We start from the raw sequence: 57,671 nt of genomic DNA, 5'->3' as shown, positions 1-57,671 counted from the left end.
GAGGAGCCGGGCGGCGTCCTCGATGGCCACCGCGCCTGAGGCGTGGGCGGCGGCGATCTCGCCGACGGAGTGTCCCACGACCGCCGTCTCCTGGAGTCCGTGGGCGCGCCAGGTGTCCGCGAGGGCGGAGGACAGGGCGAACTGGACGGGCTGGACGGTGCCGAGCCGGGTGAACTCCGCCTCCTCGGCGAGCGCGTCGGCCGGGTCCCAGCCGTCCAGGTGGGCGCTCAGTGTCCGGCCGTAGAACTCGATCCGTTCCTGGAATCCGGGCGAGGACGCGCGCAGTTCCGCCGCCATGCCCGGCCAGCTGGCGCCCTGGCCGGGGAAGACCAGGACGGGTTCGCGGGCCACGTCGGCGGTGCCGGTGAGGATGTCGCGCCCGGTCCGGCCCTGGGCCAGGGCGGTGAGGCCGCGCAGCAGTCCGTCCCGGTCCGTGGCGAGTACCGCGCCGCGTCGGTGGGCGTGGACCGAGGTCAGGCCGCGGTGACGGAGGTCCCGCAGCGCCTCCTCCGAGGCCGACGCGACCTCCTCACGCAGCCGGTCGGCCGCCGCCGCGAGCGCGTCCGGGGAGTCGCCCGAGACCAGCAGGGGTGGGGTGAGATGTTCCATGGTCGACCTCCGCTACTTTCCGGCGGACTTGCGCCAGCCCAGGTCCGTTGCCGGGTGGATCAACAGGCGGGCCGGCTGCTCGCTGCGCAGCAGGACCGTCGCCAGCCGTCGTCGGATTTCCTGTTCGTCGATCGAGGGGTCCGCGCAGTAGACGTCGAGGGTGAACACGACGTCGCCGGCGGTGTTCTCATGGGTCCAGGCCTCCGCGCCCTGGACGCCGGGGATCGTCTCCGCGAGTGCGCAGACGGATTTCAGGGAGACCTTCTCGCCGCGGCTGATCACATAGCTGGGGCGGCGGCCGCGGAAGTAGAGATAGCCGTCGTCGTCCCTCTCGAAGAGGTCCCCCGTGCTGATCGAGGTCGTGGCGCCGCTGGCGGGGGGCTCGGGCTCGTCGCGGCGGCCGACCCTGCGGAGCATGCCCGTGTCCGTCTCGACGATCAGCTCGCTGGCCCTGTCATCGGCGTCGGCCGCGCGCAGCCGGACCTGGACCCCGGGGAGCGGGAGTCCCACCGAGCCATGGCGGCAGGGCGGTTCCAGGTGGGCGGCGAGGGTGGAGACGCGGGGACCGGCTTCGGTGAGCCCGTAGGTGAGGTACAGCTCCAGGCCCGCGTTGTGCTTCAGGACGTCCGCCACGGAAGAGGCGGCGAACGCGTCGCCCCCTACCGTCAAACGGCGCAGTGGTGCCGGGAGTCGCTCTCCCGCGCCGAGCCATGACTCGACCATCGTGGGTGTCAGGGAGGACACGGTGACCCCATGTTCCTGAATGGTCCGGTGGTAGTGGGCGGGCGTGAACGGCGGTCCCGCGATGACCGCTCTGCCCCCGGTCGCGAAAGTGGCGAGCAACTGGGCGACGAAGGCGTAGGAGTAGTGCATGGGCAGGCTGATCAGGACACTGTCGGCAGCGCTCTGGCCGATCGCCCGGGCGTGGCGGCCGGCGTTGCGCAGGAGCGAGTCGACGCGGTGCAGACAGCCGCTGAACACACCGGAGGTGCCCGAGGTGAGGAGGATGATCTCCCCGGGCCGGTACCGGAGGGTGTCCACGTCGCTCAGGCGGGCGAACCGGGCGAACCCGCCGAGAGTGCGCGGTGGTACGCCGGCGTGCGCTCCGGGCGGGACCCTCGGAGCGATCAGGGCGTCCGCGCCGAGGGCCCGCGCCATCCGCTCGATACGGGACGGCGGCGCCGACGGCGGCAGGAGCACCGGGACCGCGCCCTGGACCAGCAGCGCGCACACCACGGTGACGAACGGAGCCCCGTTCGGCATCGCCACCATGACGGGCGTTCCGGGTTCGACACCGAGTTGGTGGATCTCCTCCAGCACGGTGTCGAACGGCGGGGGCCGGGTTCCCGGGCGGTCCACCTGGACGAGATCACGGAGAAAGTCCCGCACGACGCCGGACTCAAGGGTGCGGGCAGTGTCCACTTCAGCCTTTCTGTGTCCCCGTCAGCAGCGTGCTGGTGACGCGATGGCCCGAGGGGCCGGCGCGGTGGGAGGTGACGAGCACATGGGTCGCCGAGCCCTGGCGCAGCCATGCGCGGGCGATGGCGGCCGCCGGGGGCAGGCCTTTGTCCGGCGGCATCGACAGGGTCATGCTGGGCCCGCTGAAGCCCAGGAGCTGTGAGGGGAGGCTGCACACCGAACCCGGGTTCGCCCCGGAGAACCGCAGCGGCGAGATGCGTCCCGCCGCGATCGTCGCGGCGATCGCGCGCATGGTGTACGTGGTGCAGTCGTCGCTGACGACGATGTGCCCCACGCCCTCCCGCGCCGAGTCGATGTCCTCCCGGTGTGCGTCGATCGCGTGTTGCACGGCCTCGAACACGAGCCAGGAGAGCGGGTCCGCGTAAAGGGAGGCTCTCTGTCTCGGCCGTACGCCGGACAGGTCGGTCACCTCGGCGACACCTTCGCCGAGCACAGTCATGCCGTACGTGGTCAAGGGGGCCGCGTCAGTCATGTCGCCGCGCTTTCGGGTCCCTGGAGGACGAGGCAGGTGTTGAAGCCGCCGAATCCGAGCGTCACGCTGATGCCCCAGCCCGGTTCGGCCTCCATGGGTCGCTCCATCGGGATCGGCAGGCCGAGCCTTGGCAGCGGGTTCCGTAGGAAGGGGACGGGGGGCACCGTCCCCGTCGCGAGGGCCTGGAGCAGGGCCACCGCCTCGATGGCGCCGGTCGCGCCGAGCGTGTGTCCGAACGCCCCCTTCGTCGCGAACGCGACCGGCGGGCGGGGTACGCCGGCGAAGAGCCGCGCGTAGGCCCGGGCCTCCACGTCGTCGTTCACCGGTGTCCCGGAGCCGTGCGCGTTGACGACGGTGACGTCCTGAGGCGTGATGTCCGCGTCGCGCAGCGCGCGTTCGACGGCCAGGACGACGTTCGCGCCGGACGGATCGGGGGCCACGGCATTGGCGGCGTCGTTCGACGATCCGGCGCCGGCGACGACGCCGTACGGACGGGCGCCACGGGCGCGGGCGCGTTCGGCCCGCTCCAGCACGAGGAACGCCGCTCCCTCGCCCAGGACGGTGCCGTTGCGGACGGTGTCGAAGGCACGGAGGCCGTCGGGGGACATCGTGCCGAGGTGTGAGTGGCCGAGGCGTTTGCCCAGGGTGAGCACGTCCGCCCCGCCGCACACGCAGACGTCCGCGACGCCTTCCTCAAGGAGAGCGAGTCCGGCCAGGACGGCGTCGGAACCCGCGGAGCAGGCGGTGGTGACGGTGACCGGTTCCACCCCGCATCCGGCACCCCGTGCCGCCGTGGTGGACCAGTGGGAAAGGGAGCGGGTGTCCGGCATCTCCAGGTGCGGGCCGTAGCTGGTGCCGAGGACGGGCAGGACACGCGGGTCGCCGGGATCGATCCCCGCGTCCCGCAGGGCCGTTGACAGTGTGGCGCGGGTGATCCGCTGCTGGCGGTCCCACGCGGGCAGGTCCCTGTCGAGGTCGGGCACGGTCGCGGCGAGCATGCCGCGCAGCGGCAACGGGGACGGTACTTCGGTGATGCCGGAGGCGCCGGCCAGCAGCGACTCCCACACGGTGTCCACGTCGGAGCCCAGAGCGGTCGACCACGCCCTTCCCGTCACCCACACCTGGGACCCCGCGCTCACCACAACTGCTCGCCCAGATCCGCCACCTTGGTGCGGACCAGCGTGCCCCTGGTCATGGCGACGGGCTTGCCGGAGACCTCCGCCCGGCACGTGAACGTCATGACGTCGCCACGAAGCTTGTCGCAGGTGGTGTGGAAGACGATCTGGTCGCCGGGGACGACGACTCGGGTGAACCTGGCTTTGACCGATCCGATCAGGGTGATCTCCTCGTCGGTGAGCGGCGAGGTCGACACCTGGACGAGGATGATCGCCGACTGGGCGATCGCCTGCATCATGTGGCTGGCGGGAAAGATGGCACGCTCGGGAAAGTGGCCGGCGATCGCGTCGATCTGCCCGGAAACAGCCATGAGGCTCTTTACGTATTTCTCGGGCTCATAGTCCAGAATTCGGTCGAGATAAATCATCGGATGGCGATGGCGCAACCAGCTCTTGAGTTCCGTGAACCCCATGGTCCGCGGTTCACGCGCGACCTCGGTGTTCGTTGTCCCGGTCACTGGACACTTGCCTCGTCCGGAAGGGCCGCTTGTCTGCGCGACACCAACTGGGTCAGAGTCCGGACCGAGGAGAAGTGGTCCGGGACGAAGTCCTCGTCCGAGATGGTGATATCGAAGGCGTATTCACACTGGGTGCGGAGTTCGGTGAATCCGAGCGAGTCGAGTCCGAGGACATCTCGGAAATTATCGTCCAGACCGATCTCGGACGGCGGAACAGTGATGAAGAGATCGTCGACCAGGATGCGCTTGATGGTCGATTCGATGTTCGTCATTGGGAAGTCTCCTGTAGTGCCGAATGGGGCCGACCTGCGGAGGCAGTGCGACCATACAAGGGCCACAGAACGACGGTCGACTAGAAGAACCCTTAGTCTTCGCGCTTGGGTTGGCGTCGGACACGGCAGCCGCAGCCCTGGTCATGGCTGGCCCTGAAGGGTGTGTCGGCGCTGGTGGCAGGCTCGTGCGGCGGCTCGGTGGCGGCCGCGGCCGAGGGCGACCGGGCATCGAGCCAGGGCCACTTGTACTCGCGGGTGTCCTTCGTTCGGCGTCCGGTCCGCATGCTCATCCACTGGTGCGGCAGCTGTGTTGATCACCTGGCGGGCCTTCCAGTTGCGGCCCGCTCCGCGGCGTTCCTCGTCCGCGGCGCGGCCCTTCGGGAGGAGGTGACCATCTCCGCCGCCGTGGTACGGGTCTCACGCCGGGCGCAGCAGCTGGTTTTTGATACGTCGTCACAAACGTTCGTGATCACGGTGGGCCGTACCTACACCCAGAGGAGTTGCGCCGACCGCGTCAGTGACGGCGCCGGGCGGGCGGGCATGGCGGGCACCGGTTCACCCCTCGCGGAGAAGGCCGTCCTCGAAGGCTGCCCACGGCGTCCCGCGCGTGCGCCGACCTGCCTGTCGCACCTGGCTTTGGCACAGCACAGCCGGACCGGATCCCGCCGCGAGAGCACCTCGGCGGTGCACACAATTAGCGATTTTACTCTGGAGTCGCGATCGACAGCGGTGTAATAATCGGCCACCGGAACCAAGCGTTCACTCCCGGCGCCGACTCGAACATCCGTCGTTCGGTACCGAGGCGCCAAGCGGGCGAAGGAGGCCAGGATTTCACCCCCTAGCATCTCATTATCCGGTTTCTGTTCGCTTTATGACCTTCAGTTCATCGGGCAGGGTATGAACCTCTCTTCGGGACAGCTGGCAGAGTTACGCGTGTTGGCGGCGGACTGGCACGTGACGGTAGATATGGCATTAAGGGACCCCATCGTGTTATGGGCCGGCGAGGGGTGCCGCCGTAAAGACATCGCCGAATCGGCGGGGGTGTCTGCGCGAGCAGTGGACCGCACCAGGATCCGCTATGCGGAACTCGCTCCGGCGGGCCTGGTGGAAAAGAAGCGTGGTGGTGGGAAAGACCAGGTGCCACCGCAGACCCGCCCCACCAGGAGACCTCGTACGACCACGCCCCGCGGCGGTCGGACGGCTCTCCCCCACCCCCGTCCGATGGAGAACCGGGTCCCCCACACGGCCTTCTCAGTCCAACCTGACGAAAGAGACAAGGGCGCCCGACACAGGACACTCCACCGGCGCCGGCCGAGCGCTGCACACCCGGGTCCCTTCCGGCCCCGCCCGAAAGAGGTACTGCCTTGTCCATCCTGCCCAAGGCCACGATTCTGGAGCCACACCCAGAGCCCGTCGGGGCGAAGTCCGGGGACCCGTCGACACCAGCGCCCCCGCCGGCGGTCACCGCGGCACTCGGCATCGTCCATCTCGACACCGGCCTCCGGGTCGTGGAGGCGAACGACGCGCTCTGCGAGCAGTTCGGGATCGTTCTCGAGGAGATGACGGGGGAACCCCTGTCACGGCTCTTCCACCCGACGGCCGCGGCGAGCCTGGAGGAACACTTCTCCCAGCTCGTCGACGGGCGGTGCGGTAACTTCAGCATCCGCCTGATGCTCGTGGACGGGAACCTCACGGACAGGGACTGTCTGGTCACGGGCATCGCGCTCGACACCGTCCTGCACGTCTGCCGCACCGACTGCGCCGCGATCGCGATCATCGTCCCGGACGCCGTCCACAGCCCCCCACTCCCACTGGCCGCGGCGCTCGCCGAGGTGCCCGCCCGCATCCTGGAAGGCGTGGCCGCCGGGCTGTCCACCCAGCAGTTGGCCTCCCGGCTCGGCCTCAGCAGCCACGGCGTCGAGTATCACATCAGCGCGATGCTGAGGAAGCTGAAGGCCCCCACCCGGTCCGCGCTGGTCGCCCGCGCCTACGCTCTCGACATCCTCGTCCCGCACTGCTGGCCGCCCCGGATCAGGCCCCAGCAGACGACGCGGTTCCCGGTCGGCGGGTCCGCCTGCCCCACCTCGGCCCCCGCGCCCGCGGACCTCGCCCGTGGACCGGCTCCCCGCCCGTCCGACAACGTCGTCGACGCACGACGGCCCGCACCGGTGCTCGCCGCAGGCGGCCACCACCCGGAACTGGAACGCGCATGAGCCGAACACACCCCCGGCCCCCCTCCCACCAGCGCCGTACGGCACTTCGCTCCACCGCTGCCGGAGCGCGGACCCCACACGAGCGCCGAGCGAACGGAACCAGCCATGGCCACTGACACCCACCGGGCGGACATCGACGTGGTGGCCGCCGGGGCCGAGGCGGTGAGCCGCAACGCCGGCATCCTCAGCGAACGGGAACAGGCGGCCGTACGCGCCGCGACCGTGCTCGTGGCGGGATGCGGAGGCGGCGGCGGGGTCGTCGAACCACTGGCCCGGCTCGGTGTGCTGCGCTTCCGGCTTGCCGACCCCGACACCTTCGACGTCTCGAACCTGAACCGGCAGGCCTGCGTACAGGCCGACCTGGGCCGTTCGAAGCCCGAGGCGATCGCCGACCGGATTCGCGCGCTCAACCCGTCGGCCGAAGTGACCGCCTATCCGCAGGGGTTGACCCTGGAGAACCTCGACGAGGCACTCGACGGCGCTCACATCGTCTTCGACGGCATCGACCCGACGATGTCGTCCTGGGTCAAGTACCAACTGCACGAGCGGGCGGCCCGGCTCGGCATCCCCGTCCTGGCGGGTATGGACTTCGGCGGGAAACCGACCTTGTACGTCTTCGACTACCGGCGCAACCCGGTGCCGTTCTACGGCAGGGCGAGCGCCGAGGCGCACCGCGAGAACCGCGTGTGGGAATCGTTGCGGTGGATCGGCAAAACCCAGGTCCCCAGCGACTTCCTGGCCGTACAGACGGACCGGATCGTCAACGGGGGCGCCTGGCCGCAGATCGGCTACTGCGTCCTCGGCCTGGCCACACTGACCGCCAGAGCGGTCGTGGACCTGCTCATGAACCGCAGGACACGGGACATCATCACCCTGGACGTGCACGCCGCGGTCATGACCCGCCCGGCCGCCCTGCTGCACCGGGCGAGGCTGCCGGTGGAGATCGCACGGTCCCGTCTGGCGCTGCGCGCCGCCGCCCGGCGCGGTCCCCTCCGGCCCTCGGCCCCGCCACAGCCCCCGCGCCCGCTGCCCGAGCGGCTCGCCACCGTGCTGGACGGCGCCCGGCTCGCTCCTTCCGCCTTCAACGCCCAGCCGTGGGCGTTCGAACTCCTCGACGACCGCACGGTGCGGCTGGCGCACGACCCGCAGCGCTGGCCCGCCGCTGTCCGGGATCCGCTGGGCTGGGCGGAGAGCCTCGGCTGCGCTCTGGGATCCATGGCCTACCTGGCGCACGGCAAGTGGGAGGCCTCGACCGCGTCGGATCAGCCGGCCGACGAGGACGGGACGTCCGCGTTCGTCGGCCGGTTCCACTGCGACCGCCTCCGCGACGACGTCCTCGTCCGGCAGGGCGCGCTCGGCCTGCGCTCCACCCACCGGGAGGGCCTGCTGCGCACCCCTCTCGACACGGCGACGGCGAAGCGGATCGAGCTGCTGTGCGCCGAGCGGGACCTCGTCCTGGAGACGGTGACCGGCCCCACCGCCCTGGCCCGGCTCGCCCGGACCGAGCTCGACTCGGCCATGGCCGCCGATCCGGCGTCGGACGCCCCACTCCGGGCCTGGCTGCGGGAACGCGCACGGAACGACAGCGGCCACCGTTCCTTCGGGGACCCCCGCGACCTCCTCGACCTCTCGGGGGCGACCGGCGTGCTCGCCCGCGCCGTCGACCGCGAGGCGGTACCGCGGGCGCTGGTCCGCCAACTGGCCTCGGCGGCGGCCGGCGTCCGGGCACGGAGGCTGCGCGACTGCGGGGCCGTGCTCGTCCTGCGCGGCCCGCGCCGAACCGTCGCCGACCGCCTCGAAGCGGGAGCCACACTGATGCACATCTGGCTCGCACTGACCGAGGCCGGATACGCCGTCCAGCCGCTGGGCGCCGAGTTCGGTAGCCCGGCGGCCGGACTCGGCCCCGACGGGGACAACGAGGTCCTGGCGGTCCTGCGCACCGGACGGGCCACGACCACACCGCTCCACCGGAGCGCGCGCTGCCCGCTCGAGGACTCCGTCCGGTGGGCCGAATAGCCCTCAGCCCCGGTCAGTCACCGGAGCGGGACCTCACCGCCAACGGCCTTCGCCGCGATGGGCTGCGACGGCCGCGATGACCTGGCTCAGGGACCGTCCGCCGAGCAGTCATCTACCCGCTGGGGTCTGTCAAACGAACGACTCTGCCCCGTAATCGGTGGCACCGAAGGGTGACAACCGTCGTTGGCATGGCGTGCGAGATGTCAACGAGCTCGTGGGTGGGGTGTTTTCGGGAGTGTCGGCCCTCATCGTCGAGGGGTCTCCAAGAACAGCCGAGGGCCGGTTTCGGATATCTCCGAAACCGGCCCTCACCTGCGACTGTCTCCAGTCGGGACGACCAGTCGGGACGACAGGATTTGAACCTGCGACCCCTTGACCCCCAGTCAAGTGCGCTACCAAGCTGCGCCACGTCCCGGTGCGTCGACCCGCGGTTGCCCGGCGTGATCGCACAGACAAACCCTACCGCACACCCGCCCGTGCCTCCGAGCGGTCACGGAACGGTCACCGGGACACCAAGGGACCCTTATCGCCCCAACCGACGCTCTAACGTCGTCCCACCCGAAACACAACAGGGGGGACGAGCATGAGCAACCCGTACAACACTCCCGGCAACCCGCCCCAGACTCCGCCACCGAGCCCGGCACCGGACCGGCGGGGCCCGAGATGGGCGCGTAAGAGATTCGTGCTGCCCGCCATCGGGCTCGCGTTCGTCATCGGCCTCGCCATGAGTGGGGGCGGCCAGGAGGACGGGAAAGACCCGGTGTCCGCCGACCCACGGCCGACCGCGACCGTCACCGCCACGGCGACCGCCACAGTTACGGCCACGGCTACGGCCACCGAGACCGCCACGCCCGAACCCGCCGCCACGGTCACCGTGCGGGCGACGAGGACGGTGACGGCCGAACCGGCAGTGGACGCCGACACCGGATCCGACGGCGGATCAGACGGGGGCTCCGGAAGCGACGGGGGCTCCGGTGGCGGCGACGTGTACTACCAGAACTGCGCGGCGGCCCGCGCCGCCGGAGCCGCCCCGGTGCATGTCGGTGATCCCGGCTACGCACCGCATCTCGACCGGGACGGCGACGGCGTCGGCTGCGAGTGACCGGAGCGGTGTCAGGCGCTCGGGTCGAATGCGATGCCCGCCGGCATGGCCTTCGCCAGGTGGGAGTTGAAGTTGCCGTCCTTGAGGCCGAAGTTGGCGCTGCCCCAGTCGGCGGAGGTCAACTTGTCGCGGACGCCTGACGGGTAGCCGTTCCAGCCGACGAGCGCCGGGAACTGCCAGGTCCCCTTGTGGTTCTCCGGCGGCTCGTCGTTGCTGCCCGCGAGGCGGAAGCAGTGCGTCCTGATGCCGTCCTTGTGATAGACGATCTTGGGGTGCGTGCCGTCCCAGCGGACCTCGTCCCGGTTGTGGACGGTGAAGCCGCCGTGGTTGGACGTCGAGACGTACTGCGCCACGCCGTCCCGCACCCACACCACCACGTGCTCCCAGTCGTGCCGGTGCCCGCCGATGCCGCTGCCCGCGACGGCCTGGTCCTTCTCGAAGTAGAGGCCGTAGATGATCGCGCACCAGCCGTTGTTGCACTTGTAGCGGGCGTAGCCGTTGGTGTTGTCGAGGTGGGCGGCGGTCCTGCACTGCCCGTTGAGGGCGCCGGACGGTTTGAGGCCACCGTTGAGGATGCCCGTGGGACCGATGGCGGCGCTGGAGTAGCAGCCGTCCGTGTCGTAGTCGTAGGCCGGCTGGTACGTCTGCTCGGTGCTGTCCGCGTTGGCGGGCAGGGCGCCGGGCGGGTCGGCGAGGGCGGTACCGGGGAGGGCGACGACCAGCGCGACCGCGCTGCCGAGGACGAGCGAGGCTCTGCGGGTGCGGACATGTCTGGTCACGGGGGCCTCCTGATCGAATGACGCCCCGGGGAAAGGCGCTCGGTCAGATTGGCATGCCCACACCACGAACGGGTCACTCGGAAGGAAATGTTCAGGGACTCCCGGCAGACTTCTTGGCTATTCCGGCGGCGTCGGCGTGCCGTGCGTCCTGTACATCGCCTGTATGTCCAGCTCCAGTTGGACCGTCGGGCCGACCACGGCGATGCCCCGGGCCAGCATGGAACGCCAGTTGAGGGTGTAGTCCTCGCGATGCAGTTCCGCCCGGGCCAGGGCCGCGCAGCGCAACTCCTCGCCGTAGCCGCCGTTGACCGACCCCAGGTAGGTCGTGTCCAGCGACATGGAGCGGCTCACCCCGTGCATCGTGAGCGACCCCTGCACCACCCATTTCGCACCGGCCCGGTAGGAGAAACGCGAGCTCACGAAGTCGATGTGCGGATAGCGCTCGACGTCCAGGAAGTCCGCCGACCGCAGATGGTTGTCCCTGGTCCGGTTCCCGGTCGTGATGCTCGACGCGTCGATACGGACCTGGACCCGGGAGTCGGTCATCGTCCGCGCCACCTGGATACCGCCCTCGAACCGCTCGAAGCGGCCGTGCACATGGCCCATGCCGACATGCTTGGCGATGAACCGGATCGCGGTGTGCGGCGGGTCGAACAGCCAGCTGCCGGGCACCGGCAGATCCAGCGGCCGGGCCGGCTCCAGCCGCACACGTTGCGCCGGGAGCATCACGCCGTCGAGGAGATCTACCCTCTCGCGGTACGGCGTCAGCCCCTCGGCGCTGACCATGAGGCTGTAGCTGCCCGCCGGCAGCACGGCGAGGAAGTAGCCGTACGGGTCCGTCGTACCGCGTGCCACCACCTGGTGGACGCCGGTCGCGCTCACCGTCACCTCTGCGCCGCCCATGGGCTGGCCCAGCGGGTCGAGGACCTCGCAGCCGAGGGCGCCGGCTCCGGGCGGCAGGGCGAGTGAGAGGCCCTCGCGATCGGTGACGCCTTTGGAACGCAGGCGCCTGAGCAGTGCGAGGGCCATGAGGATTACCTTTCTGCCGTACTTACTTGCCGTACTTACTTGCCGTACTTCTGTGCCGTACCTGTGCGTCGTACTTCTCTGCCGTACTTCTGTGTCGTTCTGCTCTCGTTGTTCTCAGGCCGTCGTTCCGGGCGCCGCACCCCGGTATGCCGCGCGCAGCAGGCCGAGTACGCCCTCCGGTGTGACCTCGCGCGGGTTGGCGTACGGCTGTTGACCGGTGACCTGGGTGGCCGCGACCGCCATGTCGGCCTCGGTGAGGCCCAGTTCGGCGAGGGAACGCGGGGCGCCGAGGCGTCCGGCCAGCTCCCACAGGGCGGTTGGGGCATCGGGTGCGCCGCCCAGCGCTCGGGCGACGGCGTCGGCCGCGTCCGGTGCGGCGGGCGCGTTGTAGGCCAGGGCGTGCGGCAGGACCACCGTGTGGGTCTCGGCGTGCGGCAGGCCGAAGGCGCCGCCGAGGACATGGCACAGCTTGTGGTGCAGGCCCATCGTGGTGGCGCCGAGGCAGGAGCCGCACAGCCACGCCCCGTACAGGGCCCGGCCGCGCGCGTCGAGGGACGCGGGGTCGGCGGCCACGTCCGGGAGCGCCTCGGCCATCGCCCGTACGCCCTCCCTCGCCATCAGGGAGACGAGCGGCGAGGCGTCGGGGGCGTAGAGGGCCTCCACCGCGTGCGCGATCGCGTTGATGCCGCTGGTGACCGAGAGCGGGACCGGCAGGGAGAGGGTCAGTTCGGGGTCGTACACGACACTGCGCGGGAGGACGGACCGGTCGCGGCCGGTGCGTTTCACGCCCTGCTCGGTCAGGCCCCAGACGGGGGTCATCTCCGAGCCGGAGTAGGTGGAGGGCACGGCGATCAGCGGCAGCCCGGTGCGCAGCGCGATCGCCTTGCCGAGGCCGATCGCGCTGCCGCCGCCGACCGCCACACACCCGTCGGCGCCCACCGCGAGCGCCACCTCGACCGCCCGGTCGGCGACTTCGACGGGGACGTGCATCCTCGCCTCGTCGTGCAGACCCGCCAGGGCCGGTCCGAGCGAGTCGCCGACCGCCTGAGCGGTGTCCTTCCCGCGTGTCCCGCACACCACCAGCAGGCGTCGCAGGCCCAGCCGTTCGGCTTCCCCGGCCGTCGCGGTCACGGCGGCCCCGGCCCGCAGCACGACCCGCATCGGCTGGGCCTCGTACACGAAGTCCGTTGCGCCGCTCACGGCTTCCTCTCCGACTTCTCCGCCTTTTCCGACTTCTCCAGTACGAGGTCGAAGCGCGCGTGCCGGAAGGGGTTCGGGACGCCGAACTCGGCTGCCAGGGACGGGTCGTCGGTCTCGGTGAAGTCCTGGACCAGGCTCTCCTTCACCGCGAACACGGCGTCCGAGTCGAGGTAGTCGCTGCCCGCGACGAAGATGTGGGTGGTGACGGGCTCGTGGCCCCCGGCGGTGGCGATGAAGTGGATGTGGGCGGGACGGTAGGGGTGCCGGCCGGTGGCGTGGAGCAGGTCGCCGACCGGGCCGTCCGTAGGGATCGGGTACGGGCTCGGCACACAGGTGCGGAACCAGAAGCGGCCCTCCGCGTCGGCGGTGAAGAGCCCGCGACCGTTGCCCGGTGGCTGGACGTCCGGCTGCTGGACGTCGTAGTAACCCTCGGCGTCGGCCTGCCAGACGTCAAGTACCGCTCCGAGCAACGGAGTTCCGTCCCGGTCGAGCACCCGTCCGCTGACCACGCAGGGTTCGCCCGCGCCCACCAGGTCGATGTCGGCGCCGAGTTCCCGTACCGGCGACTCGGTCATGTGGAAGGGACCGAGCACGGTCGACTCCGTGGCACCCGGGTCCCGGTGGCCGTTGAGGGTCTCCACGAGCATCGACACGCCGAGGACGTCCGACAGGAGGATGAACTCCTGCCGGGTGTCGGTGCAGGTCTGCCCGGTCGCCGTCAGGAAGCCGATGGCCCGCTCCCACTCCTCCATCGTCGGCTCGGTCTCCCGTACGAAGGCGTGGAGGTGCCGGGTGAGGGCGGTGAGCAGCTCGCGCAGGCGCGGGTCGGCGGTCCCGCTCATGCTGTCGACGACGGCCTCGGTGACGGCGGTCGTGAATCCGGCGCCCTCACCGTCGTCATGTGGTGTGGGTTCAGTGGTCATGCCGCGCTCCTCGTCCCGTCCGTCCTGTGCTGTCCCGTCAGGCATGTCCGAGGATCTGCCGCAGCGCGTCCGTCAGCAACTGTTCGGCGTCCTCGGCCGCTTCGGCGTGTCGGAAGGCGACGAACCCGTCCGGGCGTACGAGGAGTACGCCAGCGTCGGAGATCTCACTGAGGCCGGCCCAGTCGCCGTACGGGTCCTCGTACTCCTGGCCGGGGCCGACGACGACCGTGGCGATGTCGAGGGGCTGGGCCTTCGCCGCGCGTACCCAGGCGTCGCCGCCGATGCCGGTGAGGAGGGTGAAGCGGCCCCGGCCCACGGTGTCGAGGGTGGACAGGGTGCGGGTTCCCGAGGTGAGCCAGGCGTGCGGGACGCGGGCGCCGGGGCGGGTGGAGGGCTGGTGGTGCAGTTCGGGGTCTCGGGCGAAGCCGGGGTCGGGGGTGCCGTCCGGGACGATCGCGCCGGACTCGTAGCGCTGGTTGAGGTCGACTCCGTGGGCGTTGAACTCGTACACCTTGGCGGCGATCGCCTCGCGCAGCCGGGCGCGCTGTGCGGCGGCGGCCTCGGTGGCGTCCTTGCGGGCGGCGATGTTGGCCCACAGTTCCTCGGGGGTCTGCGGGGAGAGTCCGTCGAGGGCCTCGAAGATGGGGGCGGTCTCGGCGATGGACTTGTTGGCGCGGGTGACGATCTGCTTGCCGACGGGGGCACGTTCCGCGGTGTAGCTGTCGAGCAGCGTGGGGGCGGCGGCGCCGTCGAGGACCAGTTTCAGCTTCCAGGCCAGGTTGTAGGCGTCCTGGATGGAGGTGTTCGAGCCGAGCCCGTTGGACGGCGGGTGCCGGTGGACGGCGTCACCGGCGCAGAAGACGCGCCCGTTGGCGTAGGTCTCGGCGTACATCTCGTTGACCGTCCAGGCCGAGGACGACTTGATGGTGACGGGGATGTCGTCGTCGCCGACGAGCCTGCGGACGACTCCCTCGGCGTACTCGGTGGTGAGGTCGGGGGCGCCGGCGGTCACGTCGTAGCCCCAGACGATCATCCACTCGTTCCAGGGGCGGACGTTGCGGACGAGGCCCGCGCCGATGCCGCCGACGGTGGCGCCGGGGGCGAGGACCCAGTAGAGGGTGGAGGGGCGGTGGGCCGTGTACTTGGTGAGGTCGGCGTCGAAGACGATGTTGATGCTGCCGGCGACACCCATCTGGCCGCCCATGGGCAGTCCGGCGTCCTCGGCGACCTTGGAACGGCCACCGTCCGCTCCGATGAGATAGCGGGCGCGGATCTCGTACGTGTCGCCGCGCAGCCGGTCACGGACGGTGGCCGTGACGCCGGAGTTGTCCTGAGTATGCGTCAGGTACTCGGTCTGGAACCGGAGTTGGGTGCCGCGGGCGACAGCGGCATCGACCAGGACCGGCTCCATCAGGTGTTGCGGCAGGTCGCACATGCGGGTGGGGCTGGCCAGTTCGTGCGCGGCCTGGACGAGCGGGTCGTTGCCCCATGAGCGGACCCGGCCCAGTTCCTCGCCGGCCAGGCTGGTGCAGAAGGTGGTGTTGCCCATGAGGTGCTGGGGCGTGGCCCTGGCGACCACGTCCTGCTCCACGCCGAGGTCGCGCAGGACCTCCATCGTGCGCTGGTTGGTGATGTGCGCGCGGGGCGTGTCGGCGAGGCTCGCGTACCGGGTGACGACGATGTTGGGTACGCCGTAGGTGCTCAGCGCGAGCGCGGCCGACGCGCCGGCGGGGCCACTGCCCACGATCAGTACATCGGTGTCGACAACGGTATGCACGGGAAGCACTCCAGACGCTGGGTATGCCGCGCGCGGGGAAGAATAGGCGGCCATCGATGATCGTGGAGCGGAACGGCCGTCCTTGGGTGTCTCAATACGAGACACCCGCGTACGCCCTCTGTACCTCCCCGACGGTCGCCGGACCCGGCCCGATACCGTGACTGGCGCCATGAGCACAGCCGACGAATCTCCCGCCCTCCTCCTGCTCAGTCAGGCACGCCAGCGGTTCCTGACCGGGCGCCCCCTGCCCGCCGACGTCCCCGACGAGACGGTGGCGGCCTGGCGGCGCGCCCGCTTCCTCGGGGTACGGCACGACGTGCGCCGGGCCGGTTCCGCCGACGAACCGTCCGCCGGGTCGGCGCTGTCGGCGGCGGCCCGGCCTGTCCTCGAACGGCTCGCCCCGGCGCTCGGCGCCCGCTCGGCGCTGCTGCTCACCGACGAACGGCCGCGGGTGCTGTGGGCGGCGGGCGACGCTCCCGGGGGCCAGGCGGGCCGCGATCTGGCCGAGCGGGAGGTCGGGCACAACAGCGCGGCGCTCGCCCTGCGCGTGCGGCGGCGCGCCGAGGTGCACGGCCCCGAGCACTTCCTGGACGCGTGGCAGGACGTGTCGGCGGTCAGCGTGCCGGTGTTCGCCCCGGAGTCCGGCCGGCCCCTCGGCACGATCACCGTCACCTCGGAGCTGTGCGCCGGCGAGGGCCCGCATCCCGGCGCGGCCCTCGCGGAGGCGGCAGCGGCGGCGGTGGAGGCGGAGTTGCTGGCCCGCTCCCGGTCGGCGGAGCGGACGCTCCTCGCCGCGTACGCACGGGCGGCGAGGGGACAGGGCGGTGGGCAGGAGCGTGCGGTGGTGGCCCTGGACGGGCGCAACCGGCTGGTGAGCGAGGCGGCGGTGCGGTTGGTGTCGCCGCAGGTGCTGGAGTCGCTGGAGCGGGGCGCGCGGGCTTTGGTCCGGTCGGCGGCGCCTGTCGTGTCGTACGACATCGCGCTGCCCGAAGGGGCGGGCTGCAGCGCCGAGTTCCGTCCGGTACGGGAGGAGGGCGGCGGTCGGCTGCTCGGGATCGTCGCCGTCCTGGAGCCGGTCGAGGCGGGGACGGGGGTACGGACCGCGCTACGGGCGGTGCCACGGGTGGTGGCGGGGCGGCACGGGGGGAGTTCGGTGCCGTGGCTCCACGCGGTGCGCCGGGCAACGGAGTTGGCGCGCGGGAACGAACCGCTCCTGCTGACCGGGGAGCGCGGCTCCGGCAAGACCACGCTGGCCCGCGAACTGCTGGGCGCCACCGAGCCGTTGGTCCGCGACGCCGCCGATTCACCCGAACTCGACCTGCCCGACGCCGAGTTGACGCACGGCCGACCGCTTCTCCTGCGGCACGCCGAGCGGCTCGCCCAGTCCGACGTCGCGGCGCTGAACACGCTCCTCGACGAGCGTCCGGACGTCCGGCTGCTCGCCACGTACACACCCGGCACTCCCCCGGGCCCCTGTCTCCAGCGGTTCCTGGACACGCTGGCCGCCCGCTCGGTCACCTTGCCCGCACTGCGTGAACGCCCCGAGGACATCCGCGAGTTGCTCCCGGCGCTGGCTCCGAGGCCGGCCGGCGGCACGCCACCGCTCACCTGGACGCTGGACGCGCTGCGGGCGCTGGAACGCCATCCGTGGCCCGGGAACCTCACCGAACTCGCCCACCTGGTGCGGACGTTGGCGGAGAACCGGCGAGCGGCGGGGCCGGTCAGGCGATCCGAACTCCCCGATCCGGTACGGGAAGGGCCCGCCGTGCGCCCGCTCAGCCCGATGGAGCACGCCGAGCGCACCGCGATCCTCCAGGCGCTGCGCCGCAACGGCGGCAACAAGGCGCGTACGGCGACGGACCTGGGCATCGCCCGCGCGACGCTCTACCGGAAGCTGCGCGAGTACCGGGCCTGAAACCGGCGACACCTCATTGGTCCTTATGTCCTGTCAAAGTATTGACAGGAAAGGCCGACGCCGCCGAGGGTGAGTGGGAAACGATCCGGACCGGTCCGAAGAGGGGCTGTCAGTCATGGCAAATACGCTCGGTGTCGCCGTCGTGGGGTTCGGCTGGATGGGGCGGGTGCACACGCAGGCGTACGTCCGCCTGGCGCACCATTTCCCCCAGCTGGAGCTGCGGCCCGAGCTGGTCATGGTCGCCGACGAGGTGCCCGGCCGGGCCGAGGAGGCCGCCGCGCAGTTCGGGTTCGCCTCGACGACCCGGGACTGGCGTGACATCGCCAACGACCCTCGGGTGGGGGCCGTGAGCATCACCGCGCCCAACTTCCTGCACCGGGAGATCGGCGTCGCGATGGCCGAGGCGGGCAAGCACATCTGGATCGAGAAGCCGGTCGGCCTGTCGGCGGCCGACGCGGGCGCGGTCGCCGACGCGGTCGCCAAGGCCGGCGTACAGGGCACGGTCGGCTTCAACTACCGCAACGCCCCTGCCGTGGAGCGGGCCCGGCAGCTCATCGCCTCCGGCGGGATCGGCACGGTGACGCATGTCCGCGTCCGTCTGTTCAGCGACTACGCGGCCCATCCGGACGGGGCCCTGACCTGGCGATACGAGCGGGAACGCGGCGGCAGCGGAGTGCTGGGCGACCTCGCCTCGCACGGCGCGGACCTGGCCCGCTTCCTGCTCGGCAACATCGCCGCGCTCATCGCCGACACGGCCGTCTTCGTACCCGAACGGTCCCGTCCGACGGGCGCGACGGCCGGGCACGCCCGGGCTTCGGGCGGTGAGCTGGGCCCAGTGGAGAACGAGGACTACGTCTCCTGCCTGCTCCGTTTCACCTCGGGCGCCCGGGGGGTGCTGGAGGCGTGCCGGGTGTCGGTCGGCGAGCAGAACAACTACGGCTTCGAGGTGCACGGCACGAAGGGCGCGGTGTTCTGGGACTTCCGCCGGATGAACGAGCTGGGCGTGAGCACCGGCGCGTCTTACCAGGACCAGCCGGTCAGTACGGTGTTCGTCGGGCCGGGCGACGGGGAGTTCGGGGCGTTTCAGCCGGGGGCGGCGAATGCGATGGGGTACGACGATCTGAAGGTGATCGAGGCGGAGCGGTTTGTGCGGTCGGTGGGTGAGGGGACGCCCTACGGGGCGACGTTGGCGGATGCGGTGTGGAGCGCTGCGGCGGTGGGTGCGATGAGTCGGTCTGTGGAGTTGGGGGCGTGGGTGGAGGTGGGCGTGTAGGGGGCCTTTCGTTGGGTGCGGGCCGGTGGGGGCTTGTCGCGCAGTTCCCCGCACCCCTATCAGGGCCCTTCCGCAGCCCCGACCAGGTCGTTGACCGGGGGCCAGTGAGGGTGTAGCGGCTGGTTCGTTGGGGGCGGGCCGATGGGGGCTTGTCGCGCAGTTCCCCGCGCCCCTTTCGGGGCGCGTCCGCGCCCGAATCGAGACGGCCCTGCGTCCCCAGGACCGTCAGCATGGGGGCATGTTGTACGGGGTCACCACCTGGATCGCCGATGGTAGGGGCGGGGTCGCCGGCGGTAGGGCGCCGTGGGTGCGCATGATGGTGCGGCAGGTCTCTTGCATGTCCTGGCGGAGGTCGTGGTGCAGGACGCAGGACAGGCGGTGTTCTCGCAGCAGGCGGGTGTTGTCGTGGTCGAGGTCGTGGGCGACGAACACCGCGCACTCTCGCCCCAGGTCCTCGAAGGCCCGTAGCGTCGCGATATTGCCACCGCCGATCGAGTAGACCGCCCGGATGTCGGCGTCGCGTTGCAGGGCGTCGCGGACCAGGTCGTACTGAGTGGCGTCCAGGCCCTGGCCCTCGGTGATCTCGACGAGGGCGCGCTCGGGGTGCCGAGCCCGCATGGCGCCCCGGAAGCCCATCTCGCGTTCCTCCTCGTTGCGGAAGAAGCCGCTGCTGAGGCTGGTCAGCACGTTGCCGGGGCGGTCGCCGAGCCACTGGCCCATGAGGTACGCGGCGGTGGCGCCGGCGGCCCGGTTGTCGATGCCGACGTAGGCGAGGCGGGCGCTGGAGGGCAGGTCGGTCACCAGGGTCACGACCGGGATGCCGGCGGCCACCAGGCGGCCGACGGCGGCTGTGATCTCGGGGACGTCCGGTGCCTTGACGATGACGCCCTGGGAGCCGCGCCGGGCGATGCGGTCGAGGGTCGCCACCAGTTCGGTCACCGGGCCGGTCTCGCGGAAGTGGAAGCGGGAGCGCACGACTGCCGGGTGGAGGGCTGGCAGCTCGGCCTCCAGGGCGGCCCGGACGGCGGTGGTGAACCGCTCCGGCGCCTGCATCACGATGTCGATCATGAACGTGCGGCCGACCAGCCGGACCTGGGTGCGCTGGCGGTCCAGGTCCGCGACGGCCTGCCGTACCTCCCGCTGGGTGCTCTCGCGCACACCGCCCCGGCCGTTCAGGACGCGGTCGACGGTGGCCTCGCTGAGGCCGGCCTGACGTGCGATCTCCCGGATGGGGTAGGGATGACCCATGGGAGGGCTCCTCGGCTAGGTCGTGAGGGGTTTTTGATGGCTGCCTGCTGGTTGTTTGACGAGTTTGTCATGACAACAATGACAGCGACCACGACCGTCGAGAGAAGGACGACGATGTCCCTCACCGCCGCACAGCGCCCCGCGTGGCTGTCCGCACAGGACTGTGATCTCGACGCCTTCCGCGCCGAGGCCGAGCGGACGACCGACGCCGCCGACTACCCGTACTCGACCGCCGTCCGCGACAACGTCCTCGTCTACGACAGTGAGCGGCTGCGCACCGCCGTCACCGCACCCGACGGGCGCCGGCAGGTCCTGGCGGAACTGGTCCGGGCGCTCACCGACGGGCCCGGCGTCGTGGTCCTCCAGCGGGCCTTCGCCGATCCGGCGGTGGTGGACTCGGCGACCGCCGCCTTCGAGTCTCTGATCGCCGACCAGCGGGCCGCCGGGACCACCGCGGGCGACCACTTCGCCAAGCCGGGGGCCAACGACCGGGTGTGGAACGCCCTGGAGAAGACGGCTCTGCGCGCCCCGGAGGCGTTCGCCGACTACTACGCCAACGACATGGTCGCCCTCGTCTCGACGGCCTGGCTCGGCCCCGGCTACCAGGTCACCTCGCAGATCAACGTGGTCAATCCCGGTGGCGAGGCCCAGCGTCCGCACCGCGACTACCACCTCGGCTTCCTGTCCGACGAGGCGGCGGCCGCCTACCCGGCGCACGTCCACCGGCTGTCCCCCGTGCTGACGCTGCAGGGCGCGGTCGCCCACATCGACATGCCCGTCGAGTCCGGGCCGACGCTGTACCTGCCGTACTCGCACACGTACGAGCCCGGCTATCTCGCGTGGCGGCTCCCGGAGTTCAGGGCGTACTTCGACGCCCACCACGTGCAGCTGCCGCTGGCCAAGGGCGACGCGGTGTTCTTCAACCCGGCGCTCTTCCACGCGGCCGGCACCAACCGCTCCGCGGACATCCGCCGGATGGCGAACCTCCTCCAGGTGTCCTCCGCGTTCGGGCGGGCCATGGAGACCGTGGACCGGGAGGCGATCGTGAACGCGGTCTACCCCGTGCTGCTCGCCCGCAAGGCCGAGGGGGCGGGCGACGCCTGGCTCGAGGCGGTCGTCGCGGCCTCGGCCGAGGGCTACCCCTTTCCCACCAACCTCGACCGGGATCCGCCGGTCGACGGCCTGGCCCCGCCCTCGCAGGCGGACCTCGTACGGCGGGCGCTGCGCGAGGAGTGGACTCCGGAGGCGCTCCGCGACGCGATGCGGGCCGGCGCCGAACGACAGACGAGCTGAGGAACGAGACGGCATGGCACTTCTTCAGGACAAGGTCGTCCTCGTCAACGGCGGCAGCCAGGGCGTCGGGGCGGCCATCGCCCGGGCCGCCGTCCGCGAGGGCGCCGTCGTCGCGGTGACCGGGCGGCGCCCGGAGCCGGGCGAGGCGCTGGTCGCGGAGCTGACGGCGGCGGGCGGCAAGGCCATGTACGTACGTGCCGACCTCTCGGACGCCGAGCAGGCGAAGGCGTCCGTGGCCGAGGTGATCGCCGCCCACGGCCGGATCGACTGCCTGGTCAACTCGGCGGGCCTGACCTCGCGCGGCACGCTGCTCGACACCACGCCCGAGCTGTTCGACGCGCACATCGCGATCAACCTCAAGGGCCCGTTCTTCGCCATGCAGGCGGCGGTGGCGGACATGGTGGCGCGCAAGGCGCCCGGCACGGTCGTCAACATCATCACGTCCTCGGCGCACGGCGGGCAGCCCTTCCTGGCCCCGTACGTCGCCGCGAAGGCCGGTCTCATAGGCCTGACCCGCAACGCGGCGCACGCGCACCGCTGGGACCGGGTCCGGATCAACGGTCTGAACATCGGCTGGACCGCGACGGAGGGGGAGGACGCCACCCAGCGGGCCTTCCACGGAGCGGGCGACGACTGGCTCGACCAGGCCGCCGAACGCCTGCCGATGGGCAAGCTCGGCCAGCCGGACGAGATCGCGGACTTCGTGGTCCTCCTGCTGTCCGACCGGTCGGGGGTGGTCACCGGTTCGGTGATCGACTGGGACCAGAACGTCCTGGGCGGCCTGGACTGACGCCTCCTTCACTCACCTTCCTCGCAGCACACCCGCAACACCCGCCCCACACAGCACCCGCCCCACACAAGGAGCAGCACAGCCCATGCGTATCGGAATCCTCGGCCTCGGCCGCATCGGCGCCTTCCACGCCGAGACCCTCTCCGGTCTCGACGCCGTCGACTCCCTCGTGGTCAGCGACCCGTTCGCGGCGGCCGCCAAGACCGCCGCGGAGCGCTTCGGCGCCCAGGTCGCGGACTCCCCGGAGGCCCTGCTGGCCGCCGGTGTGGACGGCATCGTCGTCGCCGCCGCGACGGACGCCCATCCGGCGCTGATCCTCGCCGCCGTCGAGGCGGGTGTGCCGGTGTTCTGCGAGAAGCCGGTGGCCCGCACGATGGCCGAGGGGGTCGCGGTGCTGGGCGCCGTGAAGGACAGCGGTGTCGAGATCCAGATCGGCTACCAGCGCCGCTTCGACGCGGGCTTCAGCGCCGCCCGGGACGCCGTCCGCAGCGGCGAGCTGGGCCTCCTGCACTCCGTCCGGTCGACCACGCTGGACCCGGCGCCGCCGCCGGCCGCGTACATCGCCGCCTCCGGGGGCATCTTCCGGGACTGTTCGGTGCACGACTTCGACATCATCCGCTGGGTGACGGGCCGCGAGGTGACCGAGGTGTACGCGGTCGGCGGCAACCGGGGTGCCGACTACATCAAGGAGGCGGGCGACGCCGACACCACCGGCGCGATCCTCACCCTGGACGACGGCACGATCGCCGTGGTCTCCAACTCCCGTCACAACGCCCGTGGTTACGACGTCCGTATGGACCTGCACGGCTTCAAGGACAGCATCTCCGTGGGCCTGGAGGACAAGCTCCCGCTGCGCTCGGTGGAGCCGGGTGTCACCTTCCCGGCGGGTGTGCCGCACGACTTCTTCATGGACCGCTTCGTCCCGGCCTACCGCGCCGAGCTGACGGCGTTCACGGAGGTCGTCGCGGGCCACCGCACCTCCCCGTGCACGGTCGCCGAGGCGCTGGAGGCGGGCTGGATCGCGGACGCGTGCACGCTGTCGCTCCAGGAGCACCGCCCGGTGCGTGTCGAGGAGGTACGCACGGTCTGAGTCAGCGGTACAGCGCGGGCCGTTCCACGAGTTCCACCTCGACGCGCCGCCCCTCGGTCCGCGCGCGTACGCCGGCCTCGCAGACCGCGGCCACCGCGTAACCGTCCCAGACACCGGGCCCGGTGACCTCGCCGCGCCGGGTGGCGTCGACCCATGCCTGGACCTCACGGTCGTACGCGTCCTCGAACCGCTCGATGAAGTCCTGGGCGATGGCCCCGCCCCAGCGGCCGTCCGAGTTGACGACCATGCCGTGCCCGTCGCCGATCCGCGCGGTCCCGCGTTCGCAGACCACCTCGGCCTGCACCTGGTATCCGAAGCCGCAGTTGACGTTGATCTCGACGTCGACGATCGCGCCGCCGTCGGTCTCCATCACGACGAACTGGGGGTCCTGAAGGCCGTCCGGCGCGTTCCGGGACGGCCTCGGACACAGCACGGTGACCGCGGTGATCTCCTGTCCGAGGAGCCACCGGGTCACGTCCATCTCGTGCACCACGGAGTCGTTGATGTGCATCGCGCTGGTCCACCAGGGCGGGGAAGCCAGGTTGCGATGCCGGTTGTGCAGCATGAGCGGCCGGCCCAACCGCCCTGTGTCGAGGAGTGACTTGAGCTTCAGGTACTCGCTGTCGTAGCGCCGCATGAACCCGACCTGAACCCGGCGGTGCCCCAACTTCCGCTCGGCCTCCAGCACCCGCAGCGCGGAAGCCGCGTCGGGTGTGAGCGGCTTCTCGCACAACACCGGCAGGTCGTAGGAGAACGCCGCGAGCAGGGCCGCCTCGTGAGCGGCCCCGGGCGAGGCGATGAGTACGGCGTCGACATCGGGGGACGCCATGGCGGCGACGGGGTCCGCGTACGCCGTACAGCCGTCGACACCGGCGGCGACCGACTCGGCCCGCTCCTGATCGACGTCCACGACGGCGACCACCCGGGCCCCGCTGGTGACTTCCTCAATACGACGAACGTGATCGGCACCCATCTTCCCGGTACCGATCACGAGAACGCCGAGCGTGTCACGGCTCTTCATGGAGAAAGGGTGCCCCTTTCGGCATACGGCGAGCCGACCCACCCAGGGGCGCGGGGCTGTGACATTTGCGGCTCCGCCGCGCGGGCGCGACAAGCCGCAACGGACCCGCACCCGCCGAACAACCGCGCGTCCCCTCACGCTACGCGCTACACCGACTTCCCCTGCGAGGGGGCGGCGACGGGTGCCGTCAGGTCCTCCACCTCGGGGAGTTCATCGACGTCCACCCCCCGCACCTGCGCCAACTCATGCTTGAGCGCAGCGAGTTCCGCCCCGCCCGCCATGTGGTTGGTGAGCTCTTCGAGGCTCACCTCGCTGCGGGCGGCGGACAGTTCCATGGTGCCCAGGCGCAGGACGCTGAAGTGGTCGCCGACCATGTAGGCGTGGTGGGGGTTGTGGGTGATGAAGATGACGCCCAGGCCCTTGTCGCGGGCGGCGGCGATGTACTTGAGCACGACACCGGACTGCTTGACGCCGAGGGCGGCGGTGGGCTCGTCGAGGATGAGGACACGGGCCCCGAAGTAGACGGCGCGGGCGATGGCCACGGACTGGCGCTGGCCGCCGGAGAGGGTGCCGATGGGCTGGTCGAGGTCGTCCAGGACGATGCCCATGTTGCGCAGTTCCGCATCCGCGGTCTGCTTCATCTTCTCGATGTCGAGGCGGCGGATCGGCCAGGGGCCCTTGGTCATCTCGGAGCCGAGGAAGAAGTTGCGCCACACCGGCATCAGCGGCACCGTCGCGAGGTCCTGGTAGACGGTGGCGATACCGGCGTCCAGTGCCTCGCGGGGTGTGCCGAAGTGGACGGGGCTGCCGTCGATGAGGAGTTCGCCCTCGGTGTGCTGGTGCAGCCCGGAGATGATTTTGATCAGCGTGGACTTGCCGGCGCCGTTGTCGCCCAGCACGCAGGTGACCTGGCCGGAGCGGACGGCGAGGTTCACGCCGTGCAGGGCACGGACGTTGCCGTACGACTTGCCGGTGCCCCGCAGTTCGACGATCGGCGCGGCGTCCTGGGGCTCGGGCGAACTGCCCTCGGCGTCCTCGGTGGGTGTGCCGTTGGGCGAGGTGGATTCGTTGGTTGTCATCAGTTCACCTCCGGGTCGCCTGGCGGCGGACCCACAGATTGACGAGGGCGGCGACCAGGAGCATCACGCCGAGGAACGCCTTGAACCAGTCCGGGTTCCAGTTGGCGTAGACGATGCCCTGGGAGACCATGCCGAAGATGAAGGCGCCGATGACCGGGCCGATCGCCGAGCCGTAGCCGCCGGTCAGCAGGCAGCCGCCGATGACCGCCGCGATGATGTAGAGGAACTCGTTGCCCACGCCCTGGCCGGACTGCACCGTGTTGAACGAGAAGAGCAGGTGCATGCCCACGAACCAGGCGCCCACGCCCACGCCCATGAACAGAGCGATCTTCGTGAAGTTGACCGGGACACCGACCGCGCGGGCGCTGTCGTTGCTGCCGCCGACCGCGAAGATCCAGTTGCCGAACCTGGTGCGCAGCAGCAGCCAGGTGGCGATCGCGGCGAACACCAGCCAGTACACGATCGTGATCTTGAAGCTGACGCCACCGATGCTGAACTCGGAGGCGAAGACCTTCTTGGCCTGGTCGAAGCCGTCCATGTCGGCGATCGAGTCGCTCGCCACGTTGCCGGTGAAGATCTTCGTGACGGCGAGGTTGGCGCCCTGCAGGATCAGGAACGAGCCCAGGGTGACCAGGAAGCTCGGCAGTCCCGTCCTGATCAGCAGCCAGCCGTTGAACGCCCCCACGGCGAGGGAGACGACCAGCGCGACGAACACGCCCGTCCACACGTTCATGGACAGCTGGAAACTGAGGATCGCGGCGGTCAGCGCCGACGTCGTCACCGCGACACCGGCCGACAGGTCGAACTCCCCGCCGATCATCAACAGCGCCACCGGCAACGCCATGATGCCCATCACGGACGCCTGGTAGAGCACGGTCGCCAGCGCACTGGTCTCACGGAACGAGGGCGCCACCGCGAAGAAGAACACGTACACGAGGATCGCCGCGATGAGAGCGCCGACCTCGGGGCGGCCGAGCAGCCGGCGCCCCAGGGAACGCCGGCTGGTGCGGCCGTCCTTCTGGGTGGCCGGCCGAGCCGGCGGCGAGGAACTCGCCGCCGGAGCCGTTGTCTGACCCATCGACATCACCGAGTGCCCTTCGCCGCGAACGCGGCGATCTTCTCGACGTTGGACTTGTCGACGAAGGCGGGACCGGTCAGCACGGGCTGCTCACCGCCACCGCTGTAGTTGCCGTTGTTCTTGAAGAGCCACATGGAGTCGACGGCCAGGTAGCCCTGGAGGTAGGGCTGCTGGTCGACCGCGAACTGGACGTCGCCCTTCGTGATGGCGTCCGTCATCTCCTTGTTGAGGTCGAAGGTCGCGACCTTCGCCTTGCTGCCCGCGTCGCCCACCGACTGCACCGCGGTCAGCGCGTAGCTGGCGCCGAGCGTGACCACGTAGTCGATGGCCTTGTCCTGGTTGAGCTTCGCGGTGATCGTCGACTTGACGGACGGCATGTCGGTGCCGTTGACGTTGAGGATCTCCAGCTTGCCGGTGAACGTCTTCTTCACACCGTCGCAGCGCTGGGTGAGGCCGACGTTGCCCTGCTCCTGGATGACACAGACGGCTTTCTTGGAGCCGACCTCGTTCAGCTTCTTGCCGAACGCCTCGCCCGCGACGGACTCGTCCTGGCCGAAGAACTGCTGGAGACCGAGCTTCTTCCAGTCGCTCAGGCCCGAGTTGAGGCCGACGACAGGAATGCCCGCGGCCGTCGCCTTGGCGACGACGTCCTTCATGGCGTCCGGCTTCGCCAGCGTGATGGCTATGCCGTCGACCTTCTGGTCGATCGCGTTCTGGACGAGGTTGGACTGGTTGCCCGCGTCCGGGTCGGCCGAGTAGACGAGCTTGATGTTGTCCTTGTCCGCGGCGGCCTGGGCTCCCTTGCGGACGATGTCCCAGAAGGCGTCACCGGGCGCCTGGTGGGTGACCAGGGCGACGGTCATCCGAGGGGTGGTGGCCTTGCCCGCAGAGGCGCCGGAACCGTTGTCCTCGGCCTTCTTGCCACCGGAACTGCTGGAGCAGCCCGCGAGGACCAGAGCCGCTGCCGCGGCAGCGGCAACAACGGGGGCGATTCTGCGGGAGCCAGAAGAGCGAGCCATCTTTCCTGCACCTCACTGTGCGACCGGGGAGAGGGGAGAGACCGGGACGATCCCGGGCCCGGGCCCCGGAGGTCCGGGCCGTGTGCCGCGAACACGGCAATCGTGTACGGCGGTTGTGTACGGCAGTCGTGTTGGGACCGAATCCAATTCCTTGGAACTGTCCTATGTCAATACTTTGTCAAGACATCATTTCACTAGCAGGTCAGAATGTAAGAACAAACCCTTGACAGTGCCACCCTCCGAGTCCTACACCTGGGAGGACGACAGGCCCCTCCGGACCCGCATCCTCCGCAGCTCGAGGGAGCATCGTATGACCGAGTCAGCCCCGCCCTTCGACCTGGTCACCATGGGCCGCAGCGGAGTTGATCTTTATCCGCCGCAGCCCGGTGCACTCGCTGACCCTAGTGCAGACGTTCGGCGGATTGTTCGGTGGGTCCACGGGGCCCGGCTGTGAGCAGGGTCAACACGGGATCCGCTGTGAACAGGAGTGACAGACCATGACCACCGCCTACCACCTCCCGGCAGGCAAGGCCCTCGGCGACTCGTACGTCGTCGAAGTCAACCCCGAGAAGGCCGGCTGGGGCTACTCCAGCCTCCGGGTGCTGGAGCTCCCCCCGGGTGGCTCGCACACGCTTTCCAGCGGCGACAGCGAGTGGATCGTGCTGTCCCTCAGCGGTGCCTGCGCGGTCGAGACGACGGACGACTTCGGCCACTCCACTTTCGAGGTACAGGGCCGCGACAGCGTGTTCAGCGGCGTCAGCGACTTCGTGTACCTGCCCCGCGACGCTCGTACGACCATCACCTCGGCCGCGGGCGGGCGCTTCGCGCTCACCGGCGCCCGCTGCACCCGTCGGCTGCCCGCCCGCTACGGGCCCGCCTCCTCCGTTCCGGTGGAGTTGCGCGGCACCGGGAACTCCTCCCGGCAGGTCAACAACTTCGGCGCGGCCGGCGTCTTCGAGTGCGACAAGCTGATCGCCGTCGAGGTGATCACCCCCGGCGGGAACTGGTCGTCGTTCCCGCCGCACAAGCACGACGAGCACCGGCCCGGCGAGGAGTCCGTCCTCGAGGAGATCTACTACTTCGAGTTCGCGGACCACGAGGGCACGCCCGGCCTCGGCTACCAGCGGGTGTCCCCGTCCGGGCAGGGGCGGAACACGGATGTGCTGGCCGAGGTGCGTGACGGGGACGTCGTCCTCATCCCCGACGGCTGGCACGGGCCCTCCATGGCCGTGCCGGGCCACCACATGTACTACCTCAACGTCATGGCGGGTCCCGAGGACGACCGCGCCTGGCTGATCTGCGACCACCCCGATCACGCCTGGGTCCGCGGTACCTGGCCCGAGCAGCCCGTCGACCCCCGTCTGCCCCTCTACACGGCCCCGGAGAATTCCTGATGAGCGCCGCCGCCACCCCTACCCGCCGTCTGACCGTCGCCCAGGCGCTGGTGCGGTTCCTGTCCGTCCAGTACACCGAGCGCGACGGCGTACGCCACCGGCTGATCTCCGGCACGTGGGGCATCTTCGGCCACGGGAATGTCGCGGGTCTCGGCCAGGCGCTCCTGGAGGCCGGCGAGGACGCGATGCCGTTCCACCAGGGCCGCAACGAGCAGTCGATGGTCCACGCGGCCGTCGGTCACGCCCGCCAGCTGAACCGGCTCTCGACGCAGGCCGTCACCACGTCCATCGGTCCGGGCGCCACCAACCTCGTCACGGGCGCCGCCCTCGCGACGATCAACCGCCTTCCGGTGCTGCTCCTGCCCGGCGACTACTTCGCGACGCGCAGCGCGGACCCGCTGCTCCAGCAACTGGAGCACCCGGTCGAGGCCGACCTGTCCGTCAACGACACCCTGCGCCCGGTCTCGCGCTACTTCGACCGGGTCACGCGCCCCGAGGCGCTGATCCCGTCCGCGCTGAACGCCGTACGCGTCCTCACGGATCCGGTGGAGACCGGTGCCGTCACGCTCGCGCTGCCGCAGGACGTACAGGTGGAGGCGTACGACTGGCCGGAGGAGTTCTTCGCCGAGCGCGTCTGGCACGTCCGACGTCCCGCGCCCGACCCGTACGAGCTGGCCCAGGCCGTGTCGGCGATCCGGGCCGCCGAGCGCCCGCTGATCGTCGCGGGCGGCGGGATCCACCACAGCGAGGCCGAGGAGGCACTGAAGGCCCTGGTGGACGCCACCGGCATCCCGGTGGGCTCCACCCAGGCCGGCAAGGGTTCCCTGCGCTACGACCACCCCGCCGACCTGGGCGGCATCGGCCACACCGGTACGGCCGTCAGCGACGACCTGGCCCGCACCGCCGACCTGGTCATCGGCGTCGGCACGCGCTACACGGACTTCACGACCGCCTCGAACACCCTGTTCCAGAACCCCGGCGTGCGGTTCCTCAACCTGAACATCGCCGCCTTCGACGCCCACAAGCTGGCGGCGCGCCCACTCGTCTGCGACGCCCGCGCGGGCCTGACGGCGCTCACCGAGGCGCTGACGGAGACCGGGCACCGGGTCGGCCAGGCGTACGAGGCGGAGTACCGGGCGGGCCGGGAGCGCTGGGACACGGTGGTCGAGGCCGCCTTCCGTGGTGAGGACTCCGCCGTGCCGACCCAGACCCAGGTGCTGGGCGCGCTGGACTCGGTCGTCGGCGACGACGACGTGATCATCAACGCGGCGGGGTCGCTCCCCGGTGACCTGCACAAGCTGTGGCGGGCCCGCAGCCCCCGCCAGTACCACCTGGAGTACGGCTACTCCTGCATGGGCTACGAGATCCCGGCCGGGATCGGCGTCCAGCAGGCCGCCCCGGACACCCCGGTCTGGTCACTGGTCGGCGACGGCACCTACCTCATGATGCCGACCGAGATCGTCACGGCCGTCCAGGAGGGCCTGCCGGTCAACCTGGTCCTCATCCAGAACCATGGGTACGCCTCCATCGGCGGCCTCTCCGAGTCGGTCGGCGGCGAGCGCTTCGGCACCCCCTACCGCTACCGGGCCGCCGACGGCACCTTCACCGGCGACCCGCTGCCGGTCGACCTGGCGGCGAACGCGGCCAGCCTCGGCATGCACGTCCTGCGCGCCAAGACCGTGGGCGAGCTGCGCACGGCCCTGGCGACGGCACGCGCCTCGGACCGGCCGACCTGTGTGTACGTCGAGACCGACCCGACGCCGACCGCTCCCCCGGCGGAGGCCTGGTGGGACGTACCGGTCGCCGAGACCGCCACCCGGGAGTCCGCCGTACAGGCCCGAGAGGAGTACGAGCGCCAGTCCGCCGACCGCCGCCGACACCTCTGACCGTCACTATCACTATCCGAAGGGAGGTGCCCCCGTGGCGACACCCGGTGATCGCGCCCGCGCGGTGTCCGGCTCCCCGCTCGACACCATGGACTTCACGCTGGACCGCTCCAGCCCGGTTCCGCTCTACTACCAGCTGGCTCAGCAGCTGGAGGCGGCGATCGAGCACGGGATTCTGGCGCCCGGCAATCTCCTGGGCAACGAGATCGACCTGTCGGTCCGCCTGGGCCTGTCCAGGCCCACGGTCCGCCAGGCGATCCAGTCCCTGGTGGACAAGGGCCTGCTGGTACGCCGGCGAGGCGTCGGTACGCAGGTGGTGCACAGCCAGGTCAAGCGCCCGCTCGAACTGAGCAGCCTGTACGACGACCTGGAGGCGGCCGGGCAGGGGCCCACCACGCAGGTCCTGCGCAACGAGGCGAAGCCGGCGTCCGCCGAGGTCGCCGCCGCCCTCGGGGTGGAGGAGGGCACCGAGGTCGTCGTGCTGGAGCGGCTGCGCTGCACGCACGGCGAACCGGTGGCGTTCCTCTGCAATTACCTGCCCTCGGGGCTCCTCGAACTCGACGCCACCCGGCTGGAGTCGACGGGCCTGTACCGGATGCTGCGCACCGCGGGCATCACCCTGCACAGCGCCCGCCAGACCGTCGGCGCCCGCTCGGCCACGGCGGCGGAGGCGAAACGCCTGGAGGAGCCAGAGGGCGCCGCCCTGCTCACGATGCAACGGACGGCGTACGACGACACGGGACGCCCCGTGGAGTTCGGCACGCACATCTACCGGGCATCGCGGTACGCCTTCGACTTCCAGCTGCTGATGCGCCCCTGAACGACGCCATGGCCCTCCAGTGGGGGGCGCGCACCGGTGTCGTGTGCCCGCCGCGCGCGAGGGGCGGGAGCGGGGCGTGGCGCCGGACACCCTGGTGATCGCCTAGATCCAGGCGTCGGCCCTGATCCCGTACACCACGTTCCGGCGCAGCGGTCCCTCCGGGACTGTCAGGTCGTCGAAGTCCTTGTCGGGGTCGTAGGTCATGCCGAGGCGTTGCATCACCGCCTGTGAGCGGAGGTTGGTGGCCGTCGTGATCGCCAGGACCTCTTCGAGGCCTGGGCCCTTCTCGTCGAAGGCGTGGGCAACCACCGCTCGGGCGGCCTCCGTTGCGTACCCGTGGCCCCACGCGGAGCGGGCCAGCCGCCACCCCGCCTCCACCCCGCCGAACGCCATGTCGTCCTCGACCGGGTCCAGGCCGGCGAAGCCGATGAACTCACCGGTGCCGGTCACCTCCACCGCCCACCAGCCCCAGCCCCGTTCGTCCAGGCAGGCCTGGAAGTCGGCGGCGCAGGCGTCGCTCTGTTCACGGGTAAGGAGGTCTCCGAGATGCTCGCGGACCTCCGGGTCGGCGTTCATGGCCGCCCAGGGGGCGCGGTCGGAGGGGCGCCAGGAGCGCAGGACGAGGCGTTCGGTTCGCAGGTCGGGCATGGCGCCATCCTTACTCGATCACGCGTCCGCGTCGAACAGGATTCGGCCCGTCCTTCGTCCGCACCCGCTTCACCGACAGCTCTCGCGGCCGCCCTCGCCCGGGGGACAGGTGGGTACACACGTCAATGTTTGTGACGGATTCGATTCCGCTTGACGTCCAGCAGGTAAAAACTAGTTGTCCGACCTGTCGAACGTCGTTCGTAAACCCTTGACGCCCCTGGGCGCATCGATTGACACTCTCGCAACGCGCGGACACACAGAAGAAATCTCGTGTCTCCCGTTACCTCCCCACGTGTCCGATCAGAGGAAAACGAAACGATGCAACTCGCGAGATCACGCGACCGCAGCAGACCCTGGTCGGAAAGGCTCGCCGGGCTGACCGCCGCATCGCTTCTCCTAGGCCTCGCCGGGCCGCTGGCCATGTCGGTCCCCGCGCACGCCGCCGCGGCCGGCGTCACCGACGGGCTGGCCCTCTGGTACAAGCTCGACGCGGCCTCCGGCACGACCGTCGCGGACGCCTCGGGCAACGGCCGTACGGGCACGGTGAACGGGACAGCCGGCTGGTCCAACTCCGGTGACGGGCTCGCCTTCAACGGTTCCAACACCTACATCAAGGTGCCGGACAACATCATGAGCGGCATGAGCTCGATCACCGTCGCGATGGACGTGAAGATCGACGCCGCCCAGGCGAACCCGTACTTCATCTACGGCTTCGGCAACACCGTCGGCACGGCCGGCAACGGCTACCTGTTCACCACCGGCAACTCGTACCGGACCTCCATCGCCAGCGGCAACTGGTCGACGGAGCAGAACACCCGCTCGGCCGGAACGAATCTTCAGCGCGCGGTCTGGAAGCAGATCACCTACACCCAGACCGGCACCACGGGCGTGCTCTACGAGGACGGTGTGGAGGTCGGCCGCAACACGGCGGTCACCATCACCCCCGGCTCCATCGGCGCGGGCACGACCACCGCCAACTACATAGGCAAGTCGGTCTACCCCGGCGACAACCTGTTCAAGGGCAACATCCGCGACTTCCGGGTCTACAACCGGGCGCTGGCGAGCACGGAGGTCGAGGAACTCTCCCTCCCCATCGCCGCGCAGGGCGTCGCCGCCGACAAGTCGGCCCTCACTCTGGGCGACACGAGCGCCGTGACCGCCGACCTGACGCTGCCGAGCGCGGGCCCGGCAGGCGGCTCCGCCATCACCTGGGCGACCGACAACGCCTCCGTGGTCTCGGCCTCCGGAGCGGTCACCCGCCCCGCGGCCGGTCAGCCGGACGGCCACGCCACGCTCACGGCGACCCTGAAGAAGGGCCCGGCGAGCGACACCAAGACCTTCGACATCACGGTCCCGGCCACCTTCGACGACACGACAGCCACCCAGCAGGCCGCCGACGCGCTGACCGTCCCGAACATCGACGACGTACGCGGCAACATCACGCTGCCGTCAACGGGCGCCTACGGCACGGCGGTTGCCTGGTCCTCCGCGAACCCGGACGTCATCGCGGCCGACGGTGTGGTGCACCGCCCCGCGCACGGCGCCGGCGGCACCACGGTCGACCTGACCGCGACGATCACCAAGGGCACCGCCACCGCGACCCGCGCCTTCACGGCCAAGGTCCCCGAACTCCCCGCGAAGGAAGCCCTCAAGGGCTACATGTTCAGCTACTTCACCGGCGAGGGCACCTCGGACGGCGAACAGCTCTACGCGGCCCTCAGCAAGGGCAACGACCCGCTGAAGTGGCGGGAGTTGAACAACGGCAAGCCCGTCCTGACCTCCACGCTCGGCGAGAAGGGCCTGCGCGACCCGTTCATCATCCGCTCCCCCGAAGGCGACAAGTTCTACCAGATCGCCACCGACCTGCGGATCTACGGCAACGGCGACTGGGACGCCTCCCAGCGCACCGGCAGCAAGTCCATCATGGTGTGGGAGTCCACCGACCTGGTCCACTGGACCGACCAGCGCCTGGTGAAGGTCTCCCCCGACTCCGCCGGCAACACCTGGGCGCCGGAGGCGTTCTACGACGCGAAGCTCGGCTCGTACGTCGTCTTCTGGGCCTCGAAGCTGTACGACAACGCCGATCACTCCGGTGACACGTACAACCGCATGATGTACGCGACGACCCGTGACTTCCGCACCTTCAGCGCGCCCAAGGTGTGGATCGACCGCGGCTACTCGGTCATCGACTCCACGATGATCAAGGACAGCGACACCTACTACCGCTTCTCCAAGGACGAGCGGAACAACACCTCCTCGACGCCCAACAGCAAGTTCATCTTCGAGGAGAAGAGCGACTCGATCCTCAACCCGTCCTACGACTTCGTCGCCGAGGGCATCGGCAAGGGCGCGATGAGCGCGGCCGAGGGCCCGCTCGTCTTCAAGTCCAACACCGAGAAGAAGTGGTACATGTTCGCCGACGAGTTCGGCGGACGCGGCTACATCCCGTTCGAGTCGACCGACCTCGCGTCGGGCGTGTGGACACCCTCCACGAACTACGACCTTCCCTCAAAGCCCCGCCACGGCACGGTACTTCCGGTCACGCAGGCGGAGTACGACCGGCTGCTGAGCACCTACCAGCCGGACCAGATCATCACGAGCGCCGAGAACGTCAAGGTCGAGACGCGCATCGGTGAGGCCCCCGTCCTCCCCGCCACCGTCATCGCCGAGTCCGGGGACGGCGTGAAGCGGCCCGTCGCGGTCACCTGGGCGAGCGTGGACGCGTCGCAGTACGCGCAGGCCGGCACCTTCACGGTGACGGGCGACCTCGCGGGTGACTCGGCCATCGCGGTCAGCGCCGAGATCACGGTCTCCGCCGAGGGCCCCGACGTCCCGGCCGACCTGCTCCTGCACTACGACTTCGACGAGACCGGCGGCAGCATCGTCCGTGACTCCAGCGGCCACGGCTACCACGGCACCTACGTCCGTACGCCCGCCTTCGGGACCGGCGTGCACGGCGGCTCGTTCAAGATGTCCGGCGGCAACAGCAGTTCCAGCTCGCCGTACGTGAAGATCCCGGGCGGGGTCCTGAAGGACGCGACCGGCGTCACCGTCTCCACGTACGTCAAGTGGAAGGGCGGCGACAACTTCCAGTGGCTGTTCGGCCTCGGCCCGGACAGCAACAGGTACCTGTTCGCCACGCCGTCCAACGGCGCAGGGAAGCTCTTCTCGGCGATCACCAAGGCGACCTGGTCCGGCGAGAAGCAGATGATCGGCGGCTCCCCGCTCACGGCCGGCGAGTGGCAGCACGTCACCGTCACCCTGGACGGCGCGACCGAGACGGCGATCCTCTACGTGAACGGCGCCGAGACGGCCCGCGTGAGCGGTGTCACCATCAAGCCGTCCGACCTGTACGACGCGTCGAAGGACTACTCCGGCTACATCGGCAAGTCCCTGTACTCCCCGGACCCGTACTTCGGCGGCGAGGTCGACGACTTCCGGATCTACAACCGGGCCCTGACGCCCGCCGAGGTCCTGCGGCTCGGCGGCAACACCACCGGGATCGCCAACGTGACCCACCCGGCGCTCAAGGTCGACGCGATCATCAACGACAAGGACAGCAAGGTCGTCCTACCGCTCAACCCGGGCAGCGATGTCAGGGCCCTGGCGCCGCAGTTCACCCTCGCCCACGGCGCGAGCATCAGCCCCGCCTCCGGCACCCTGCGCGACTTCAGCAAGCCGCTCACGTACGAGGTCACCGGTTCCGACGGCAAGAAGCGCACCTGGACCGTGTCGGCGGTGGAGATGAAGAGCCCGGTGCTGCCGGGTCTGAACGCCGACCCCAACATCGTCAGGTTCGGCGACACCTTCTACATCTACCCGACCACCGACGGCTTCGAGGGCTGGAGCGGTACGCAGTTCAAGGCGTACTCCTCCACGGACCTGGTCCACTGGAAGGACCACGGCGTCATCCTGGACCTCGGTCCCGACATCAGCTGGGCCGACAGCCGCGCCTGGGCGCCGACCATGGAGGAGCGGAACGGCAAGTACTACTTCTACTTCTGCGCCGACGCGAACATCGGCGTGGCGGTCTCGGACTCCCCGACCGGCCCGTTCAAGGACGCCCTGGGCAAGCCGCTGCTGAAGGCGGGTGACCACCCGGGCCAGATGATCGACCCGGCGGTCTTCACCGACGACGACGGCCAGTCGTACCTGTACTGGGGCAACGGCCGCGCCTATGTGGTCCCGCTCAACAACGACATGGTCTCCTTCGACCCGTCGAAGGTCACCGACATCACCCCGAGCGGCTACAACGAGGGCTCGTTCGTCATCAAGCGGGGCGCCACCTACTACTTCATGTGGTCGGAGAACGACACCCGCGACGAGAACTACCAGGTGGCCTACGCGACCGGTTCCTCGCCGACAGGTCCCTGGACCAAGCGCGGTGTGATCCTGGAGAAGGACCTCTCCCTGGGCATCAAGGGCACCGGCCACCACTCGGTGGTCCACGTCCCGAACACCGACGACTGGTACATCGCCTACCACCGCTTCGCCATCCCCGGCGGTGACGGCATGCACCGCGAAACGACCATCGACAAGCTGGAGTTCGACGCCGACGGTCTGATCAAGAAGGTCGTCCCGACCCTGTCGAGCATCGACCCGGTGACGATCGTCCACGCCGGTGCGGACACCACGGGCCAGGAAGGCAGCGCGATCCCGCTCACGGGCAGCATCTCCGGGGCAGGCACGCCGAGTTGGAGCGTGGGCGCGGCGACCCCGTGCACGTTCTCCAGCCCGACCATGGTCCCGACCACCATCACCTGCCGGGACAACGGCACCTACGAGGTCACACTGACGGGCGGTCGCAGCAAGGACACCCTGACGGTGACCGTCTCGAACGCGCCCCCGTCGATCACCTCGGTGCAGGGTCCGAAGGCCCCTGTCCCGGCGGGCAGGTCGACCCCGGCCCGTGTCTCGGCGAAGTTCACCGACCCGGGCCTCGCGGACACCCACACGTGCCGGATCGACTGGAAGGACGGCACCACCCCGACGGCCGGCAAGGTCACGGGCGGCACCTGCGAGGCGAGCCACGCCTACCTGAAGGCGGGGATCCTCCGCCCGACGATCACGGTGACGGACGACGACGGAGCCACGGCCACCGCCCAGCTCCCCGAGCTGATCGTGTTCGACCCCGCGGCGGGCTCCGCCAAGGGCAAGGGCGTCATCCCGTCCAGGGCGGGCTCCTACCCTGCCGACCCGCGGCTGACCGGCAAGGCGGCCTTCTCCTTCGGCGCCTCCTACCCGAAGGGCGCCACGGTCCCCAAGGGCGCGACGTCCTTCGACTTCACGGCAGCCGGAGCGTCGAAGGCGACCGTGCAGCTGCGCGCCAAGTCCTCCGACTGGCTCGTGGTCACCGGCTCCACGGCGGTCTTCCAGGGCTCCGGCACGGTCAACGGCAAGAGCGGCTACGTCTTCCGCGTCACGGCGACGGACAAGCCCGACACGTTCCGTATCCGGATCTGGCAGAAGACCACGGGCGATGTCGTGTACGACAACCGCACCGGGGCCGCGACCAAGGACATCGTGATCGGCCGGTAGGCCGGAGGCACTGATCGCGCCGGAGAACTGAATCCGAGGGCGCGCACACGGAGTGGGGCCTGACCGCCCGCTCGGTGTGCGCGCCCTCCGCGTTGTGGCACCGATCCCCTTCGTTCTGGTGAACGGCCCGCCCAGGACACTGCACCTGAGTACACCCCCCCCTCGGGCAGCTACCTGCAATGGCCGGCCCCGCGGAGACCGGCAGAGTCGAGGGCGACGCGTCCGAGGGCGACGCGCGGAACCCATCGGGCAGGAGGCCGGGCAGCATGCGGAACTGGAAGGCGGAGGCGGGGACGTTCCTCGTCGCCGCGTTCGTGGCAGCAGGGGTGTTGGGGGCGATGCAGTCGGCGACCGGGATACCGGCGGAGATGGTGCAGCTGACCCAGTTCGGCCCCGCCCTCGGGGTGTTGGCGGTGGCCCTGCTGTGGCCGTCCCGCATCCGGCGCCGGCTCGCCGGGGCCCTGCCCGGTCGCCGGACGCACGGTCGCCCTGGCCCGCACAGCCGCCGAGGCGACGCCGCAGCCACCCGCCCCGACCGACTGAGCGGGCGTCGCCCCTGCCGTCGGTCCCGACCGTCACCATCGGTGCCGTCTTCGCCGGGTACCGGACGCCTGGCGCCGTATCTGTGCTCTGTTCTGCCGGCGGGGCGGTCTCGCGGGCCGGCGCCGTGCCTCCACCACCTGTACCCGGCGCCGACGTAATACGGTCATCCCGGACAGCCACAGCGGGGTGCCCTGCTCCGTCGGGACGAGAGATCACACAGCCAGTGGATCTCCCGTCCCGCTCTCCAGGTAACGTCAGGGTATGAGTCATCCGCACCCCGAACTGAAAGCCGCCCCACCTCTTCCCGAAGGAGGCCTGCGGGTCATCGCCCTGGGCGGCCTGGGTGAGATCGGCCGCAACATGACCGTCTTCGAGCACGCCGGCAAACTGCTCATCGTCGACTGCGGCGTGCTGTTCCCCGAGGAAACCCAGCCCGGCGTGGACGTGATCCTGCCGGACTTCACCTCGATCCGGGACCGGCTCGACGACATCGTGGCGGTGGTACTCACTCACGGCCACGAGGACCACATCGGTGGCGTGCCGTACCTGCTGCGCGAGCGGTCCGACATTCCCGTCGTCGGCTCCAAGCTGACGCTGGCGTTCCTGGAGGCCAAGCTCAAGGAACACGGCATCCGGCCGCGCACGGTGCGCGTGCGGGAGAGCGACCGGCGTAGCTTCGGCCCCTTCGACTGCGAGTTCGTCGCCGTCAACCACTCCATCCCGGACAGTCTCGCGGTCGCGATCCGCACCCCCGCCGGGATGGTGCTGCACACCGGCGACTTCAAGATGGACCAGTTCCCCCTCGACGACCGCATCACCGACCTGCGCGCCTTCGCCCGCCTCGGCGAGGAGGGCGTCGACCTCTTCCTCACCGACTCCACCAATGCCGAAGTGCCCGGCTTCACCACCTCCGAGCGCGAGCTGAATCCGGCGATCGAGCAGGTCATGCGCACCGCGCCGCGCCGGGTCATCGTCTCCAGCTTCGCCAGCCATGTGCACCGCATCCAGCAGGTCCTGGACGCCGCCCACCAGCACGGCCGCAAGGTCGCCTTCGTCGGCCGGTCGATGGTCCGCAACATGGGCATCGCCCGTGACCTGGGCTATCTGAAGGTCCCGTCCGGCCTGGTCGTGAGTACGAGGGAGCTGGAGAAGCTCCCGGACCACAAGATCACTCTGGTGTGCACCGGCTCGCAGGGCGAACCGATGGCCGCGCTGTCACGGATGGCCAACCGCGACCACATGATCCGCATCGGCAAGGGCGACACCGTCCTGCTCGCCAGTTCCCTCATCCCCGGCAACGAGAACGCCATCTACCGGGTGATCAACGGACTCACCCGGTGGGGCGCCCACGTGGTCCACAAGGGCAACGCCAAGGTGCATGTCTCCGGGCACGCGAGCGCCGGTGAACTCGTCTACTGCTACAACATCGTCAAGCCCCGCAACGTCATGCCCGTGCACGGCGAATGGCGCCACCTGCGGGCCAACGGCGACCTTGCCATCCGTACCGGCGTGGCCCCGGAACGGGTCGTCATCGCCGAGGACGGCGTCGTCGTCGACCTCGTCGACGGGCGGGCGTCCATCACCGGCAAGGTCCCCGCCGGGAACGTCTATGTGGACGGCATGGAGGTCGGCGGCGCCACCGAGGCGTCCCTCAAGGACCGCCTCACCCTCGCCGCCGAAGGCGTGGTCACGGTGGTGGCGATCGTCGACGCGGACACCGGCGCCCTCGCCGAGGCCCCCGACTTCCTGGCCCGGGGCTTCGTCCACGACGACGCCACGTTCGAGGCGGTCATCCCCGTCATCGAGAAGACCCTGTCCACCGCGGCCGAGGAAGGCGTCGGGGACGCGCGCCAACTCGAACAGCTCATCGCCCGCGCCGTGGCGAACTGGGCGTTCCGCACGTACCGCCGCAAGCCCCTCATCATCCCCGTCATCATCGACGCCTGAGCCAGTGCCCGGCAGCGAGGTCCCCGGTTCCGTTCGCGGCCCGGCGGGCCTCGATGTCGGGCACAACTCATTCCCCGTGATGAGTCACCGGAGAGAGGGCGGTCCGAGCCAGTCTCGGAAGAGGCCGGCTCGGATGACGTCCGCCGGGCTCAGCCGACGAGGCGGGAACGGCCGGCCGGGGTGGGAGCGACGCCGAGGCGTTCGAGCAACAGCCCTTCCCGGGTGGACCAGGGGCAGATCTCGACGCTCTTGGCCCCGCAGGTTTCCATGAGGGCCTGTGCGATCAAGGCTCCGGCCAGGGACTGCTCGGCGCGATGCCGGGAGATGCCCGGCAGCTTGGCACGGTGGGACGGTGCCGCGTCAGCCAGCACGGAGACGACCGTACGCAGTTGGGGCAGCGTCAGCCGTCGCTTTGTGCGCGGTCCCCTGCTCTGGGCGGCGGCGAGTCGGCCGAGTTGTTCGAAGGTCTTGGAGCAGGCCAGCACCCGCCCTCCCAGCTCGGCCTGCGGCAAGCCGGGTACGGCTTCCAGAGACTCGCCGATGTGCTGCAGGACCTGGGCGAGGCGGCGTCGGGACGGCGCGATGCCGCCGGGAAGCCAGTCCCGGGTGATCCTCCGGGCGCCCAGCGGCAGCGAGTTGACGACGCGTGGCTGGTCCCCGGTCCCGGCGGCGATCTCCACGGTTCCGCCGCCGATGTCCAGGACCAGCAACTGCCCGGCCGTCGGGCCGACCCACTGGCGGGCGGCCACGTAGGCCAGCCGCGCCTCCTCCTCGCCGGTCAGCACGCGCAGACGGGTGCCGGTGGTGTGTGCCACTCGCGCGATGATCTCGTCGCGGTTGGGCGCGTCCCGGATGACGGAGGTCGCGAACGCGAAGACCTCCGGTCCACGCGGACGCGGGTCGGCGGCGACGGCCTCGGCCACTGCCCGCTCGACACTCTCCACGCCGGCCTTCTCCAGCCGCCCCTTGCGGTCCAGGGTTTCATGCAGTCTCAGCCGCACCTTGCGGGAGAACACCGGCTCCAGTACCGAACCCGGACGCCGCCGAACCACCGTCAGCAGAGCGCTGTGGCACCCGACGTCGAGCACACCTGCCTGCCGCATTCCATCGCCTCCCTCTGACCCCACACCCGACCGAACCGGCTCCCTGTCCCATCCCCGGCACCCCTCGCCACAACATGACGGGACTCCGGCCGGCACGTAAGCATATCGTCACGGCCCGCGCACCCTCCGCCCCCATCCACATCGGTGGGGTGAGGACAGGGGGAAGCGCGGTCCCGTGACCACGCCGTCGAGGCCCCAAGACCCTGCCGAACGCCTTTACGGCCGCCGCGCCCAGCACCACCAGCACGGTGAGCGCCATCAGGGTCCCGGCGACGCTCTCGCCTGTCGCCAGCCGGTCCACCAGTGTCTTCGCGCGGGTGTGCGTACGAGCCGGCTGCTCAGTGGACAAGTCCGGCTGTGCTCGTGGCGAGCGTGTACACCAACATTTCGAAGACCTCAGGGCGTATGACGAACAGGACGAAGGCGGCCGCCACCAGCGTCAGGCCGAGGAACTCGACAAACGTGCCCCTGCCAGAGGTGGCGTCCCGGCCCCGTACGTGGGCCGATGGCCCGAGGGAGGTGCCGGTCTCGTTGTATGCCGCGTGCTGTGTCATGGCTCCAGCCTGGGAGCGCGGCCCTCTCGCGCCCATCCGGCACCTGTCGGGGCCACCCCCGCCGAGTGGCGGGAAAGGGCCGCCGTCCGGGCGCGCCGGACCGGCTCCGAGCCCGGAAAACAGGCGGTCCGCACAGGCGGTCCGCGCCATATCGGGCGAAAGGCTTGCGGTGTCCCTGCCGACCGGAGGGTGATACCCCGCCGTGTGGCTGGAGCTGCCGTTCGCCGGGCCGCCGGGGCTCTGTACGGCTTTACCGTCGAGGCGGTAGGAGCCGGCGGTACGAACGAAGGTGAGGCGGAGCACGCGTGAACCGGGTGGTGCGGGTTGTGGTGGTGGACGACGAGGCCCTGGTCCGGTCGGGGTTCGGGCTCATTCTGGGTGCGTCCGAGGACATCGAGGTCGTCGCGACCGCGAGCGGCGGCGACGCCGTCGACACCGTCCGCCGGGAGCGGCCGGACGTGGTGCTGCTGGACATCCGGATGCCGGACGTCGACGGGCTCACCGTGCTGCGCGAGTTGCGGACGATGCCGGACGCGCCGGTGGTGGCGATGCTGACCACGTTCGACGCCGACGAGTACATCCTGACCGCTCTGCGCTGCGGCGCGGCCGGATTCCTGCTCAAGGACACCGAGCCGGAGCAACTGGCCCACCTGGTGCGCACCTTGGCCGCGGGCGGCGTGGTGCTCTCCCCCAAGACGTCCCGGATCCTGCTGCACGGCCGCCCCGGCACCGAGGCGGCCGTCGACGAGGAGGCGGCACGCGTCCGGCTCCTCACCGCCCGCGAGCGCGAGGTCCTCGTCCTGGTGGCCGAGGGCCTGTCGAACGCCGACATCGGGGTACGCGTCCACCTGGGTGCGGGCACGGTCAAGGACCACGTCAGCGCGATCCTCACGAAGCTGCGGGTGACGAGCCGGGTGCAGGCCGCGCTGCTGGCGCAGCGGGCGGGACTGCTCGACGCGCTTCCGCAGGAGGCCGGACGATGAACCGCGCCCGCGCACGCGTCCGGTGGCAGCGGGTGCCCGCGCCGGTCGTCGACATCGTCCTGGTGGCGGTGGCAGCCGTGGACGTATGGCCGTACCTGTGGGACGCCACCTGTCCCGGCGTCGCGCTGGCCGGGTTCGGCTGCGCCGCGCTGGTCCTGCGGCGCAGGTTCCCGCTCGCCGTCTTCCTGGTCACGCTGCCCATCGCGCTGACGCAAGAGGTCGCCGTCGCAACACTCGTGGCGCTCTTCACCCTGGCCGAACGTTCCCGTAACCGTCCTCTCCTCGCGGGGTGCGTCGCCCTGGCGGCCGTGGTGAGCATCGCTCCGTGGCCCCTGGCCGGTTTCGCCGAGGTCGGGCGGGCCATGACGCTGATCGACTTCGTGTACAGCCTGGCCACCTCTGTCGCCCCGGTCCTCTTCGGGCAGCTCCTCCAGGCACACCGGGACCTGGCGCGGCGGCTGGCGGAGATCGAGGAGGCCAGGGAGCACGAGCGGGTCCTGCACGCCCAGGCCGTCCTCGCCCGCGAACGCGTGCAACTGGCGCGCGAGATGCACGACGTGGTCTCCCACCAGGTCAGCCTGATCGCCGTACAGGCAGGAGCCCTTCAGGTCGCCACCCCGGACGCGAGCACCAAGGAGGCCGCTCGCACGATCCGTTCGCTGAGCGTCACCACGCTCGACGAACTGCGCACGATGGTCACGCTGCTGCGCGCCTCCGGCGGCCGCGCCACCGAGCTGACTCCGCAACCCACCCTGGCCGACCTGCACAGACTGGTGGAGTCGAGCGGCACTCAGGCGGAGTTGTCGGGTGCGCTTCCGCCCGCCGTGGGCACACCCGCGCAACGGGCCCTCTACCGCACGGTCCAGGAGGCGCTGACCAACGTCCGCAAGCACGCCCCCGGCGCCACGGCCCGCGTCGAGCTGTGGCAGGACGGCGACAACGTCGGAGTGACCGTCACCAACAGCCCGCCCACCCATCCTTCTTTGTCCCTCCCGGGATCACAGCACGGTCTGGTCGGTCTGCGGGAACGGGCCGACATCCTGCACGGCACCCTGGAGGCGAGCCCGACCGGGGAGGGCGGCTATCGGGTGCGGCTGCGGATTCCCCTCAGCACGGACTGAGAAACCTCTCTGCTCGGCTGAGCGCGGCTGCCCGTCCACACCCATAAGAAGACGAAAGCAAAGGGGTGAACACAGGTCTGAGCATCAGCACTCCGCCTCCATTGACGGGCTGTTCGACTGGTGAATCCGTCGGATCCGCAGCAGGACATTAAGCATTCAGGGCGCCCTCGTCAACCGTTACCACGAGTAATACATCCTATGTATTGAAGTAGTCCATCCAGCCACGAAGCCCAACTAGCCTGCGGCTTCAGTCTTTTCGTCCATACGCATGGACAAGATCCTCTAGGTACCCTCTAATGCGTCCTATGTTCTCGGCGGGTAGCGGCAGGCGGCGCCTATCTCCTGAAGCTCACCCTCTACGGCGCGATCCTCGGTCGGCGGCGGCAACTGGTCGGCGCCACCGGATTCACAGACGTCAACAACTTCAGCAACCCGGCCCGCACTCAGCGAAAGGGACACGAATGCGCTCTCGACATGGCATGCATATGACATTCGGTGGAGCTTGGTGCGGGCGTGGGAGACGTACGGTGGTGCTGACCGCGGTGATCGCCTTGCTGGCCACGCTTCTGACCGGGCTGGGTGCCGCCGGGACGGCGCAGGCGGCCACGGTCGATACCGGGGCGTGGTATGTGCTGGTCAACCGCGCCAGCGGCAAGGCCCTCGAGGTCGACAACGCCTCCCCCGTGGACGGCGCGAAGGTCGTGCAGTTCACCGACTGGGGCGGCACCGACCAGCAATGGCAACTCGTCCGCGCGGCGGGAGTACTGGCCCAGGTGCACACCGCGGGGCGGGTCAAGGATGCCGGGAACACGGTGCGGTACAGCTGGCCCGGCGTGTACTTCGAGGGCCGCTTCAGCGGCACCGGCGTAGGCATCGTGCTCAACGACTCGGCCGCCGACTACGACGTCCAGGTCGACGGAAGCACCGTCGCCACACTCGTCACGCCCGGCAACACGACGTACTGGGTCAACGGCCTGCAGAACCGAGACCACACCGTCCGGCTCGTCAAGCGCAACGACACTCCAGGGTCCACCAGCACGTTCGGCGGCTTCGTGGCCGCGTCCGGCGGTGCCGTACTGAGCAAACCGGCCGCCCGCAGCCGCCAGATCGAGTTCATCGGCGACTCCCTCACCGTGGGCTACGGCAACCTCTCGACCTCCCGCACCTGCACAGGGGACCAGACCAGGCGCAGGACCAACACCGACGTGAGCTACGGCGCCCTCACCGCCCGGCAGTTCAACGCCGACTACCAGATCAACGGCTACTCGGGCCTCGGCATGGTCCGCAACTACAACGGCGGCTCACCGGACGTCACCTACCGGACGTACTACGACCGTGCCCTGCAGAACGTCTCCGGCGACGTCTGGCAGAACCCGGGCACATGGCGCCCCCAGGTCGTGGTGGTCAACCTCGGCACCAACGACTTCTCGACCGCCGTCAACCCCGGTGAGCCGTGGACGCCCGACAGCCTCGCCGCGGCCTACCGCACCGCCTACACCGACTTCCTCCAGAAGCTGCGTACGCGCTACGGGGCCGACACGACCATCGTGGCGGTGGCCGCCGGCTCCTACGCCGGCCATGTCCAGCAGGTGGTCAGGGCCCGCAACGACGCCGGCGACAGCCTGGTCCGCCAATGGGCCCTCGACGACTCGGGCCTGGACTTCCTCGGCTGCGACTGGCACTACTCGGCCCACGACGACCGGCTCATCGCCGACCGGCTCACCTCGTTCATCTCCGGCCTGCCGACAGGCTGGTGACAGCACCGACCGCCCGGGAACATCACGGATCCATCAGCGCTCACCGCGCATGAGGCTCCCCATCCACACCTTGATCGAGCAATCACTCAAAGAAGAGGACGCCCGTTGAGAAAGCCTTGGCTTGTACCCCTGATCACGATCTTCGCTGCCGCGCTCGGGACGACGGCGACAGGTGTGACACCTGCCTCCGCCGCCTCGAACACCCCTTTGCGGGTCATGCCGTTGGGCGACTCCATCACCTGGGGTGTGGGCAGCAGTACGGGCAACGGCTACCGGAGTGCGTTGTGGGACAGACTCGCGGCGGACGGACATCCGCTGGACTTCGTCGGCACGGGGCGGGCCGGTTCGATGTCCGACGCCGACAACGAAGGCCACTCCGGCTACCGCATCGACCAGATCGCCGCCCTCGCCGACGCCGCACTGACCCGCTACCGGCCCAACGTCGTGACGCTGCACATCGGCACCAACGACCTCAACGGGAGCTACCAGCCCACCACCGCCGCCGACCGGCTGCGGTCACTGGTCAACCAGATCACCGCCGATGTCCCCGACGCGACCGTTCTCGTCGCCTCCCTGGTCGTGTCGACCAGCGGCTCGGAGGAGCCGTACCGGGGTACGTACAACCAGGCCATCACTCGGATCGTGAGTGACGCACAGGCAGCGGGCAAGAAGGTCGCGTACGTGGACATGAGCAGCCTGACCACGGCCGACCTGGCCGACGCCCTGCATCCCAACGACGCGGGCTACCAGAAGATGGCCGACGCCTTCCAGCGCGGCGTCCAGGCCGCGGACAGTGCCGGATGGCTGAAGAACCCCGCCCCCGCCCCCGCCCGCGTGCAGTCCGACATCGCCGGCAAGTGCATGGACGTCAACGGCGCCGGTACCGCCGACGGAACCGCCGTCCAGAGCTGGGCCTGCGGCGACAACGCCAACCAGTACTGGTCCGCGTACACCGACGGCACCCTGCGCTCCATGGGCAAGTGCCTGGACGCCGCCGGCTTCGGCACCGCCAACGGCACCAAGGTGCAGCTGTGGTCCTGCCACGGCGGCACCAACCAGATCTGGCAGCCCTACAACGGCGGCTACCGCAACCCCGCCTCCGGCCGCTGCCTCGACATCCCCGGCGCCTCCACCGCCGACGGCACACAACTCCACCTCTGGGACTGCCACGGCGGCTCCAACCAGAAATGGACCACGCTGACCGCCGGCTGACCCACGCCCCGAAACCTTGGACCCGAGCCCTGCACGGACTCGGGTTTCACAGCAGTCGTTCGGCCGCGTCACCCGGCCTGAACCCGACCGTCATGGCGGGGTCCTGCGGGCCCCCGCCCTGACGGTAAGGGTCCCTACACGCGGGGGAAGGTCCACCGCTGGTTGGTGCTGCCCCTGTCGCTGTACTGGATCAGCGCGGCACCGTCTGCCGTGCTGCCTCCGCTGACGTCGAGCACCTTGCCGCTGTTGCGGTTGACCACGCTGAACACGCCACCGGTCTGCGGGCGCAACTGCCACTGCTGGCTCGCCCGGCCGTCGGCGGTCGCCTGCACGACCCGCGCGCCGTCCGCCAGTGAGGACCCTGTCACGTCGAGGACCTTGCCACTGCCGACGCACGTGATGGTGTGGTAGCCGTCCCCGGTGGACTGGAATGCCCACTGCTGGCTGGACTTGCCGTTGGCGGGCCACTGGATCACGGCGGCACCGTCCGCGTTCGACCCCCCGGAGACGTCGGCGACCTTGCCGCTGCGCACGCTGACGCAGGTGTAGGCCTTGGCGGTTGCGACGGTGTACCGCACCGAGTCCACGTCGACGTAGCCGGTGCCGTTCGGGTTGTAGGTGTAGAGGCCGATCCGGTCGCCGCGGTAACCGGCCCAGGTGAGCTGGTAGGTGCCGCCGAACGAGGTGAAGGTGCTCCCGTCGAGGCTGTAGGAGAACTGGCTGACCCCGTTGACGGTCCAGGAGGTGCGCAGCCACACGGCGTTCTGTGTGATCACCGGACCGTCGGTCAGGCTGCCGTTGACGTTGTTCACGATCGTGGTGGTGGTCCCGGAGCGCCGGACGCCCAGCCCCGCGTAGGCGGACGCGTAGTGGGACAGCCCGGCGTGCTGGCCGTCGGCGAGGCCGGCCAGTTCGAGGCGGACGGTCACCGTCCCCCCGCCCGCCGTGCGCAGCACCCGTTGGGTGAGGGTGTTGCCGACCTTGGTCAGGTTGTTGGCCGCCAGCGGGGCGAACGCCTTCAGCCGCAGACAGCCGGGGCGTTCGGTCAACGACCAGTGGGTCGCGCGCGGCTGGTAGTACCACTCCCACTGCGGCTTCAGGCGAGTGTCGGTGAACAGGTCGCTGGTCACCACGCCGGGCAGCGCGTCGACCGGCAGACCGGGCGTGCCGCCGGCGGGCACCTGGCCCGTCCACACCATGTTGCCGATGCCGTCCGCGCCGACCGAGCCCAGGATCGGCCAGCCGTCCACCCAGGTCACCGGCAGCAGGGACAACGGACGCCCCTCCCAGTCGCCGTGGCCGTGATGGGTAACGAAGTACCAGGAGCCGTCCGGAGTCTGCACCAGGCCGCCCTGGTTGGGCTCGCGGTCCACCGAGACGTTGACGTGCTCCAACTGCCGGGTCTCGAACGGGCCGGTGAGGCTGGAGCCGCGGTTCATCATGAGCACCCGGCCCTCGGGCTTCACCTCGCTGAAGAGGTGGTAGTAGAGACCGTTGATCTTGTACAGCTTGTTGGCCTCGCTGCCCGGCGACTGGTGGATGACCGTGGGCGAACCGACCAGCGACTTGCCGTCCTCGGACAGCTTGAACAGGTTGATCTTGTAGCTGTCCGAGTAGTGCGTGGTGACCAGGTAGCCCTGGCCGTCGTCGTCCCAGAACGGGCACGGGTCGTCCCAGCCGGAGGTCCGCCACACCGACGTCAACGGCTCCCAGGGCCCGGTCGGCGACGGGGCCGACGTCATGAAGAAGCCTTCGTCGGGCGTGTTGAAGTACACCCAGTACCGCCCCGCGTGGAACCGGATGGCGCCGGCCCACACGCCACGGCCGAAGCGGTTCATCCGGTCCCAGTTCAGCTCCGGTCCGATGCGGGTGACGTCGTCGACCGCGCCGCCGAGCGTCCGCCAGTTGACCAGGTCCGTCGAGTGCAGGACGGCCACGCCGGGCGAGTATCCGAACGTGCTGGTGATGCCGTAGTAGTCGGCGCCGACCCGTATGCAGTCCCAGTCGCTGAAGTCGCCCGGGAGAACGGGGTTGACGTAGGTGCCGTCGCCCTGGTCGCCCCATGTGCCGGCCGGCGGAGTGGCTGCCGCCGCCCGGCTCTGCGGCAGCAGGCCAGGCAGCAGGAGGGCACCGGTGCCGACTGCGGCGAGCCGGCCGAGCTGTCTTCTGGTGATGTCCACGATTCAGTCCCTGACTAGGAGGCATCCCGTGTATTGGCGGTCAGCGGGAACCGCGAGAGGTGAGTGACGGGCTGCGAACAGCGGCCGAGCCGCTACCGCCTACGTGTGAGCGGCGGTCACGGCACCCGGGACGCAAGCGGATCCGATGACCGCAATACGCCTGGGCGTACGGGCTCCCGTCGGAGGCACGTCGACCGAACATCGACGATCGGTCGATATGTCGAACAATGCACGGTTATCCGAACCGCCCCGCCGCTGAAGCTAGAGTCCCGGCCGCGCAGAAGTCAACGGACCGTCATCGCTTTTCCGAGGCGTCATACGGTCGGGACACCCGCGCCCGGCACGGCACCCGCGGCGCTGGGCGCCCTCGGCGCGCCGATGCGCGGCGCTACCCGAACAGGCGCCGCTGGATCTCGCGCCGGTAGTCCTCCAGGGTTCTGTCGAGGTGTGCCGCGGTGAACTGGGCCGCCTCCTCGGGGTGGCCGTCACGGATGGCCCGGTAGATCGCCTCGTGTTCCTCGACGGCCGCCCCGGTGTTCTCGCCGAAGGTGTCATGGATACCGATGGCACTGGACTGGCGCTGCAGCCGTCGCGCGTCCCGCACGGCGCTGACGAGGAAGGCGTTGTGCGAGGCCGCGGCCACGGCCGCGTGGAAGTCCTCGTCCGCCTGGTTGAACACGTCGACCTCGCCATGGGCGAACCCGTACCGACACTGCCCGATGGCCACCTCGACGGCGCGCAGTTCCGAAGGGGTGGCACGGGTGGCCGCCAGACTGCTGGCGGCCATCTCCTGAACCCTGCGGAACTCGAACAGCATCAGCACGTGGTCGATGTCGACGGGACGGAAGAAGCCTCCCCACCGGCTGGTGATGAGCATGCCTTCGTCGTCCGCGACGAACAGACCCCTCCCCTTGTGGGCCCGTACGCGGCCCAGCGCCGAGAGGATCTTCACGGCTTCCCGCACCACGGCCCGGCTGGTGTTCAGCGTCTTGGCCAGATCGATCTCCGTGGGCAGCCGGTCACCCGCCGACAGCCGCTCCTCGGAGATGTACTCGAGGATCCGCTCCGCCACGATCTCGTACCCGGGACGGTAGTCACGCCGCTCGCCCGAGCCCGTCACCGCCGCCGGCGCAGCCGGAAGGGCCTGAGCCGGCAAGGCCGCTTCGGTCGCTGGCGTGTCGTTCATCTGTGCTGCCTTCCGGGTGACTGCGGCGAACGCGACTGGTCGCCGTGGAGCCGACAGCATCGTAGCTTGGATGAGCTATAAGTCGTACTCATTTGGGCCAAGATCCACGACGCGGGCTCTGGAATTCCCAACAGATAACTACCGCTTATCGGTCATAACCACGCACAGCTGGCACGCCATTGTCCGCGAATCCATCAAAAGAACGCCGTACGCACTCTTGACGAACCCCCAGATAAGGCGGCTAATTTCTTCCATGTCGGACAGCGCAGCCGCCTTTCAGATGTCCGACGCCTGCCCGGGACGGCCCGGCGTCGGCACATCCAAGCGCCACCCCCCGACCTGCTCGGGGCACCCGCGAACCCAGTGGAGTCACACATGACCGTCAACAAGCCTTCGTCCAGCTCGAAGAGAGTGCCCGGCAACAAGCGTGCGGCTTTGCTGGCCGGGTGCGCAGTCACGGTCCTGCTGACCGTTTCCGCCTGCGGCGGCGGCACGGCCAGTACGACCAACAAGGACGGCTTCGCCCAGGCGGCGCAGAAGGACGGTGCGTTGACCGTCTGGGTGGACGCGACCCGCATGGACGCCGCGAAGCTGTACCAGCAGCAGCACCCCGAGGTGAAGCTGGAGATCGTCAGCTACGACGGTGACGCCAACGGCTCGAACTACCTCCAGACCAAGGTCCAGCTCTTCAACCGCACCGGCAAGGGCTGGCCGGACGTCGTCTTCAGCTCCCAGAACAACGAGGCCTCCTGGGCGGTCGACGCGGGCTTCGCCGCTCCGCTCAACAAGGGCCTGGTCGACGCGGCGACCCTGGGGAAGTTCGCGAAGGGTGCCAACGACGTCTGCACGGTGGGCGGCACCGTCTACTGCCTGCGCAACGACCTCTCCCAGGCGGTGCTCTGGTACAACGCGCCGCTGCTGAAGAAGTTCGGCTACACGGTGCCGACGACCTGGGAGGAGTACCAGCAGGTCGGTGAGAAGGTGGCCAAGGAGCACCCGGGTTATCTCGTGGGCGACGCGGGTGACCCCTTCACGCCCGAGATCTACCTGTGGGCGAGCAAGTGCGGCGCCAACCACATCACGGGGCCCAAGTCCGTCTCGGTGAACACCACAAGCGAGGCCTGCACCAAGATGGCCAAGCTCCTGGACGTACTGATCAAGAACAGGTCCATGTCCATCAGCGGCGTCTTCAGCACCGACTTCGGCAAGAACCAGGCCGACAAGGTCCTGCTCATGCCGGGCCCGGCCTGGTACGGCGGCGCGGTGTTCAAGGACACCCTCAAGGTCCCCGCCAAGCAGATCGCGGCGGCACCCATACCGCAGTGGCAGGGTGACGGCTCGCCGTCCACCGGCAACGTCGGCGGCGGCACCTGGCTGCTGTCCCAGCACTCCACTCACATCAAGGCGGCCACCGACTTCCTGAAGTGGGTCACCACCGACAACGCCTACCAGGCGGAGAAGGCGCCCGGCTTCCCGGCGTACGCGCCCGCGGCCGAGGCCTGGCTGAAGGGGCAGGACGCCTCCGGCTACTTCGCCAGCGACCTGAGCGCACTCACGACCGCCGCTTCCCAGGTCTGGCCGGAGTGGGGTTCGGGGCAGTTCAGCCAGGAGGCGATCTGGGCGGCCACCGTCAAGCCCGGCATCACTCAGGGCAAGTCCATCGCCTCGCTGCTGCCCGCCTGGCAGGACTCCATCACCAAGTACGCCCAGTCCAACGGATACAAGGTCTCCCAGTGACCGCGACCCACCCCTCGGCCGGTTCTGCCCGGCGGCGCCCCCGCGGCACCGACCGGCAGAGCCGGGCCGGCCTCGCCTTCGTCGCCGCCTACGTGCTCCTCCTGATCGCGTTCGGCGTCCTGCCGACCGGATACGCCATCTACTTCGCCTTCACCAACGCCGGGGGCACATTCACCGGCTTCAGCAACTTCATCACCACGGCGCGGGACTTCCGCTTCATGGACGCCGTGGGCCATGTCGCGCTGTACCTCCTGTTCTGGCTGGTCTCCCTCGTGGTGTTCGTGGTGAGCCTGGCGCTGCTGCTGCACCGGCTCGCCTCCGGCACCGTCAGCAAGTCCCTGCGCTTCCTCTTCTACATCCCGGGAGCGCTCGCCGGCGCCGCGAGTGTGCTGGTGTGGCTGTTCATGCTCGATCCCACGGTGAGCCCGGTCAGTTCACTGCTGGGCACGCTGGGGTTCCACACCTTCGGTGAGGTGATCGCGCCCGGCAACCTGCCCCTGCTGTTCACGGTCATCGCGTTCTGGACCGGTGCGGGCGGCTGGATCGTCGTCATCTACGGCGCGCTCAACAACATTCCCCAGGACGTCATGGAAGCCGCGCGCATCGACGGCGCGAGCGCCTGGCAGACCGCCTGGCGCGTGCAGATCCCCATGCTCCGCAAGTGGATCGTGTACATGGTGATCCTGGCCTTCGCGGGCGGCGCGCAGCTCTTCGTGGAGCCACAGCTGCTCTCCCTCGCCAGCACGGGCGTGGCCGGACGCGACTACTCGCTCAACCAGCTGACGTACGACTTCGCCTTCCAGCTGAACAACATCAACGGCGCCGCCGCGGTCTCGGTGGAGCTCCTGGTCGTCAGTGTGGCGGCCGCCGCCGTCTTCGTCGCACGGTCGGGGTTCTTCGATGCCGACTAAGACCTCTGCCGACCCGGCCGTGGCCACACCGCTCATGGAACGGGGACCAGGCGTCATGGGACGAGCGCACCACCGGGCCTCCGAGGGGCGGCGCCCACGTCCTCCGCGGCGCCTCGTGCCCCGGCTGCTGACCGGCTCCGTACTGCTCGTCTTCCTGGTGTTCTTCGTGCTGCCGGTGCTGTGGCTCATGCTCGCGGCGACCAAGACCGACCAGCAACTCGTGCATGGCAACCCGCTGTCCTTCGGCTCCTGGCACGCCTTCAAGGTCAACTGGGACCGCCTCACCGCGTTCCAGGACGACGCCGTCCTGCAGTGGCTCGGCAACTCCACGTTGTACGCGACGATCTCACTGGTCATCACCCTCTGTGTGGCCATACCGGCGGGATACGCCCTGGCCATGACCGAGTTCCGCGGGCGGCACACCCTGCTCGTCTCGACTCTGGTCGTGATGCTCATGCCGACCGCCACCCTGGTGGTGCCGTTGTTCCTGGAGATGAACGCGGTGCACCTGATCGGCACGATGTGGTCGATCATCCTGCCGTACGCGTTCTATCCGTTCGGCGTGTACCTGACGTACATCTACTTCACCACCGCCGTACCGAAGGACCTGCTGGCGGCGGCTCGGATGGACGGCTGCTCGGAGTTCGGCGTCTTCCGGCACATCGCGCTGCCGCTGGCGACACCGGTCATCGCGCTCGTGGGCTTCTTCAGTTTCGTCGCCAACTGGACCAACTACTTCCTGCCGTACGTGATGCTCCCCGAGAGCAGCCAGATGCCCGTCCAGGTGGGGGTCGGAAGCCTGCTCAGCAACGTGCCGTCCTTCAATCCGGCCGTCGGCACCCTCGCGATCGAGCGGCCGCAGCTGGCGCTGGCCACGCTGCTGGCCATCACACCGGTGCTGATCGTCTTCCTCTTCGCCCAGCGCTTCCTGGTCAGCGGAATGCTCGCCGGGGCCACCAAGGAGTAGCCCCCGGCCCACGGTTCCACGGCATGACACCCAGAGCCGGCACCCGACCGCCCGACCGCCCGACCTCCCGGCCGCCGTCCCGGCGTGCGCACCGCGCCGCCGCCCCGAACGGAGATCCTTCCCATGCCCTTCAGCTCTTCCGACCGCATGTCGGGTGAGGACGCTCCGGACCTCGTCCGACCGACCGCGCCCGAGGTCCAGGCCCGGGTGCCGGTACTCGAACCACCGGGCTGGGCCGTGGCCCAGCGGTCCCTGTTCGACCTGCTCGACCACGCCTGGCGCCGCTTCGCCCGCGACTTCACCGGTCCGGACGGCCGGCTGAACTACACCGCCCCCCTCACCACCCGCGACGGTGTGGACGATTTCTACGAGGTGTTCTTCAACTGGCCCCAGCTGTACCTGCTCGGCGGCGCCGACGACCTGCTGCCCGCCAGCGAGAAGCACTGGGAGGGCGTGACCCGGCAGCTCACCGAACTGGGCATGCTGCATGAGGAGTTCGAGCGCGGCTACGACTGGTTCCACCAGGGCGAGAGTCTGCTGCTGCTCTATTTCCTGTGCATGGCCGCCCCCGAGCGATGGTCCGAACGCGCCCTGCGTTTCGCCGAGTTGTACGTCGACCCGGCCAAGGGCAACTACGACCCCGGTCACCGCGTCATCACCCGCCCGCACAACGGCAGCGACCCCGAGCGCGTCGGCCTGTTCGACGGCGACGTCTATCCCTGGATGCAGAAGGAGGCCGACACGTACGGCTTCCCGCTCGAGTGGATCCCCGAGGCGGAGGGCGGCCCGTTCCCGCTCTCCGCGGATCCTCGGCTGGGCGCGCAGATGCGGGACCGGGTGGGCGTCGGCGACACCGCGGTCAACCTTGCCGCGGCGGGACTGGTCCTCAACGCCTGGATCCTGTCCGGCGAGGACCGCTACCGCGACTGGATCGTCGAGTACGTCGGCGCGTGGTGTGAGCGTACCGAGGCGAACGGCGGTCTCATCCCGGACAACGTCGGCCCGGACGGCGTCGTCGGCAGCCTGCTGGAGGGCCGCTGGTACGGCGGCCACTACGGCTGGTCCTGGCCGCACGGCTGGCACAGCGTGGGCCACGCGGCCTGTGTGGCCGCGCTCGCGGCGGCCACGGTCACCGGGGACGACGACTACCTCTCCATGGTCGCGACCTCACTCGACACCCTCATCGGCCACAGCAAGGTGATGCCCCACACCGAGGCGGATTCCAGCCTCCCCTCCAAGTGGGCAGTCGAACTGGGCCCCGACATCCACACACCCACTCCGCACCTGCCGTTCCGCCACAACGACTCGGGCTGGTTCGACCACAACCCGGCGACCCCGCCCGTGCCGGTGGCCCTGTGGCACCACACGGCCTCCGACGCCGACCGCGCCCGGCTGGAGGGGCTGCGCGAAGCCGACGGCATCGACTGGCGCACGCTGCGGCCGTTCCGTGCCAAGGAGGAGTCCGGGCACGAGAAGGCGTGGTTCGCCTTCCTCGCCGGTGACGACCCCGGCTACCCGGAGCGCATCCTCGCGACGGCGCAGGCCCAGATCCGCCACCGCCTGCGCCGCATCGACCGCTACCGCGCGCTGGACGTGCCCGAGGCCGACATCCACGTGTGGCAGCAGTCCAACCCCGTGGTCACCGAGGCCCTCGTCCAGCTCACCTGGGGCGGCCCCCAGGTGCTGTACAACGGCGGCCTTCAGCAGGCCCGGCTGCGCTACCACGACGCCGAGGCCCGCCGCGCCGGCCTGCCCCCGGACGTGGCCGCGCTGGTCACCTCCATCGACCCCGAAGCGACCACCGTCGAACTCGTCAACCTCTCCCCCGAGGCGAACCGCACGGTGATCGTGCAGGCGGGCGCCTTCGCCGAGCACACGATCACCGCCGTCCGGCACACCACCTGCGAGGACGACGCCTGGATCGGTGACATGTACGACTACGGGCACACCGAGCCCGTCGTCACCGAGTCGGAGCAGGTCTGCGACAGCGCCTTCCTGACGGTCCGGCTGCCCGCGTCCACCCGCATCAAGCTCGTCCTGCGGCTGGGCCTGCGCACCAACACTCCCAGCTACCGCACCCCGTTCGACACCCCGGCCGGCCCGCCCGCCCCGGACACCGAGGGAGAAACCGCATGAAGCGCGTCGCCCAGACCATCAGGCTCCGACCCGAGCACCGCGAGAAGTACCTCGAACTCCACTCGGCCGTCTGGCCCGGCGTCGAAGCCGCCCTCCTCCGGTCGAACATCCGCAACTACAGCATCTTCCTCCACGGCGACGCGCTGTTCGCCTACTTCGAGTACCACGGCGACGACTTCGAGGCCGACATGGCCCTCATCGAGGCCGACCCCGAAACCCAGGAATGGTGGAAACTCACCGACCCCTGCCAGGAACCCTGGCCCGACCGGGGCGACTCCCGCCAGTGGACGGAACTGACCGAGATCTGGCACCTCGACCCGCCCGGCGAAGACGCCACCGCCTGACACGGCCCGCGCCAGACCGACCCGACTTGGAACCTGCCATGCCACCCGCGTCTGCCCCCACTTCCGCCTCCGCCTCCGTCCTCATCGACTCCCACCACCATCTGTGGGACCTCGACCGGCGTCCGCAGCCCTGGCTCGACGACCCCGACCTGGCATCGATCAACCGCACGTTCACCCCCGGCGACCTGCGCTCCACAGCGACCCACCCCATCGCGGGCCGTCACCTGCACAGCTCGGTGGTCGTGCAGTGCGTGCCGGACGTGCCCGAGACCGAGGACCTGCTCGCCCTCGCGGAGCAGGAGCCGCTGATCGAGGCGGTGGTCGGCTGGGCGGACCTGACGTCGTCGGCGATCGGCGAGACGCTGGACCGACTCCTCGCCGGACCGGGCGGCGCGTATCTGCGCTCCCTGCGCCATCTCGTCCAGGGCGAAACGGAGCCGAGCTGGCTGCAACGCCCGGATGTGGAGCGGGGGTTGGCGGCCGTCAGGGACCGCGGGCTCTCCTATGACGTACTGGTCCGCAGCCACCAGCTCGACCAGGCGATCAACTTGGCCGAACGCTTCCCCGACCTGGCCCAGGTGCTCAACCACGCGGGCAAGCCGGACATCGCCCGGCGTCAACTGGCGGACTGGCGACGCCAGGTGCAACGGCTGGCCGCACATGAGCAGGTGGTGTGCAAGGTGTCGGGCCTGATCACCGAGGCCGACCACGACAGCTGGACCACCGACGACATCCGCCCCGTCTGGGACGTCCTGCTCACCGCCTTCGGCCCGCAGCGACTGATGTTCGGCTCGGACTGGCCGGTCGCGAACCTCGCGGGCGGCTGGAACCGCTGGGCACTCACCGTCGACAAACTGCTGACCGGCTGCGCCGAGAACGAGATCCACGCGTTCCTCGCCGGCACCGCGACCGCCTTCTACCGCCTTCCGGCCTGTGACTGACGTCGGCGCTCGTGCTGAAGGAACGAAGGACTCTGGAGAACACGATGACGCTCGCTGTGCGCGCGGCAGGCTGTGCCTGTCGCGATCCACCCCAAGCCCCGCGAGATCAACCTGCACCGCTTCTTCTGGCGCAACTCACCCTCGTCGGCGCCCGGTTGTACGACCGCACCGCCTTCGAGAAGGCCGTGGTCCTGGTCGCCGACGGCACCATCCCCGCCGAGCGGCTGATCAGCAAGGTCGTCCCCCTCACCGAGGCACCCGCCGCCTTCGAAGCCCTCGAAGCCGGTGGCGACGTCATGAAGATCCTCGTCGACTGCACCACCGACACCGACACCGCTCAGGGATGGGGCAACTCCGACGACCTCACCGGCGCCACCGTCTTCCTCGCCTCCAACGCCGCCACCTACATCCACGGCACCACCCTCCCCATCGACGGCGGATGGCTCGGCAGAT

The 57,671-nt window shown here is 70.0% G+C and carries 45 protein-coding genes, 1 tRNA gene and 1 pseudogene (1 of these 47 running past the window's edge); 25 read left to right on the top strand and 22 right to left on the bottom strand.

The genetic code is table 11. From position 1 onward, the window contains the following. The 6 genes in view from ADL01_RS31180 to ADL01_RS31155 are tightly spaced (at most 41 nt apart) and all read right to left on the bottom strand, a layout consistent with a single transcriptional unit that may run on beyond the window. On the bottom strand, positions 1 to 609 hold the beginning of the coding sequence (locus ADL01_RS31180) for a type I polyketide synthase (protein ID WP_053745360.1). The gene continues 7,707 nt to the left of window position 1, outside the view; the window shows 609 of its 8,316 coding nt (coding positions 1-609); its start codon is at positions 607 to 609; its stop codon lies beyond the left edge, outside the window. 12 nt (positions 610 to 621) lie between these two features. After that, the gene (locus tag ADL01_RS31175) at positions 622 to 2,031 is read right to left on the bottom strand and encodes a class I adenylate-forming enzyme family protein (RefSeq protein WP_053745359.1); all 1,410 of its coding nucleotides are present in this window, start codon (positions 2,029 to 2,031) and stop codon (positions 622 to 624) included. Between the two features lies 1 nt (position 2,032). Then, positions 2,033 to 2,560: a hypothetical protein gene (locus ADL01_RS31170; RefSeq protein WP_053745358.1), complete on the bottom strand. Its 528-nt coding sequence runs from the start codon at positions 2,558 to 2,560 to the stop codon at positions 2,033 to 2,035. Beyond that, positions 2,557 to 3,699 (bottom strand): beta-ketoacyl synthase N-terminal-like domain-containing protein, encoded by a 1,143-nt coding sequence (locus ADL01_RS31165; RefSeq protein WP_107091039.1) that lies wholly within the window; start codon positions 3,697 to 3,699, stop codon positions 2,557 to 2,559. The genes ADL01_RS31170 and ADL01_RS31165 overlap by 4 nt, the downstream gene beginning before the upstream one ends. Then, positions 3,696 to 4,148, bottom strand: a complete 453-nt coding sequence (locus ADL01_RS31160; protein ID WP_107091038.1) for a 3-hydroxyacyl-ACP dehydratase FabZ family protein — start codon at positions 4,146 to 4,148, stop codon at positions 3,696 to 3,698. The genes ADL01_RS31165 and ADL01_RS31160 overlap by 4 nt, the downstream gene beginning before the upstream one ends. Positions 4,149 to 4,189: 41 nt before the next feature. Beyond that, a complete protein-coding gene (locus ADL01_RS31155; RefSeq protein WP_053745355.1) occupies positions 4,190 to 4,465 on the bottom strand; it encodes an acyl carrier protein in 276 nt (91 codons plus the stop codon). A 162-nt stretch (positions 4,466 to 4,627) separates the two neighbouring features. Between ADL01_RS31155 and ADL01_RS31150 the strand changes: the two genes are divergently transcribed. From ADL01_RS31150 to ADL01_RS31140, 3 genes are all read left to right on the top strand, one after another. After that, positions 4,628 to 5,200, top strand: coding sequence for a hypothetical protein (locus ADL01_RS31150; protein ID WP_053745354.1), 573 nt, complete (start codon positions 4,628 to 4,630; stop codon positions 5,198 to 5,200). 629 nt (positions 5,201 to 5,829) lie between these two features. Next, on the top strand, positions 5,830 to 6,678 hold the full coding sequence (locus tag ADL01_RS31145) for a helix-turn-helix transcriptional regulator (protein ID WP_053745353.1): 849 nt from the start codon (positions 5,830 to 5,832) through the stop codon (positions 6,676 to 6,678). A 105-nt stretch (positions 6,679 to 6,783) separates the two neighbouring features. After that, positions 6,784 to 8,694, top strand: a complete 1,911-nt coding sequence (locus ADL01_RS31140; RefSeq protein WP_053745352.1) for a ThiF family adenylyltransferase — start codon at positions 6,784 to 6,786, stop codon at positions 8,692 to 8,694. 341 nt (positions 8,695 to 9,035) lie between these two features. On the opposite strand, the gene ADL01_RS31135 is transcribed toward ADL01_RS31140, so the two are convergent. Continuing rightward, a tRNA-Pro gene (locus ADL01_RS31135) sits at positions 9,036 to 9,109 on the bottom strand. A gap of 168 nt (positions 9,110 to 9,277) precedes the next feature. Here ADL01_RS31135 and ADL01_RS31130 point away from each other — a divergent pair. Beyond that, a complete protein-coding gene (locus ADL01_RS31130) occupies positions 9,278 to 9,796 on the top strand; it encodes an excalibur calcium-binding domain-containing protein (protein ID WP_053745351.1) in 519 nt (172 codons plus the stop codon). Positions 9,797 to 9,807: 11 nt separating this feature from the next. Here ADL01_RS31130 and ADL01_RS31125 read toward each other — a convergent pair whose 3' ends face one another. From ADL01_RS31125 to ADL01_RS31105, 5 genes are all read right to left on the bottom strand, one after another. Further along, a complete protein-coding gene (locus tag ADL01_RS31125; protein WP_053745350.1) occupies positions 9,808 to 10,575 on the bottom strand; it encodes an NPP1 family protein in 768 nt (255 codons plus the stop codon). Between the two features lie 117 nt (positions 10,576 to 10,692). Then, entirely contained in the window at positions 10,693 to 11,604 is a 912-nt protein-coding gene (locus ADL01_RS31120; RefSeq protein WP_053745349.1) for a YceI family protein, read from the bottom strand. Positions 11,605 to 11,718: 114 nt separating this feature from the next. Continuing rightward, on the bottom strand, positions 11,719 to 12,765 hold the full coding sequence (locus tag ADL01_RS31115; RefSeq protein ID WP_420719757.1) for a maleylacetate reductase: 1,047 nt from the start codon (positions 12,763 to 12,765) through the stop codon (positions 11,719 to 11,721). Between the two features lie 35 nt (positions 12,766 to 12,800). Beyond that, positions 12,801 to 13,727 carry an intradiol ring-cleavage dioxygenase gene (locus ADL01_RS31110; protein WP_053745347.1) on the bottom strand — a complete coding sequence of 309 codons (927 nt, stop codon included), beginning with the start codon at positions 13,725 to 13,727 and terminating at the stop codon, positions 12,801 to 12,803. Between the two features lie 37 nt (positions 13,728 to 13,764). Then, positions 13,765 to 15,504 carry an FAD-dependent oxidoreductase gene (locus tag ADL01_RS31105; protein ID WP_053745346.1) on the bottom strand — a complete coding sequence of 580 codons (1,740 nt, stop codon included), beginning with the start codon at positions 15,502 to 15,504 and terminating at the stop codon, positions 13,765 to 13,767. A 169-nt stretch (positions 15,505 to 15,673) separates the two neighbouring features. Here ADL01_RS31105 and ADL01_RS31100 point away from each other — a divergent pair, with 169 nt between their 5' ends. After that, on the top strand, positions 15,674 to 17,419 hold the full coding sequence (locus tag ADL01_RS31100; protein ID WP_053745345.1) for a helix-turn-helix domain-containing protein: 1,746 nt from the start codon (positions 15,674 to 15,676) through the stop codon (positions 17,417 to 17,419). Positions 17,420 to 17,534: 115 nt separating this feature from the next. Then, on the top strand, positions 17,535 to 18,692 hold the full coding sequence (locus tag ADL01_RS31095; RefSeq protein ID WP_053745369.1) for a Gfo/Idh/MocA family protein: 1,158 nt from the start codon (positions 17,535 to 17,537) through the stop codon (positions 18,690 to 18,692). Positions 18,693 to 18,917: 225 nt separating this feature from the next. Here ADL01_RS31095 and ADL01_RS31090 read toward each other — a convergent pair whose 3' ends face one another. Beyond that, positions 18,918 to 19,940 (bottom strand): LacI family DNA-binding transcriptional regulator, encoded by a 1,023-nt coding sequence (locus ADL01_RS31090; RefSeq protein WP_053745344.1) that lies wholly within the window; start codon positions 19,938 to 19,940, stop codon positions 18,918 to 18,920. A gap of 114 nt (positions 19,941 to 20,054) precedes the next feature. Here ADL01_RS31090 and ADL01_RS31085 point away from each other — a divergent pair, with 114 nt between their 5' ends. From ADL01_RS31085 to ADL01_RS31075, 3 genes are all read left to right on the top strand, one after another. Continuing rightward, positions 20,055 to 21,233, top strand: coding sequence for a phytanoyl-CoA dioxygenase family protein (locus ADL01_RS31085; RefSeq protein WP_053745343.1), 1,179 nt, complete (start codon positions 20,055 to 20,057; stop codon positions 21,231 to 21,233). Positions 21,234 to 21,246: 13 nt separating this feature from the next. Next, positions 21,247 to 22,023, top strand: coding sequence for an SDR family oxidoreductase (locus tag ADL01_RS31080; RefSeq protein ID WP_053745342.1), 777 nt, complete (start codon positions 21,247 to 21,249; stop codon positions 22,021 to 22,023). A gap of 85 nt (positions 22,024 to 22,108) precedes the next feature. Further along, positions 22,109 to 23,113, top strand: a complete 1,005-nt coding sequence (locus tag ADL01_RS31075; protein ID WP_053745341.1) for a Gfo/Idh/MocA family oxidoreductase — start codon at positions 22,109 to 22,111, stop codon at positions 23,111 to 23,113. A 1-nt stretch (position 23,114) separates the two neighbouring features. Here ADL01_RS31075 and ADL01_RS31070 read toward each other — a convergent pair whose 3' ends face one another. The 4 genes from ADL01_RS31070 to ADL01_RS31055 form a co-directional block, all read right to left on the bottom strand. Further along, positions 23,115 to 24,134 (bottom strand): Gfo/Idh/MocA family protein, encoded by a 1,020-nt coding sequence (locus tag ADL01_RS31070; protein WP_053745340.1) that lies wholly within the window; start codon positions 24,132 to 24,134, stop codon positions 23,115 to 23,117. Between the two features lie 146 nt (positions 24,135 to 24,280). Then, on the bottom strand, positions 24,281 to 25,213 hold the full coding sequence (locus ADL01_RS31065) for an ATP-binding cassette domain-containing protein (RefSeq protein WP_053745339.1): 933 nt from the start codon (positions 25,211 to 25,213) through the stop codon (positions 24,281 to 24,283). A gap of 4 nt (positions 25,214 to 25,217) precedes the next feature. Then, positions 25,218 to 26,291 carry an ABC transporter permease gene (locus ADL01_RS31060; RefSeq protein ID WP_053745368.1) on the bottom strand — a complete coding sequence of 358 codons (1,074 nt, stop codon included), beginning with the start codon at positions 26,289 to 26,291 and terminating at the stop codon, positions 25,218 to 25,220. Between the two features lie 5 nt (positions 26,292 to 26,296). Then, entirely contained in the window at positions 26,297 to 27,310 is a 1,014-nt protein-coding gene (locus ADL01_RS31055) for a substrate-binding domain-containing protein (protein ID WP_053745338.1), read from the bottom strand. A 497-nt stretch (positions 27,311 to 27,807) separates the two neighbouring features. Here ADL01_RS31055 and iolB point away from each other — a divergent pair, with 497 nt between their 5' ends. From iolB to ADL01_RS31040, 3 genes are read left to right on the top strand one after another with little or no spacing between them, the layout of a single operon-like run. Further along, a complete protein-coding gene (gene iolB / locus ADL01_RS31050) occupies positions 27,808 to 28,704 on the top strand; it encodes a 5-deoxy-glucuronate isomerase (RefSeq protein WP_053745337.1) in 897 nt (298 codons plus the stop codon). After that, positions 28,704 to 30,590: a 3D-(3,5/4)-trihydroxycyclohexane-1,2-dione acylhydrolase (decyclizing) gene (gene iolD, locus ADL01_RS31045; protein ID WP_053745336.1), complete on the top strand. Its 1,887-nt coding sequence runs from the start codon at positions 28,704 to 28,706 to the stop codon at positions 30,588 to 30,590. Before iolB ends, iolD begins: the two co-directional genes overlap by 1 nt. Positions 30,591 to 30,624: 34 nt before the next feature. Beyond that, positions 30,625 to 31,410: a GntR family transcriptional regulator gene (locus ADL01_RS31040; RefSeq protein ID WP_053745335.1), complete on the top strand. Its 786-nt coding sequence runs from the start codon at positions 30,625 to 30,627 to the stop codon at positions 31,408 to 31,410. Between the two features lie 102 nt (positions 31,411 to 31,512). Here the strand turns inward: ADL01_RS31040 and ADL01_RS31035 are convergent, their stop codons facing one another. Next, complete coding sequence (locus tag ADL01_RS31035; protein WP_053745334.1) at positions 31,513 to 32,058, bottom strand: GNAT family N-acetyltransferase; 546 nt, start codon at positions 32,056 to 32,058, stop codon at positions 31,513 to 31,515. A 318-nt stretch (positions 32,059 to 32,376) separates the two neighbouring features. On the opposite strand from ADL01_RS31035, the gene ADL01_RS31030 reads away from it, so the two are divergent. Beyond that, positions 32,377 to 37,596: a family 43 glycosylhydrolase gene (locus tag ADL01_RS31030; RefSeq protein WP_053745333.1), complete on the top strand. Its 5,220-nt coding sequence runs from the start codon at positions 32,377 to 32,379 to the stop codon at positions 37,594 to 37,596. Between the two features lie 804 nt (positions 37,597 to 38,400). Then, positions 38,401 to 40,086, top strand: a complete 1,686-nt coding sequence (locus ADL01_RS31025; protein WP_053745332.1) for a ribonuclease J — start codon at positions 38,401 to 38,403, stop codon at positions 40,084 to 40,086. A 149-nt stretch (positions 40,087 to 40,235) separates the two neighbouring features. On the opposite strand, the gene ADL01_RS31020 is transcribed toward ADL01_RS31025, so the two are convergent. Together ADL01_RS31020 and ADL01_RS31015 are read right to left on the bottom strand one after the other, a co-directional pair. Continuing rightward, the gene (locus ADL01_RS31020) at positions 40,236 to 41,189 is read right to left on the bottom strand and encodes a Ppx/GppA phosphatase family protein (RefSeq protein ID WP_053745331.1); all 954 of its coding nucleotides are present in this window, start codon (positions 41,187 to 41,189) and stop codon (positions 40,236 to 40,238) included. 338 nt (positions 41,190 to 41,527) lie between these two features. Then, positions 41,528 to 41,743, bottom strand: a complete 216-nt coding sequence (locus ADL01_RS31015; RefSeq protein WP_053745330.1) for a hypothetical protein — start codon at positions 41,741 to 41,743, stop codon at positions 41,528 to 41,530. Between the two features lie 314 nt (positions 41,744 to 42,057). Between ADL01_RS31015 and ADL01_RS31010 the strand changes: the two genes are divergently transcribed. From ADL01_RS31010 to ADL01_RS30995, 4 genes are all read left to right on the top strand, one after another. Next, a complete protein-coding gene (locus ADL01_RS31010) occupies positions 42,058 to 42,726 on the top strand; it encodes a response regulator (protein WP_199834977.1) in 669 nt (222 codons plus the stop codon). Next, a complete protein-coding gene (locus tag ADL01_RS31005; RefSeq protein WP_053745328.1) occupies positions 42,723 to 43,847 on the top strand; it encodes a sensor histidine kinase in 1,125 nt (374 codons plus the stop codon). The genes ADL01_RS31010 and ADL01_RS31005 overlap by 4 nt, the downstream gene beginning before the upstream one ends. A gap of 530 nt (positions 43,848 to 44,377) precedes the next feature. Beyond that, positions 44,378 to 45,604, top strand: a complete 1,227-nt coding sequence (locus tag ADL01_RS31000; RefSeq protein WP_078960854.1) for a GDSL-type esterase/lipase family protein — start codon at positions 44,378 to 44,380, stop codon at positions 45,602 to 45,604. A gap of 105 nt (positions 45,605 to 45,709) precedes the next feature. Next, positions 45,710 to 46,816 (top strand): ricin-type beta-trefoil lectin domain protein, encoded by a 1,107-nt coding sequence (locus tag ADL01_RS30995; RefSeq protein ID WP_053745327.1) that lies wholly within the window; start codon positions 45,710 to 45,712, stop codon positions 46,814 to 46,816. A gap of 134 nt (positions 46,817 to 46,950) precedes the next feature. Here ADL01_RS30995 and ADL01_RS30990 read toward each other — a convergent pair whose 3' ends face one another. Both ADL01_RS30990 and ADL01_RS30985 read right to left on the bottom strand, forming a co-directional pair. Further along, the gene (locus tag ADL01_RS30990; protein ID WP_053745326.1) at positions 46,951 to 48,996 is read right to left on the bottom strand and encodes a family 43 glycosylhydrolase; all 2,046 of its coding nucleotides are present in this window, start codon (positions 48,994 to 48,996) and stop codon (positions 46,951 to 46,953) included. 388 nt (positions 48,997 to 49,384) lie between these two features. After that, the gene (locus ADL01_RS30985; RefSeq protein ID WP_053745325.1) at positions 49,385 to 50,182 is read right to left on the bottom strand and encodes a FadR/GntR family transcriptional regulator; all 798 of its coding nucleotides are present in this window, start codon (positions 50,180 to 50,182) and stop codon (positions 49,385 to 49,387) included. Between the two features lie 375 nt (positions 50,183 to 50,557). On the opposite strand from ADL01_RS30985, the gene ADL01_RS30980 reads away from it, so the two are divergent. The 7 genes and pseudogenes from ADL01_RS30980 to ADL01_RS44105 form a co-directional block, all read left to right on the top strand. Next, positions 50,558 to 51,919, top strand: a complete 1,362-nt coding sequence (locus ADL01_RS30980; RefSeq protein ID WP_053745324.1) for an ABC transporter substrate-binding protein — start codon at positions 50,558 to 50,560, stop codon at positions 51,917 to 51,919. After that, the gene (locus ADL01_RS30975) at positions 51,916 to 52,830 is read left to right on the top strand and encodes a carbohydrate ABC transporter permease (RefSeq protein ID WP_053745323.1); all 915 of its coding nucleotides are present in this window, start codon (positions 51,916 to 51,918) and stop codon (positions 52,828 to 52,830) included. Before ADL01_RS30980 ends, ADL01_RS30975 begins: the two co-directional genes overlap by 4 nt. A 55-nt stretch (positions 52,831 to 52,885) precedes the next feature. Next, complete coding sequence (locus ADL01_RS30970) at positions 52,886 to 53,797, top strand: carbohydrate ABC transporter permease (RefSeq protein ID WP_107091037.1); 912 nt, start codon at positions 52,886 to 52,888, stop codon at positions 53,795 to 53,797. Positions 53,798 to 53,920: 123 nt separating this feature from the next. Further along, positions 53,921 to 55,933 carry a hypothetical protein gene (locus tag ADL01_RS30965; RefSeq protein WP_053745322.1) on the top strand — a complete coding sequence of 671 codons (2,013 nt, stop codon included), beginning with the start codon at positions 53,921 to 53,923 and terminating at the stop codon, positions 55,931 to 55,933. Then, positions 55,930 to 56,277, top strand: a complete 348-nt coding sequence (locus ADL01_RS30960) for an L-rhamnose mutarotase (protein ID WP_053745321.1) — start codon at positions 55,930 to 55,932, stop codon at positions 56,275 to 56,277. Before ADL01_RS30965 ends, ADL01_RS30960 begins: the two co-directional genes overlap by 4 nt. A gap of 38 nt (positions 56,278 to 56,315) precedes the next feature. Further along, on the top strand, positions 56,316 to 57,218 hold the full coding sequence (locus tag ADL01_RS30955) for an amidohydrolase family protein (RefSeq protein WP_053745320.1): 903 nt from the start codon (positions 56,316 to 56,318) through the stop codon (positions 57,216 to 57,218). Positions 57,219 to 57,553: 335 nt separating this feature from the next. After that, positions 57,554 to 57,671, top strand: a pseudogene (locus tag ADL01_RS44105) (2-deoxy-D-gluconate 3-dehydrogenase); the annotation flags it as partial.

The organism is Streptomyces sp. NRRL WC-3618, assembly GCF_001280005.1.
Classification (GTDB): domain Bacteria; phylum Actinomycetota; class Actinomycetes; order Streptomycetales; family Streptomycetaceae; genus Streptomyces.
The sequence above is the reverse complement of the archived record's forward strand: the minus strand, read 5'-3'. Positions and strand labels throughout refer to the sequence as shown.

Excerpts from the sequence above, each read along its gene's own strand:
- ADL01_RS31170 (WP_053745358.1), bottom strand. The coding sequence starts at position 2,560 with ATGACTGACGCGGCCCCCTTGACCACGTACGGCATGACTGTGCTCGGC.
- ADL01_RS31160 (WP_107091038.1), bottom strand. The coding sequence starts at position 4,148 with ATGGGGTTCACGGAACTCAAGAGCTGGTTGCGCCATCGCCATCCGATG.
- ADL01_RS31155 (WP_053745355.1), bottom strand. The coding sequence starts at position 4,465 with ATGACGAACATCGAATCGACCATCAAGCGCATCCTGGTCGACGATCTC.
- ADL01_RS31140 (WP_053745352.1), top strand. The coding sequence starts at position 6,784 with ATGGCCACTGACACCCACCGGGCGGACATCGACGTGGTGGCCGCCGGG.
- ADL01_RS31130 (WP_053745351.1), top strand. The coding sequence starts at position 9,278 with ATGAGCAACCCGTACAACACTCCCGGCAACCCGCCCCAGACTCCGCCA.
- ADL01_RS31120 (WP_053745349.1), bottom strand. The coding sequence starts at position 11,604 with ATGGCCCTCGCACTGCTCAGGCGCCTGCGTTCCAAAGGCGTCACCGAT.
- ADL01_RS31115 (WP_420719757.1), bottom strand. The coding sequence starts at position 12,765 with ATGCGGGTCGTGCTGCGGGCCGGGGCCGCCGTGACCGCGACGGCCGGG.
- ADL01_RS31110 (WP_053745347.1), bottom strand. The coding sequence starts at position 13,727 with ATGACCACTGAACCCACACCACATGACGACGGTGAGGGCGCCGGATTC.
- ADL01_RS31100 (WP_053745345.1), top strand. The coding sequence starts at position 15,674 with ATGAGCACAGCCGACGAATCTCCCGCCCTCCTCCTGCTCAGTCAGGCA.
- ADL01_RS31095 (WP_053745369.1), top strand. The coding sequence starts at position 17,535 with ATGGCAAATACGCTCGGTGTCGCCGTCGTGGGGTTCGGCTGGATGGGG.
- ADL01_RS31090 (WP_053745344.1), bottom strand. The coding sequence starts at position 19,940 with ATGGGTCATCCCTACCCCATCCGGGAGATCGCACGTCAGGCCGGCCTC.
- ADL01_RS31085 (WP_053745343.1), top strand. The coding sequence starts at position 20,055 with ATGTCCCTCACCGCCGCACAGCGCCCCGCGTGGCTGTCCGCACAGGAC.
- ADL01_RS31080 (WP_053745342.1), top strand. The coding sequence starts at position 21,247 with ATGGCACTTCTTCAGGACAAGGTCGTCCTCGTCAACGGCGGCAGCCAG.
- ADL01_RS31075 (WP_053745341.1), top strand. The coding sequence starts at position 22,109 with ATGCGTATCGGAATCCTCGGCCTCGGCCGCATCGGCGCCTTCCACGCC.
- ADL01_RS31070 (WP_053745340.1), bottom strand. The coding sequence starts at position 24,134 with ATGAAGAGCCGTGACACGCTCGGCGTTCTCGTGATCGGTACCGGGAAG.
- ADL01_RS31065 (WP_053745339.1), bottom strand. The coding sequence starts at position 25,213 with ATGACAACCAACGAATCCACCTCGCCCAACGGCACACCCACCGAGGAC.
- ADL01_RS31060 (WP_053745368.1), bottom strand. The coding sequence starts at position 26,291 with ATGGGTCAGACAACGGCTCCGGCGGCGAGTTCCTCGCCGCCGGCTCGG.
- ADL01_RS31055 (WP_053745338.1), bottom strand. The coding sequence starts at position 27,310 with ATGGCTCGCTCTTCTGGCTCCCGCAGAATCGCCCCCGTTGTTGCCGCT.
- iolB (WP_053745337.1), top strand. The coding sequence starts at position 27,808 with ATGACCACCGCCTACCACCTCCCGGCAGGCAAGGCCCTCGGCGACTCG.
- iolD (WP_053745336.1), top strand. The coding sequence starts at position 28,704 with ATGAGCGCCGCCGCCACCCCTACCCGCCGTCTGACCGTCGCCCAGGCG.
- ADL01_RS31035 (WP_053745334.1), bottom strand. The coding sequence starts at position 32,058 with ATGCCCGACCTGCGAACCGAACGCCTCGTCCTGCGCTCCTGGCGCCCC.
- ADL01_RS31030 (WP_053745333.1), top strand. The coding sequence starts at position 32,377 with ATGCAACTCGCGAGATCACGCGACCGCAGCAGACCCTGGTCGGAAAGG.
- ADL01_RS31025 (WP_053745332.1), top strand. The coding sequence starts at position 38,401 with ATGAGTCATCCGCACCCCGAACTGAAAGCCGCCCCACCTCTTCCCGAA.
- ADL01_RS31020 (WP_053745331.1), bottom strand. The coding sequence starts at position 41,189 with ATGCGGCAGGCAGGTGTGCTCGACGTCGGGTGCCACAGCGCTCTGCTG.
- ADL01_RS31015 (WP_053745330.1), bottom strand. The coding sequence starts at position 41,743 with ATGACACAGCACGCGGCATACAACGAGACCGGCACCTCCCTCGGGCCA.
- ADL01_RS31005 (WP_053745328.1), top strand. The coding sequence starts at position 42,723 with ATGAACCGCGCCCGCGCACGCGTCCGGTGGCAGCGGGTGCCCGCGCCG.
- ADL01_RS30985 (WP_053745325.1), bottom strand. The coding sequence starts at position 50,182 with ATGAACGACACGCCAGCGACCGAAGCGGCCTTGCCGGCTCAGGCCCTT.
- ADL01_RS30980 (WP_053745324.1), top strand. The coding sequence starts at position 50,558 with ATGACCGTCAACAAGCCTTCGTCCAGCTCGAAGAGAGTGCCCGGCAAC.
- ADL01_RS30970 (WP_107091037.1), top strand. The coding sequence starts at position 52,886 with ATGGGACGAGCGCACCACCGGGCCTCCGAGGGGCGGCGCCCACGTCCT.
- ADL01_RS30965 (WP_053745322.1), top strand. The coding sequence starts at position 53,921 with ATGCCCTTCAGCTCTTCCGACCGCATGTCGGGTGAGGACGCTCCGGAC.
- ADL01_RS30960 (WP_053745321.1), top strand. The coding sequence starts at position 55,930 with ATGAAGCGCGTCGCCCAGACCATCAGGCTCCGACCCGAGCACCGCGAG.
- ADL01_RS30955 (WP_053745320.1), top strand. The coding sequence starts at position 56,316 with ATGCCACCCGCGTCTGCCCCCACTTCCGCCTCCGCCTCCGTCCTCATC.